Annotated in this window: 52 protein-coding genes and 1 pseudogene (2 of these 53 cut by a window edge); 6 read left to right on the forward strand and 47 right to left on the reverse strand. The window is 46.3% G+C overall.

Annotated elements, in window-relative coordinates:
- From AC6I2O_RS08340 to AC6I2O_RS08390, 11 genes and pseudogenes are all read right to left on the reverse strand, one after another.
- On the reverse strand, positions 1-1,330 hold the 5' portion of the coding sequence (locus AC6I2O_RS08340) for a LicD family protein (protein WP_497742383.1). 590 nt of this gene lie to the left of the window's left edge; the window shows 1,330 of its 1,920 coding nt (coding positions 1-1,330); it begins with the start codon at positions 1,328-1,330; the stop codon falls past the left edge of the window.
- A complete protein-coding gene (locus AC6I2O_RS08345; protein ID WP_497742384.1) occupies positions 1,320-2,048 on the reverse strand; it encodes an NAD-dependent epimerase/dehydratase family protein in 729 nt (242 codons plus the stop codon). Before AC6I2O_RS08345 ends, AC6I2O_RS08340 begins: the two co-directional genes overlap by 11 nt.
- A gap of 16 nt (positions 2,049-2,064) precedes the next feature.
- Complete coding sequence (locus AC6I2O_RS08350; RefSeq protein WP_120393501.1) at positions 2,065-3,132, reverse strand: NAD-dependent epimerase/dehydratase family protein; 1,068 nt, start codon at positions 3,130-3,132, stop codon at positions 2,065-2,067.
- Positions 3,133-3,164: 32 nt separating this feature from the next.
- Positions 3,165-3,938 (reverse strand): IspD/TarI family cytidylyltransferase, encoded by a 774-nt coding sequence (locus AC6I2O_RS08355; RefSeq protein ID WP_120393500.1) that lies wholly within the window; start codon positions 3,936-3,938, stop codon positions 3,165-3,167.
- A gap of 56 nt (positions 3,939-3,994) precedes the next feature.
- Positions 3,995-5,143 carry a CDP-glycerol glycerophosphotransferase family protein gene (locus tag AC6I2O_RS08360; RefSeq protein ID WP_497742385.1) on the reverse strand — a complete coding sequence of 383 codons (1,149 nt, stop codon included), beginning with the start codon at positions 5,141-5,143 and terminating at the stop codon, positions 3,995-3,997.
- Positions 5,144-5,231: 88 nt separating this feature from the next.
- Positions 5,232-6,983, reverse strand: a complete 1,752-nt coding sequence (locus AC6I2O_RS08365) for a CDP-glycerol glycerophosphotransferase family protein (protein WP_497742386.1) — start codon at positions 6,981-6,983, stop codon at positions 5,232-5,234.
- Positions 6,984-7,008: 25 nt separating this feature from the next.
- Entirely contained in the window at positions 7,009-8,142 is a 1,134-nt protein-coding gene (glf, locus tag AC6I2O_RS08370) for a UDP-galactopyranose mutase (protein ID WP_497742502.1), read from the reverse strand.
- Between the two features lie 264 nt (positions 8,143-8,406).
- Positions 8,407-8,922, reverse strand: a pseudogene (locus tag AC6I2O_RS08375) (ABC transporter ATP-binding protein); the annotation flags it as partial.
- A 112-nt stretch (positions 8,923-9,034) separates the two neighbouring features.
- Positions 9,035-9,823: an ABC transporter permease gene (locus AC6I2O_RS08380; protein ID WP_120393496.1), complete on the reverse strand. Its 789-nt coding sequence runs from the start codon at positions 9,821-9,823 to the stop codon at positions 9,035-9,037.
- A 438-nt stretch (positions 9,824-10,261) separates the two neighbouring features.
- Positions 10,262-11,719 carry a nucleoside hydrolase gene (locus AC6I2O_RS08385; protein ID WP_497742387.1) on the reverse strand — a complete coding sequence of 486 codons (1,458 nt, stop codon included), beginning with the start codon at positions 11,717-11,719 and terminating at the stop codon, positions 10,262-10,264.
- Positions 11,720-12,024: 305 nt separating this feature from the next.
- On the reverse strand, positions 12,025-12,639 hold the full coding sequence (locus AC6I2O_RS08390; RefSeq protein ID WP_497742388.1) for a cytidylate kinase-like family protein: 615 nt from the start codon (positions 12,637-12,639) through the stop codon (positions 12,025-12,027).
- Positions 12,640-12,905: 266 nt separating this feature from the next.
- Between AC6I2O_RS08390 and AC6I2O_RS08395 the strand changes: the two genes are divergently transcribed.
- Positions 12,906-13,541, forward strand: a complete 636-nt coding sequence (locus AC6I2O_RS08395) for a lactate utilization protein (protein WP_120393493.1) — start codon at positions 12,906-12,908, stop codon at positions 13,539-13,541.
- Positions 13,542-13,685: 144 nt separating this feature from the next.
- On the opposite strand, the gene AC6I2O_RS08400 is transcribed toward AC6I2O_RS08395, so the two are convergent.
- The 4 genes from AC6I2O_RS08400 to AC6I2O_RS08415 form a co-directional block, all read right to left on the reverse strand.
- Complete coding sequence (locus tag AC6I2O_RS08400; protein WP_497742390.1) at positions 13,686-16,556, reverse strand: hypothetical protein; 2,871 nt, start codon at positions 16,554-16,556, stop codon at positions 13,686-13,688.
- Positions 16,557-16,842: 286 nt separating this feature from the next.
- Entirely contained in the window at positions 16,843-19,464 is a 2,622-nt protein-coding gene (locus AC6I2O_RS08405; protein ID WP_497742391.1) for a CDP-glycerol glycerophosphotransferase family protein, read from the reverse strand.
- Positions 19,457-19,876, reverse strand: coding sequence for a glycerol-3-phosphate cytidylyltransferase (gene tagD, locus AC6I2O_RS08410; RefSeq protein ID WP_120393490.1), 420 nt, complete (start codon positions 19,874-19,876; stop codon positions 19,457-19,459). The genes AC6I2O_RS08405 and tagD overlap by 8 nt, the downstream gene beginning before the upstream one ends.
- A gap of 27 nt (positions 19,877-19,903) precedes the next feature.
- The gene (locus tag AC6I2O_RS08415) at positions 19,904-21,451 is read right to left on the reverse strand and encodes a CDP-glycerol glycerophosphotransferase family protein (protein ID WP_497742392.1); all 1,548 of its coding nucleotides are present in this window, start codon (positions 21,449-21,451) and stop codon (positions 19,904-19,906) included.
- A gap of 1,098 nt (positions 21,452-22,549) precedes the next feature.
- Here AC6I2O_RS08415 and cysD point away from each other — a divergent pair.
- From cysD to AC6I2O_RS08430, 3 genes are all read left to right on the forward strand, one after another.
- Positions 22,550-23,452, forward strand: a complete 903-nt coding sequence (gene cysD, locus AC6I2O_RS08420; RefSeq protein ID WP_120393488.1) for a sulfate adenylyltransferase subunit CysD — start codon at positions 22,550-22,552, stop codon at positions 23,450-23,452.
- 2 nt (positions 23,453-23,454) lie between these two features.
- Positions 23,455-25,338, forward strand: coding sequence for an adenylyl-sulfate kinase (gene cysC / locus AC6I2O_RS08425; protein ID WP_497742393.1), 1,884 nt, complete (start codon positions 23,455-23,457; stop codon positions 25,336-25,338).
- A gap of 75 nt (positions 25,339-25,413) precedes the next feature.
- Positions 25,414-26,592 (forward strand): hypothetical protein, encoded by a 1,179-nt coding sequence (locus AC6I2O_RS08430; RefSeq protein ID WP_497742394.1) that lies wholly within the window; start codon positions 25,414-25,416, stop codon positions 26,590-26,592.
- 32 nt (positions 26,593-26,624) lie between these two features.
- On the opposite strand, the gene AC6I2O_RS08435 is transcribed toward AC6I2O_RS08430, so the two are convergent.
- From AC6I2O_RS08435 to AC6I2O_RS08475, 9 genes are all read right to left on the reverse strand, one after another.
- Positions 26,625-28,925 (reverse strand): hydratase, encoded by a 2,301-nt coding sequence (locus AC6I2O_RS08435; protein ID WP_497742395.1) that lies wholly within the window; start codon positions 28,923-28,925, stop codon positions 26,625-26,627.
- 153 nt (positions 28,926-29,078) lie between these two features.
- Positions 29,079-30,371 (reverse strand): UDP-N-acetylglucosamine 1-carboxyvinyltransferase, encoded by a 1,293-nt coding sequence (gene murA, locus AC6I2O_RS08440; protein ID WP_120393484.1) that lies wholly within the window; start codon positions 30,369-30,371, stop codon positions 29,079-29,081.
- A gap of 256 nt (positions 30,372-30,627) precedes the next feature.
- Positions 30,628-31,194 carry a flavin reductase family protein gene (locus AC6I2O_RS08445; protein WP_120393483.1) on the reverse strand — a complete coding sequence of 189 codons (567 nt, stop codon included), beginning with the start codon at positions 31,192-31,194 and terminating at the stop codon, positions 30,628-30,630.
- A 17-nt stretch (positions 31,195-31,211) separates the two neighbouring features.
- Complete coding sequence (locus tag AC6I2O_RS08450; protein WP_497742396.1) at positions 31,212-32,927, reverse strand: putative manganese-dependent inorganic diphosphatase; 1,716 nt, start codon at positions 32,925-32,927, stop codon at positions 31,212-31,214.
- Between the two features lie 42 nt (positions 32,928-32,969).
- On the reverse strand, positions 32,970-34,292 hold the full coding sequence (locus AC6I2O_RS08455; protein WP_120393481.1) for a pyrimidine-nucleoside phosphorylase: 1,323 nt from the start codon (positions 34,290-34,292) through the stop codon (positions 32,970-32,972).
- 56 nt (positions 34,293-34,348) lie between these two features.
- A complete protein-coding gene (gene cdd, locus AC6I2O_RS08460; RefSeq protein WP_120393480.1) occupies positions 34,349-34,771 on the reverse strand; it encodes a cytidine deaminase in 423 nt (140 codons plus the stop codon).
- A 15-nt stretch (positions 34,772-34,786) separates the two neighbouring features.
- Entirely contained in the window at positions 34,787-35,500 is a 714-nt protein-coding gene (gene deoD, locus AC6I2O_RS08465; protein WP_120393479.1) for a purine-nucleoside phosphorylase, read from the reverse strand.
- A gap of 361 nt (positions 35,501-35,861) precedes the next feature.
- Positions 35,862-36,128, reverse strand: a complete 267-nt coding sequence (locus AC6I2O_RS08470) for a hypothetical protein (protein WP_497742397.1) — start codon at positions 36,126-36,128, stop codon at positions 35,862-35,864.
- 61 nt (positions 36,129-36,189) lie between these two features.
- Entirely contained in the window at positions 36,190-37,464 is a 1,275-nt protein-coding gene (locus tag AC6I2O_RS08475) for a serine hydrolase (protein ID WP_497742398.1), read from the reverse strand.
- 182 nt (positions 37,465-37,646) lie between these two features.
- Between AC6I2O_RS08475 and AC6I2O_RS08480 the strand changes: the two genes are divergently transcribed.
- Positions 37,647-38,186, forward strand: a complete 540-nt coding sequence (locus AC6I2O_RS08480) for a cob(I)yrinic acid a,c-diamide adenosyltransferase (RefSeq protein WP_497742399.1) — start codon at positions 37,647-37,649, stop codon at positions 38,184-38,186.
- Between the two features lie 37 nt (positions 38,187-38,223).
- Here the strand turns inward: AC6I2O_RS08480 and AC6I2O_RS08485 are convergent, their stop codons facing one another.
- The 5 genes from AC6I2O_RS08485 to AC6I2O_RS08505 form a co-directional block, all read right to left on the reverse strand.
- Positions 38,224-40,311: an LTA synthase family protein gene (locus AC6I2O_RS08485; RefSeq protein WP_497742400.1), complete on the reverse strand. Its 2,088-nt coding sequence runs from the start codon at positions 40,309-40,311 to the stop codon at positions 38,224-38,226.
- The gene (locus AC6I2O_RS08490) at positions 40,299-41,258 is read right to left on the reverse strand and encodes a D-2-hydroxyacid dehydrogenase (protein WP_497742401.1); all 960 of its coding nucleotides are present in this window, start codon (positions 41,256-41,258) and stop codon (positions 40,299-40,301) included. The genes AC6I2O_RS08485 and AC6I2O_RS08490 overlap by 13 nt, the downstream gene beginning before the upstream one ends.
- 146 nt (positions 41,259-41,404) lie before the next feature.
- Positions 41,405-42,754 (reverse strand): glucose-6-phosphate isomerase, encoded by a 1,350-nt coding sequence (locus AC6I2O_RS08495; RefSeq protein ID WP_497742402.1) that lies wholly within the window; start codon positions 42,752-42,754, stop codon positions 41,405-41,407.
- Positions 42,755-42,963: 209 nt separating this feature from the next.
- A complete protein-coding gene (locus AC6I2O_RS08500; RefSeq protein ID WP_497742403.1) occupies positions 42,964-43,791 on the reverse strand; it encodes a hypothetical protein in 828 nt (275 codons plus the stop codon).
- A 262-nt stretch (positions 43,792-44,053) separates the two neighbouring features.
- Positions 44,054-44,749: a 5'-methylthioadenosine/adenosylhomocysteine nucleosidase gene (locus AC6I2O_RS08505; protein ID WP_120393533.1), complete on the reverse strand. Its 696-nt coding sequence runs from the start codon at positions 44,747-44,749 to the stop codon at positions 44,054-44,056.
- A 304-nt stretch (positions 44,750-45,053) separates the two neighbouring features.
- On the opposite strand from AC6I2O_RS08505, the gene AC6I2O_RS08510 reads away from it, so the two are divergent.
- Positions 45,054-45,302: a TIGR03905 family TSCPD domain-containing protein gene (locus AC6I2O_RS08510; RefSeq protein ID WP_120393471.1), complete on the forward strand. Its 249-nt coding sequence runs from the start codon at positions 45,054-45,056 to the stop codon at positions 45,300-45,302.
- A gap of 125 nt (positions 45,303-45,427) precedes the next feature.
- Here the strand turns inward: AC6I2O_RS08510 and AC6I2O_RS08515 are convergent, their stop codons facing one another.
- The 18 genes from AC6I2O_RS08515 to AC6I2O_RS08600 all read right to left on the reverse strand — a co-directional run.
- Complete coding sequence (locus AC6I2O_RS08515) at positions 45,428-46,630, reverse strand: transglutaminase domain-containing protein (protein WP_120393470.1); 1,203 nt, start codon at positions 46,628-46,630, stop codon at positions 45,428-45,430.
- A 30-nt stretch (positions 46,631-46,660) separates the two neighbouring features.
- Entirely contained in the window at positions 46,661-48,268 is a 1,608-nt protein-coding gene (locus AC6I2O_RS08520; protein ID WP_120393469.1) for an MBL fold metallo-hydrolase RNA specificity domain-containing protein, read from the reverse strand.
- A 141-nt stretch (positions 48,269-48,409) separates the two neighbouring features.
- Complete coding sequence (locus AC6I2O_RS08525) at positions 48,410-49,348, reverse strand: hypothetical protein (RefSeq protein ID WP_497742404.1); 939 nt, start codon at positions 49,346-49,348, stop codon at positions 48,410-48,412.
- A 178-nt stretch (positions 49,349-49,526) separates the two neighbouring features.
- A complete protein-coding gene (locus AC6I2O_RS08530) occupies positions 49,527-49,778 on the reverse strand; it encodes a hypothetical protein (protein WP_300700616.1) in 252 nt (83 codons plus the stop codon).
- Between the two features lie 4 nt (positions 49,779-49,782).
- On the reverse strand, positions 49,783-50,361 hold the full coding sequence (locus AC6I2O_RS08535; protein ID WP_279115348.1) for a hypothetical protein: 579 nt from the start codon (positions 50,359-50,361) through the stop codon (positions 49,783-49,785).
- Positions 50,351-50,650, reverse strand: coding sequence for a hypothetical protein (locus AC6I2O_RS08540; protein WP_279115345.1), 300 nt, complete (start codon positions 50,648-50,650; stop codon positions 50,351-50,353). Before AC6I2O_RS08540 ends, AC6I2O_RS08535 begins: the two co-directional genes overlap by 11 nt.
- A gap of 1 nt (position 50,651) precedes the next feature.
- Positions 50,652-50,984 (reverse strand): hypothetical protein, encoded by a 333-nt coding sequence (locus AC6I2O_RS08545; protein ID WP_289060029.1) that lies wholly within the window; start codon positions 50,982-50,984, stop codon positions 50,652-50,654.
- On the reverse strand, positions 50,981-51,157 hold the full coding sequence (locus AC6I2O_RS08550; protein ID WP_279115342.1) for a hypothetical protein: 177 nt from the start codon (positions 51,155-51,157) through the stop codon (positions 50,981-50,983). Before AC6I2O_RS08550 ends, AC6I2O_RS08545 begins: the two co-directional genes overlap by 4 nt.
- Positions 51,157-51,366, reverse strand: a complete 210-nt coding sequence (locus AC6I2O_RS08555; RefSeq protein ID WP_497742405.1) for a phage holin — start codon at positions 51,364-51,366, stop codon at positions 51,157-51,159. Before AC6I2O_RS08555 ends, AC6I2O_RS08550 begins: the two co-directional genes overlap by 1 nt.
- Positions 51,353-51,688: a hypothetical protein gene (locus AC6I2O_RS08560; RefSeq protein ID WP_497742406.1), complete on the reverse strand. Its 336-nt coding sequence runs from the start codon at positions 51,686-51,688 to the stop codon at positions 51,353-51,355. The genes AC6I2O_RS08555 and AC6I2O_RS08560 overlap by 14 nt, the downstream gene beginning before the upstream one ends.
- Before the next feature lies 1 nt (position 51,689).
- On the reverse strand, positions 51,690-52,907 hold the full coding sequence (locus tag AC6I2O_RS08565; RefSeq protein ID WP_279115331.1) for a reverse transcriptase domain-containing protein: 1,218 nt from the start codon (positions 52,905-52,907) through the stop codon (positions 51,690-51,692).
- A gap of 204 nt (positions 52,908-53,111) precedes the next feature.
- Positions 53,112-53,603, reverse strand: coding sequence for a hypothetical protein (locus AC6I2O_RS08570; protein WP_279115278.1), 492 nt, complete (start codon positions 53,601-53,603; stop codon positions 53,112-53,114).
- The gene (locus AC6I2O_RS08575; RefSeq protein WP_279115276.1) at positions 53,600-53,743 is read right to left on the reverse strand and encodes an XkdX family protein; all 144 of its coding nucleotides are present in this window, start codon (positions 53,741-53,743) and stop codon (positions 53,600-53,602) included. The genes AC6I2O_RS08570 and AC6I2O_RS08575 overlap by 4 nt, the downstream gene beginning before the upstream one ends.
- A 15-nt stretch (positions 53,744-53,758) precedes the next feature.
- Positions 53,759-54,067, reverse strand: coding sequence for a hypothetical protein (locus AC6I2O_RS08580; RefSeq protein WP_289060030.1), 309 nt, complete (start codon positions 54,065-54,067; stop codon positions 53,759-53,761).
- 80 nt (positions 54,068-54,147) lie between these two features.
- The gene (locus tag AC6I2O_RS08585) at positions 54,148-55,128 is read right to left on the reverse strand and encodes a hypothetical protein (RefSeq protein WP_497742407.1); all 981 of its coding nucleotides are present in this window, start codon (positions 55,126-55,128) and stop codon (positions 54,148-54,150) included.
- An 18-nt stretch (positions 55,129-55,146) separates the two neighbouring features.
- On the reverse strand, positions 55,147-55,473 hold the full coding sequence (locus AC6I2O_RS08590) for a hypothetical protein (RefSeq protein WP_279115268.1): 327 nt from the start codon (positions 55,471-55,473) through the stop codon (positions 55,147-55,149).
- Positions 55,474-55,484: 11 nt separating this feature from the next.
- The gene (locus AC6I2O_RS08595) at positions 55,485-56,993 is read right to left on the reverse strand and encodes a hypothetical protein (protein WP_497742408.1); all 1,509 of its coding nucleotides are present in this window, start codon (positions 56,991-56,993) and stop codon (positions 55,485-55,487) included.
- 1 nt (position 56,994) lies between these two features.
- A protein-coding gene (locus AC6I2O_RS08600; RefSeq protein ID WP_279115264.1) for a siphovirus ReqiPepy6 Gp37-like family protein crosses the window boundary here: on the reverse strand, positions 56,995-57,671 show its 3' portion. 397 nt of this gene lie beyond the right edge of the window; the window shows 677 of its 1,074 coding nt (coding positions 398-1,074); its start codon lies beyond the right edge, outside the window; it ends in the stop codon at positions 56,995-56,997.

Below are 57,671 nucleotides of genomic sequence, written 5' to 3' on the forward strand. Positions count from 1 at the left end.
GAATCTGCATAAAAATATTTCTGGGAAGTTCCTGCTGTACCACCTGCTGAAATTTATCATAATCCTCCCGCAGCATCATCACATCTGCATCGTCGTCCCACGGGATAAATCCATGGTGCCGGATTGCCCCGAGCAGCGTACCGCCCGCGAGAAAATATTTGATATCATGCTTTTTACAGATGCGGTCAATCTCCAGAAGATAACCCAGAAGGATTTTCTGCACTTTTTCAAGTTTCCCCAGATACGTATTGTCAAACAAAAACACCTCGCCGGTATCTTGCAGGCTCTTCACCAAAATTATCAGTCCGTCCTCCAAAGACACCTGAGGAACAAAACCATAGTGCTCCAAAAGCTGCGTATTCAGCCAGATTCCGCTTCCTTCCGAAGGTATTGCCATCTGTTTGTTTTCGGATGGTCTTTCGGTATCAGATTTTTCTGCCGCCTCACTATGCATCGTCACCCGACATTGTTCTGGAAAATTCTGATAAAGCAAAATGGCAAGTTCTCCTGCCGACGCATTTGAAGCCAGTCCTGAAACGTTAAAAATCTTATTCTCCGGGCATTTTGTCAATACAAACTGAATCGCTGTCAGGACGTCGTGGATGCTGATATAGGAAGTTTTCTCCTGCGAAAGCGTTAACTGAAATGGCTCTCCAAATGCTGTCTTTCTGGCAAGCTGCGCTGCCATATGCTCCATCACAGGAATACAGGCGCCGTACATCATACCAGTCCGAAGAATCTGAAACGCAAATCCTTTTTCCCTGGCAAAAGCTGCCAGCATGCTTTCCACTGCCTGCAAAAAATACTGTGCCTCATAGCCCGGCCCACACGGGTCCGTTTTCCCTGCTTCGTATTCCGACGCAACAAAGCCTGGCCCCAGCTTTCCGTAAACGCGCCCGTCAGACAACAACAGCACCCGGCGGCATTGCAGTGCCGACACCGTTTCCAGCAATTGCCTGAAATGTTTCAAATAGGAAATTGCCTCCGCTGCATCAAGGTTTGCCTCCCGACAGCAAAAACCGGTCAGAATCACGTAATCTGCCTCTTCAGGACGAAACATTTCGTGTTCTGCTCCCGCAATCTCCGTTTTAAGCACTCCATTTTCCAGTGACGCGCTCTGCACACGTACGCCTGATCTATCACTGTCATTCCACGCGAAAAATGACCACGCAATCGCTTTTTGCAGCTCCGCCTGTTCTCCGATCAGCAATATTTTTGCACCTTTGAGCGCCGCTTTGGGAATCAGCTCCGAACGTACCGGAGCCTGCGCCCAATCCAGTTCAAATTCATTCAAATAATCTCGCAGCAACATAGTTCCCTTACTTTCCAAGCTTCCCCGCTTTTTCTGCGTCCATGTAAGTTGGTACTGCCTGCAAAGGCGAATACCGAGCCTTCTTTTCTTCTGTTTCGCTCCCTGAACAATGAGTCGTGACCGCAGAATCATCCGTACATCCCTCTGGAAGGTTATACGCTTCCCCGGATGCTCCGTTCACCAGTACACGCATCGCTTTATCCAGAAGCTCCGCCACAAAATCACCGTTCCCTGGCCAGGTCCCCAAACGCACTATTTTTACCGGCATCCCATTTTCTCTGTAAAATCGGCACGCGAAATGTTCAGAAGTCCTCATGCACTGTAATGCAAGCTCTGCCTGCTTCGTATGACAGACATAACCGATCTCATCCTCGTGAAGAAACCGCGCACCTCCATACTGCTTTCCATAAATTGCGCTGCTGCTCACCAGAAGTACGGATGCCGGGTCCTTTTTTAAAAGCATCTGAAATGAATCGAACAGCTCCAACTCCTGTGGCCAGCAATTTTCCTGACCTGACAGCTCCGCAAACAAAAGCACAAAATCTCCGGCCGCGACCTGTTCCAACCCTTCTGTCACTTCAAAAGAAAAACCCGGCTGGCCCGCAAGGTTCTCCAGATTTTCCAAAAACCGTGTATAACATTCTCCCTGTATTCCTGCCAGAACAATTCTTCTGCCTGCCAAACGATCCCATATCGTTTTTTGCAAAATGTTCTGCCCATCCTTCGACTGTCTCATGTTATGCTCCATTCTGCTAAGCGCGCATGCTTTCCATCAAGCGGTTGAACATCTGGGGAAGTGAGGTCTGCGCCCTCCAGCCAAGTGCACGCAATTTTTCCGAATTAATCAGCATCCGCGAGGTCGGCGCATAGCCGAATTTGTTTGCATCTTCCGGAATATCGAATACAAGACCGGAACCGCTCTTCGGATATTCCCGAATCAACATTTCCGCCATTTCGCGGATTGTCCCGAAGGTTTCTTCATTTGAAATATTGTAGGCTTCCCCTGACTGCCCCCGCAGAAGTACCGTCAATAGCCCCAGCACTGCGTCAGACGTATAACAGTAACAGTGCGCCTTACTTCCATCGGTATGCAGAACAATATCCTCGCCCTGCATAATGCTCCGTGCAAACTGTGCAAATACACGGTTTTCATTTTTCGCAATCCCGGCCCCAAACGTCTGCGCAAGCCGAGCCGTTTTTACCGGGACATTGTATTCATGCGCATAGGCCCCGCACAGCCCCTCCGCCATACGCTTACTTTCAGAATAACTGCTGCGCACTTCAAGCGGATCAATATAGCCATAATCCGTCTCCCTCACATTGTAATGCTCCGGGTCAACCACGCCATACGCTTCCATCGAAGAAAGATATACCATGCTGCGCACCTGCTTTTCTCTTGCAAGCTCAAGCAGATTTCTCGTACCTCTCAGAGCCGTCAAAATCGTCTCCACCGGGCGCTCAACAAAATCTTTAGAAGCCGTCATGCTGGCCGTATGAAACACATAATCAACCGCTCCATCATACAAAATCGGCTCTGTCACATCCCCTTCAATCAGCTCCAAACCATGCCCCAGATAATTTCCCAAAAGCCGCTCTGCCTTCTCCCGGTTCCTCACCACACCCAGAACCTTCAGACCAAGCCCCCGGCTCTCTCCGGCACAGACAAGCGCCTTTGTAAGCAATCCTCCAATCAACCCCGTCGCCCCGGTAATCAGAATATGCTTTCCCCGCAACGCTTCCCAGTCAATCTGCTCCGAGGCCGCAATCCCTTCCAAATCCTCCTGCAAAACCACATCCGCTTCCCAAATCCGTTTAGCCATCCATATACTCCTTTTCCCTGCTGCGAAACCCGTCACTTTTTATCCTTATACCGGTTCATCTTCGCTGCCAACCGATTCGTCAACCCAAACCCAAATGCCTGCTCGTTCTCTTTATACTGAAGCAAAGCCCGGAACATATACACATCCTCCGGAGTCGTTACTTTAATATTACCCCGATTCCCCATTACCATATGCGGCTGCTTCCCAAGCGACCGATAAATCGTGCAGGCATCTACCATATTTTCATACCTGGCAGGCAGCGCCCGAATCGCCTCATGCGCTTTTATAATATCCTTCAAATAAAAACTCTGCGGCGCCTGTGCCGTATAGCTCTCTTTGCGAAGCGGAAGCTCTTCAACCGTGCCTCCGTCTTTGCTGATCAGCACAGTCTCGTAACACAGAGTACAAGTGATTGCGCTTCCATACGCTTTCACTGCCGCAACATTGTCACTGATCACGCCATATTCCACAAACGGCCGCACGCCGTCGTGAATCAGAACCACGCTGTCCTCCGGATTCTCCTCCTGCGCTTTTTGGAGCGCATGAAAAATGGAATCCTGGGCCGTCTCACCACCCGGCACAATCGCTGCGATCTTGTCAATTCTGTAATCCAGTACGAGTTGCTGCGTATAACGGATATAATCCTCGCTCATTGCCAGATAAATTTTATCAATCTCCTCATGCTCCTGAAACAGCTGAAGCGTATGAATCAAAATCGGTTTTCCGTTTATCTCCAGAAACTGTTTTGGTACTCCTGCGCCCATGCGCACGCCGCTTCCGCCGGCAAATATAATCGCTATATTCATAATACCATTCCTTTCGCTTCGCTCAAAGCACTGACCCGTGCATTCTGACATCCACTTTAGTTTTCGCTCTGTGTCGTTTCTTCTCCAAGTCCGGCCAGACCGAGAATCCGCTGCGTGGCCCGCCCGTCGCAGGCGCCCACATATTGTTCCCGAAATTCCTGTATTTCCTTTTTATGCTCTGCGTTCCAGACGCTGCTGCTTCTGATCGCTTCTGTAAGCTCCTGCCGCGTATCTGCCAGCTGGAACGGAATACTCAGATAATTCAGATAAAAACCGCGACCATCTTCATATTCCTGTAAATCCGGTGCAAACAACACAGCCGGTTTTTCATACAGCAGATAGTCAAACAGCACCGAAGAGTAATCCGTGATTAACACATCCGTCACGGCAAGCAGCTCCTCTGTCGGAATCGTACAGTTTGACACCCTTCCATGCGCATCCACATGCGGGTGGGCTTTGATAATGATATACCAATCCGGCGACAGCTCCTTTGCTGCTTCAAGAATCTGTTTTTGTCCTTCCAGACGCGGCGCGGCCGCATTTCCCCGAAAGGTGGGCGCCCACAGCGCAATTCTTTTTCCTCTTGCCTCCGGATACTGTTCAAAAAAATGTTTCCTGCATGTATCATTCCATGTCTGATCGAAATAATAGTCTGTCCGGCTGACTCCGGTTGCACGAATATGTGATTCTGACAGCCGAAGCGCCTGAGCGTGCACCGGCACGCAAATCTCGGCGCTGAGCGTCAGATACGTATAATTTCCGAACATATTTCCCCTGTAATTCTTCGGGATATCCTCGCCCGTGTCATATGCTATTTTTTTCATCAATCCGCAGGAATGCCAGAGCTGAACCACCGTCGTCTCCGGCCTTTTCCGACATGAGGCCACCGGAAGATAATAATCGCAGATAAACACATACTCCGCCACTGCATATCGCTTCATAAAACACAGCAGCGCGCGGAGCATTTCTCCAAACGGCATTCGGCCAAAATCACTGATAAATAACTCCGTACGGCACTGTCCCGCCGTTTCAAGCTCTGACACTGCCTCATACATCCGCCGCATGGAAAATGGCAGCTCCTCATGATGGGCATCCGCAAAAAGCACCAGCCCTTTTTGCACTGGGGCCCGGCTGAACCATCCGTAAATCACCGGAAGCAGCACATTCTGCAAAAACATCTTTAAATATTGCCTGATCCGAAACACGGCTGCCTCCTTTTCTCTCACTGTACCTCAATCTCATCTGCCGGACAGTCTGTAATATCTCTGTATCTTCATGTCTGCCTTTGACCTGTTACTTTTTTCTCTGCCTTCCTGCGGCTTTTCCGGATTGCTTCAGACGCTCCTGGTAACTTCGGGCATCCTCATAAATTCTCTTGCAGCTCTCAAAATCCTGATATGCAAAAAAATCATCCTGCCGTCTCCGGTAAAAGTCCTTCAGACGACATCCGTCTCTCATATAGTTGCAAAGCGTCTCTGCCAGTTCGTCTATGCCGGTACAAATCTCGCCAAAGCCCTGCGCCTCATAGAAAAACCCGCCCTCCTCATAATGCGGAGGCAGTGCAGGCGGATGAAAATAGACCACCGGCTTTCTCATATAGGCAAAATCAAACTGAACGCCGGAATAATCCGTCACCATCAGGCTCGACTGCGTCAGCAGCTCCTCATAATCTGCTTCAAGCGCAGATAAAATTTCCACTCCCTGAGCAGGACGAAAATCTTTTTTCTGCGCGCTGATTACCGGATGCAGAAGATACGCAATCTGATAACCCATCTGTCGGGCCGTCTCGCCAAGCTTTTCATGCTCTACAAACGCCTGATAAATCCGATAATACTCCGTATTTTTAAATTCCGGATTGTACGGCCGTGTCTGTCCCATTACGGAATGCATGGCCAGATAAGAGCGCCATGTGGGCGCGATCAAAATCTGCCTGCCATCCTGTGGCATCAGCCCGTCATACCTTGGAATACCGGTAAGCCGCAAAGTTTCCGGACAGTAATCATACGCAGGTTTGGATAAATTATCTACCTCATAGCGCGACGCACAGTAATACCGTTTGTTGTTATTCACGACCCGATTCGAATCGGCGCGAAGATCCTGTACCGAAAGTCCGTGCTGAATACACGCATTGACAGAGCGAAGGCGGTCCTGTACAAACCGGATCTCCCACTGATTAAAACCACAAAACGAAGGCACGCCACTGTGTGTTCCGAACACCATTGACGCATATAAATAACACATTCTCTGCTTCCAACTCCGGTATACAGCCGGCCGATAACCTTCGCGGCACAGCCTTTCATAATCAGGAACATCCTTTTTTATTACATAAACCGGGGATATCCCGTCCTCTTTCCTGCCCGTAACATATTTATAAAAATATTCACCGCAATCGCCGCCTTTATACAGCTTGTCAAACGTAAGCCAGATATTTTTCCGGCAATAGAACGGATAGGAAAGCCAGTATGCCAGGCGCATCAGAAACATTTTGCGCGATCCGTAGGATGCACGCAAAATTTCTTTCAGAAAACGAAACTCCTGCCTCACCCGCTCGGGTTTTCCCGTCCGACAAATCCTAATTCCTGCGGCCCGGCAAGCCCCAGGGTCAGCGCCTGCCAGTGTGATCATATAATCCTCAAAAAGCCACCATCCGTGCCGCAGCCCAGTGTGAAGCCTTGCCTGATAACACGTACTGACCACAGGCAAAACTTCTTCTTTTCCTTCCTCATCCGTCCAGATGAATGTCAGAATATTATCCCGCTGAAGCCTTTCTGGAGATACCTCTGCAAAAAAGGCCCTGCATCCGCAAAAAACCTTTTCATCCACTTCCGGCTGTGAAAATCTCTCCGTAAAATATACCGGAAGAGTTTCGCCATTTAGTTTCAGAGCAAACGAATCCGCCGCCATATCAGGCGGAATGGAACCATCCAGGCGAAGGATGCTTCCCTCGCGTTCCAAAAGCTCCAGCAAAACCCATGCCGCAGATTCCTTCTGATTTTTTGCTTCCCGACCTGCTTTTTCCTGCTTTTCCCCTGTCTGATTGCTCATTGATACCCTCACGCGCCCTGCCTGCTTACATCTTTATTTCCAGCTCTTTTTTTACATCTGCAAGGGCCGCCTCAATCACCTTATCCATATCATAATACTTATACTGACCAAGACGTCCGCCAAATATTACATGCGTTTCCTTCTCGGCAAGTGCACGGTATTTTTCATACAATTTACTGTTTTTCTCGTCGTTCACCGGATAATACGGCTCGCTTCCCGGTTTCCATTCCGTCGAATATTCCCGTGAAATAATCGTATAATCCTTCGGCTGCTCAAGCTCAGCCTCCGGTTCAAAATGCTTATGCTCAATGATTCTCGTATACGGCACCTCGCGATCCGTATAATTTACCACTGCATTTCCCTGATAATTTTCCTCTTCCAGACGCTCTGTCTCAAAGCGAACGGTCCGGTACTCCAGATGTCCATAACAGAAATCAAAATACTCGTCAATCATTCCTGTGTAAATCACCTTTTCAAACATATCCGGATTCTCTTTGCTATATTGGAAATAATCTGTCTCAAGCATAACATCCACATTTTCGAGCAGTTTTTCCACAATTCCGGTGTAGCCGCCGATCGGAATTCCCTGATGGCTGTCGTTAAAATAATTGTTGTTATACGTAAATCGAAGTGGAAGCCGTTTGATGATAAAAGCCGGCAAGTCTTTACAGTCTCTTCCCCACTGCTTTTCTGTATAGCCCTTAATCAGTTTCTCATACACATCCGTTCCGACCAGTGAAAGCGCCTGCTCTTCCAGATTTTGTGGCTCAGTAATATGAAGATCCGCAATCTGCTCCGCAATCCGCTCTTTTACTTCCTGCGGCTTTCGAAGGCCCCACAGCTTGCTAAATGTGTTCATATTAAACGGCAGATTATACAGCTCATCCTTATAAACCGCCACAGGAGAGTTAATATAATGATTAAATTTTGCACGCTTATTCACGTATTTCCATACTGCATCATTGCTGGTATGAAAAATATGTGCACCGTATTTGTGCACCTGAATGCCATCAACGTCCTCTGTATAAATATTTCCGCCAATGTGATCCCTTTTGTCAATGACCAGACAGCGCTTGCCTGCTCTCGTGAGTTCGCATGCGCATACTGCTCCGTACAGTCCTGCACCGACAATCAGATAATCGTATTTTTTGCGCTCCAGACGAAGCTGCTCCCGCCTCCGCTCCTTCCGCTCGCGCACCAAACGATTCTGTTCCTCCTTATAAGCATCGCAGACCTCTTGCGAACTGCCGATCATACGAACACGGCCGCCGTCAAGCCACACCGCATTTTCACAAAGCGACTTCACGGATTCAATATTGTGTGAAACAAACAGAAGTGTGGTCCCTCCGGAGAGCATCTGCCGCATACGCTCATTGCACTTCCTGCGAAAACGCATATCTCCTACTTCCAGAACCTCGTCCACAATCAGAATTTCCGGATTCACGATCGTTGCTACAGAAAAGCCCAGCCTGGCCTTCATACCGGAAGAAAAATTCTTCACCGGAGAATCCAGAAACTTCTTCAGATTGGCGAACTCGACAATCTCATCGAAATGCTCTTTCATAAACTCTCTGGAATGTCCCAGAACAAGCCCGTTCAGATATATATTTTCACGCGCGGTAAGCCTCCCGTCAAACCCTGCGCCAAGCTCAATGAGCGGCGCAATATTGCCCCGCACTTTCACACTTCCTTCATATGGCTTCAAAATACCGCTGATTGCCTTCAGCAGCGTTGACTTTCCGGAACCGTTTGCTCCCACAAGCCCCCAGGATTCACCCGGCTTTATCTTCAGATTGATATCCTGGAGGGCAAGAAACTCCTGGAACATCAGCTCCCGCTTCATAAGCTTAATTGCATATTCCTTCAGGTTATCTACATTTTCAGAAGCAAGATTAAAACGGATTTTCAGATCTTTTACTTCTATCGCATATTTGCTCATCTCAGTTCTCCATTTACTACGATAATATAGCTTACAAAAAGCTGCACAGCAGGCTCTCACCCGTCATTCGTTCTTATTGCCTTTTCCTCGAACGTATAAAATCAAATAAAAGTTAAATATAGAGGATAAATTTATCCTTACTTCGCTGGAAAGACCACACACCGATAAACAGCATGAAAAAAGCAATCAGCCAGCCGCCCCAGAAAACTCTTGGCCCGGGCAGGCGTCCATAATACACCAGGTCACGAAACTGCGCCACATAATAATACATTGGATTGAACGCTTTGATCAGAATCTGGATCTTGTCCGGCAAACGACTGATCTCATAAATAATCGGTGTAAGATACTGCCATGCGGTCGTCACTGCACCGTAAATATGTTCCATATCACGGAAGAAAACATTAAACTGTGCAAGGAAAAACCCAAGCCCGCAGCAGAAAATATAAAGCTGCAGAATCACCAGCGGCGTAAGCAGCATATGCCAGTGGAACGGAGACCGGGTCACAACCATAACAATCAGCAATGCTCCAATTGAAAAGACGAGATCCAGCATACAGCTTGTCACCTTGGCCAGTGTAAAAATATACTTGGGCACATAGACCTTCCGCAAAAGAGCCGCATTCCCGGTCACTGACTTCATCGCATTATTGGTACTACTCTTCATGAAGTCGAACAGCAGCCGTCCAGTCAGGAGATATACCGGATAATTTTCAATTCCCTTGCCCAGAAGATTGGAAAATACAAGAGTCAGAACAATCATGATCAAAAGCGGATTCAGAACACTCCACACATAACCAAGAAAACTCCTCCGATACTTCAGCTTCAAATCACGGGCTACCAGATCCCGAATCAAATCCTGGTACTTAAAAAGTGTCTTGATACGGTATTTAAAAAGTTTCATAAGTTTCCTCCGTATTTTCTTTATATTGCATCATTTTATCTTATCATATCCGTGTTTTCATTTCAACCTTCGAATGCCAGGTGTCGGGTACATGTGAATAGAGGACGCCTGCGAGACTGGCCATATCCCTCCGCAAACTCGCTTCCGCTCCGTTCGGCACGCAGCGGTACTAGGCGCGTTTCGCGCTTCGCTAAAACGCACCAAGTGCCGGCGGCCTCACAGGGTTTGCTATGGGATATGGCCAGTCTCGCAGGCTGTTCTGGTTTTTCCGCTACGGTGCAGGATTTCCGGTATATTTTTAAAAAAATAAAGAAAAGAGGATACTCCTGGGCATCTTATGCGCTCAGAAATATCCTCTGGGTATTTAGAGAAAAAATCTTATGATATCAGGTAAAAAATATTTATTTTTTCAATGTTTGTTGTTTTGGTTTATAATTCTTAGTTTTCCATAATTCTGAATGCGTCAATTCGTATAATACAATCCGAACTTGCTTCATTCTTTTCTTCCAGAAGAACCAGCTTGATCGTGTGGTCGCCTGGTTCCAGATCGTGTACGGAATACAGGCCCTGGCTTCCTACCCGCTTCTCTGCATATGTGTCAATTACTGCAACCTCTTCTCCGTCAAGCAGTACCTGGAACATTCCCTGATCGCTGTCAAGACCGCCGTAAACATCAATACCACATCCGTTAAAATCAAGAGACATATAAGCGCCTACAGAATTGCTATAGCTTACCAGATTATCGCTGCTCCAGATTCCCCACGTCTCGCCATTTGCTCCACGGCGATCGATACGGCCGTTCTTATCTTCAATACAAATAAACTTCCGTTCATCGGAATTATCTTTTTTAGCCTGAATCAGCACTTCATTCAATCTGGCTTCTACATCTTTTACATCAGCTTTTGCCACGAGGAATGCTCTCGATCCGGTCTCTTCATTCTTCTCAAATGTAACTCTTCCATCGTCAAGCACAGAGATATCGCCGCGCTCCATGGTCCAGTAATCTTCCAGACCCTCAACCGCATACATGACTGCTGTCAAATCCCAGCTCCAACGTGTCGCCAGACCAGTATCATCCGTCAGATAAAGATCATAGCTTAAACGAACCGGATTATCCTCCTCCATCTCATAACGACGCTCGCCGGTGTCAACATTAATACCAATTTCAAAGCCACTGAACATAATAGGCGCCGGACACTTTTCCACAACAAGCTGTGCTGCGGCCGGATCGCACATAAAATTATATTCTGCACTTTCAAAATCCTCGAAATTACCTCCCATACAGCACACAAGTTTTACTTTCTGCGCAACGAGATCAACGCCATTTAAATCACTGTATTCATCCGGTTCAGAATTCAGGAGTTCAGTCAGATTCGTCAGAAAGCCTACCGATGCAATCGTTACGCTGTGGTCCGGCTGGCTTGCCAGAACCTCACGGTATACGTCAACCGCATCCCGGGCATCTCTTCCGTCTACCATTGTGTTTTCGTATTTCATAGTTACTGGCTTGCAATAAGTATAGCTTTCAGGAGTAACCTCTGAAGGCCCCTTATATGTTCCGATCGGGATTTCCAGACGGCCATAATAGGTATTAATTGCTTCTGCACAAGGCGCTGCATACAGACATGCACTGTTGCAGACCACTGCCAGAAGATTTGCCCTTCCTTCACTCACATAAGAATGCAGCATTGCTAACCCGCCGGCATCGTCAACGTCATCTGCGATATCTGTATCATAAATAATATTTGCAACTCCCTCCGGGGCGGGCCAAGCCCCTTCATACTGTACATAAACAGGGCCTTCTTCTGCCGCATTCACGTTCTGCACACATGCCGTAGCTCCTAATACACTCGTCAGGCCCAGTGCCAGCGCTACTAAATTCATTCTTCTTTTCATCTTCTCCCACCTCTGTTTTCTATTTTCAATTCAGTTTTCTATTCAACGACGTTGCAGCTACAATCGATTGTACTTTTGATTATAAAAGTTTCGTCCCCCCCTTCATATGTAACACATGTCACATTTACAGTCATTATTTTCCATTTTTTTATTAAAAATTTACAATTTTCTTTTTTGTTAATTCGATATTCCATGAGTTATTTTGCTAGATCAAAGCTTCAAAAAATCAACAAATTAAACAAAAAAGAACCTCTCAAGTCATCCGACTCAAGAGGCGCTCTCTTTCTTATCTGCTACAAAATAGTCTAGTATTTCTGATTTTTATATTTGATATAGTCCATGATAAAGTCAACCGAACCATCTATTCCAAGCTCGCTGCTCTCAATGCAGAGATTGTAGCTTGCTGCCATACCCCATTTCTTTTCTGACTGGAAATTATAATAACTTGCACGCTTTTTATCCGTTTTCACCATCATATCCCGTGCCTTTGCATCTGAAAGATGGTATTCATCCATGACACGTGCGGCACGGAAATCTGAACCTGCGTGTACAAAAATACTGACCAGTCCCGGGCAATCCCGGAGAATATAGTCTGCACATCGTCCGACAATGACACATGACTCGCCGGAAAGTCTGCGAATCGAATCATACGTAGCCTGATAAATCTGCTGGTCGATCGTCGGTCCTGAATACAATGCAGAAGGATATACATCCATCACAATGGAATACAGAAGGCTGTTTGTCGGTTTCTCATCATAACTTTCAAGAACCTTCTCGCACAGACCACTTTCTTTTGCAATCAACTTCAGCAGTTCTTTATCATAAAATTTAATGCCCAGCTTTTTTGCCAGCTTTTCACCTATTTCGTGTCCGCCGCTCCCAAACTGTCTTCCAATCGTAATAATCACTTTTTTATCCATACACAATACCTCCTGCCCCAATAAAATGGTCCGTCCACTGCAAATTCTGTTCTTTGCAGCAGCTCTTCTGCTGTAAATGATCTGTCCGCAGCAGATTATAAAAATATTATAGCATGAATTCCATAAATTGTCCAAAAATAAATGGAGGTTTTCATTTTTATTATCATATGTTACAATCTTTAGAAGGTACTTGCATATAATAGGTCTGAGCGGAATGTTATGGAAAGCGGGCGCCGACTGATCTCTGATACAAAAAGGAGGATTTTATGTCACCAACAGAACAATACTATGAAATTCTGGCAAATTCTATTATCAAAGGGCTGGAGAAACGCGGAATGGAGGGGGCCTATTTTAAAACCTCAAAAGAAGCAGTTGCACATGTCCTTTCCATGCTGCCATCCAAAGCCTCTGTTTCCTGGGGCGGAAGTATCACACTGGAACAGACAGGTCTGATCGATGCACTGAAAGAAAAAGATTTGGAACTGATCGACCGGTCACTTGCTACTTCTTTGGAAGAAAAGAAGGTGGCCCAGCAGAGAGCATTTTGTGCAGACTATTACTTTATGAGCACAAACGCCATTACTGCTGATGGAGAACTCGTCAATATTGATGGAAACGGCAACCGCGTCGCTGCATTGATTTGCGGTCCGGAGCATGTCATCATCCTTGCAGGTATGAATAAAGTCGCTGCTGATACAGACGCAGCAATCCAACGAGTACATACAAGCGCTGCTCCGCCAAACACAATGCGCCTCGGCCTCCACACTCCCTGCAGCCAGACCGGCATCTGCAAAGACTGCCTGTCCCCCGACTGCATCTGTGCCCACACCGTCATCACCCGCTTTAACCGCAACAAAGGACGAATCAAAGTCCTGCTCATCGGAGAAATTTTGGGCTTCTAAAATACATAGCCCTTCTAAATCTGAAGAAACGCTTTAATCTGTGTTTCTCTAAAATAATAAAGTGTGCAGTTTCCATTTTCTTACCGAAACCGCACACCTCTCTATTTACTTAACCAATTGCAAATTCCTTCCAGTAAAACCTCTTTATTTAAAATCCTTCGGGAACAGCACAATATAATCATTCTCATCGTACCGCTTCTTTCCCATTGACAATTTACGGAAAAACTTATTCGAACGCGCAATCGCTTTTCCGGTCAGATCAATCACATCTGCAAGCGTTACTGGATTTTCTCCTTCCATAGCTTCCACAAGCTTCTGGCAAAGAACCTCCTGCGCCTCCTCACCGATCATATAATCCTGCGCATTCGCATAGATCTGTCCAAACCCTGCCAGTTCCTCTACCGTATATTCCGGAATATAGATCTGAGCAGTAAATTTCATCGTAAAACGCGGATGACGCATCAAAAGTTCATGAATATACTGCTGTTCATCCTCCAGAATCACCACCAGACCGTCAGTCCGGAACTCCATGGCTGTTGTAAGCTGCTCCACGGTGCCCGGCTCCAGATCTCCTGCTTCCTCCACGATCAGCGTACCGCCGGCGATTTTCGCAACTGTTGCCGCGATATCCTTACGGTTCAAATCTGCCGCGTAAATCTTTGCAATCTTCATCGTCTGGTTGCCCTTGTCGTGAGCAATCGCTTTTGCAATATTCATAGCCAGAGTTGTCTTTCCGGAACCATGCGCACCAAAAACCAGAATATTGCCACTGCGTGAAGTACGGTCATCTCCTTTAGCTTCTGCCTGGATGATTGCATTGGCAATCTGCTCCTCCAGACCTTCCACCTCTGTGAAACCGCTGAAAAGGCCTCTGAGATGCTGCGGAATCATCAGATATTCTTCCTCTTCATATGCCTGTTCTGCTTCATCATCATAATAGTCTTCTGCATTTTCTGCATATGGCAGCTCCTCGGAACGATCTTCTGAATATTCCATTTCATCAAAGATACGTTCATCGGCTTCGGAATAGGCCTGTTCAGCTGAACGGTTTTCGCCCTGCTCTTCTGTTCGTGTTTTTCCTGCCGGCTCTTCGAGCTTTTGTGCAATCTGATCGGTCGGAATCCGAATCGTCTTCTCCTGAAGAATCTCCTTCTTTGCGGCCTCCATCAGCTCCTCACGGCTTGCAATCCTGCGCGTCTTTCCAAGCTCGTCATCTTCTTCCATATATGTAGGAAGAGATCTTGCGTTTCTGAGCAGCTTTTCCGGGTGGTTCGTATACTGAAGCGCTTCGCGCTGAATATCGGTCAGTTCATCCGCAGCAGCATCCGCCATGGTTTTTGCCGTATCTGGAAATCTCAGTGCCCCGGCTTTTTTGTTTCTGCTTTCTGCACTGCTATCTGTACTTCTTTCTGAATCATCCTCTGAGATTTCTCTGGCGATTCTTTCATATTTTTCTTCTGACATCTTTTCTGACTTTTCTTTTATCGCCGGTTCTTCCTGACTGTCAGCACGCTCTTTGTCCTCTGATCTGCTCTTTACCCGGGATTTCTTCACCAATCTCTCCCGCCTTACGGGTGTCTCGTCTGCCAAGGTGACTACTTGATTTCCCTCTGCTCCACCCATCACAGATTTTTCCTGGCTTTCCTTCGCTTCATCCGCCTCAGAGTTTTCCTGGCCTCCACTTATGTCGTCTGCATCAGATCTCGCATCCATTTCATAGGACACTCTGTTTTCCTGACCGTCGTCTGTCCTATGACTGTCTTTCTGTGCCTCCGGCTCCTCACTGTCCATTTCGCCCAGTACGGCGTCCGTTATTCTTTTTCCTTTATCGCTCATAGAAAGAAGCACATCGTCAATAGAGAGCTGTCCTGCCGACTGCTCCGGCGCCTCCGGTATTTGAAGCGGAGGAACACTCTGTACTCTCGCATCCACAGACGCAGGAATATCATCCTCAGGCTGTTCTACATTTTTTACGACACCTGAGAGGATTTTCCTCATGCTCTTTGCAAGTTCCACCTGCAAATCTCCCGGCTCCAGAGGTATATCTTCCTCTTCCTCCTGAGGCTGAACCGTCTGTTCCTGCACGGATTTTTCCTCCGGCTGCTTCGTCTGCAGACTGCCCGGCCCAGGCTTTACACCCCGCCATACCTGTGTATCTGTTTTGCCCGGCATAATACGCGTGGATGCCAGCTGTTCGCCTGGTTCTTCCTCAGCGGCGAGCTGTTCTTCTTTCTTGTCCTTTTCTGCCTTATGTGCCGCCACCTGATTGGCAATTTCCCGCTCGGTCTGCGCCATGATACTTTCAGCCATAAACTCCCCTCCGGCTGCTCCGGTATCCGGCTCGACATTCTGTACAACGGTTTCCTTCTCCTCTGTTTCCTCCACAGGATCGGCCATTTTCTTTTGCAGACATTCGTCATAAATCTGCTTCTGCTTTGGTGTCAGCGCTGCGTACCTTTTTTTCAGTTCCAGTGCCTTCGCCACATATTTGCCGCTGTGAAACCAAAGCACCAGATCATCACAGGCTGCCAGACACTTCTGCATCTGTCCGGACTGCTGATACAACGTGGCCAGCTCATACGCCCAGCGCTCCGTGTACTCCTGTCCCAGATATTCCTCCAGAATCGCAATCAGCTCCTGTGTCTGGCTCCCTCTGCCTTTGTAAATTTTGTATTTTAAAATATATCGGTTGTTGTCATGCGGCGCTGCCTGCACATACTCCGTATAATACTCCAGCGCCTCATCAAATTGTCCCAGCGCGGTCGTCACCTCTACCAGACGGTACAGAACCGTCCGGCCCACCGGTGATCTGCGGTAGGCGCGAAGCAGCAGCGTCTTGCTCTCCTCCAGCCTTCCCGCTGCCTCATAGATCTCACTGATCAGGCAAAGTGTTCTGATATTTCGAACTCTCCGCCAGTCTATCGTATCTGCCAGATTCGCGGCTTCCTGATAATCTTCCTGATCTACCAGTTTGTCTATTTCCTCCAGCTTGAGATTGTACTCATACTTATCCAACTTTATTCACCCCGTTATTAATATTCACTCATCAATAAATCCTGTAACTCCGAACTCTGTACCGCAAATATCCCGCAGCAGCAATATCCTTCATCTGCCTCCTGCGCACATCCTTGCGGCTTCATTCCCTCTAAGCACACATCTGTACATGAAAATTACATAAAGCTTAAACTTTATGTAATCATATTTGGTTTTAGTGTACCATACCTGTATTTCCTTGTCAAAACCAACTGTCGTAAAAATATGGATTTTGTCACGTTTTGCATACAAAGACAGCACTTTGACACTACCTAGTACGTTTCTTTTCATGTTCCAGCATAACCGGATAAATCCGTTCGCAGTTGTGATGATCGGAAAACGCAAAAAAATCATCTGCCCGGCTCCGATAAAGATCCGGCATCTGGCAGTCATTTTTCATATATCTGCACAAAACATCAATCAATTCGTCATTCGTATGGCAAATCTCTCCAAATCCCATTGTGTCATAGAAAAATGCGCCTTCCTCATAATGCTGCGGAATATCATGATGATGCAGATAAATCACAGGCTTTCTCATATAGGCAAAATCAAACTGAACCCCTGAAAAATCTGTCACCATCAAGGCTCCCTCACAGAATATTTTCTCATAGCTCATTTCTCCGATCGACGGAATAATCTCAACCAGGTCATTTTGTACAAAATCATCCTTCTGCGGACTTACAATCGGGTGCAGAACATACTGAATCCGATATCCATATTTGCGTGCCTCCCCGAGCAGACGCGGATCATTAATCAGGCTGTTGTACACCTTATAATAACTCGTCTCTTTAAAATTGGGATTGTAAGTTCTGGAAACGCTTTCCGTCCCGCCAGTCGGCGGCAATGCAGACTGCATGCGCCAGGTAGGCGAAATGACCAGAATTTTCTGCGCACGGTTTTTCAGACCATCATATCTCGGAACTCCCGTCAGCTTCAGCGCATCATATCCCATATAATCATATTCCGGCTTGGAAAGATTCTGAATCTCATATTTTGAAGCACAAAAATAAAGATTCGTGTTGTCCCGCAGCCTCTGCTGCGCGATCGCAATTTTCTGCACGGACATTCCGTGCTGAACACATGCCACATCAAAATGAACATTTCCGCGAATCGGAAGGCTGCGCGCAAACGTATAACCGTTAAACGAAAATACAGTAGAATTAGAAGCAATCACCATATCCGCATTCAAAAATACGAGCCGGTGTTTCAGACTGTTGCGTACAAGCGGCTGGAAGCCCTCTGCTTTCATTCGCGCGTAGTCCGCTGAAGTTTTGTCCAGCAGATAATATTTTTTAATGCCGTCCTTCTGCCTGATTGCATAACGGTACATGTACTCAGAGGAATCTCCTCCTTTATAGATCTTGTCCATAAACAGCCAGATCTTCTGCCGTGTAAAATACGGCTGCAAAAGGAAATTCAAAATCTTAAGCGGAAGCTGCTCCCGATAAAAACCATCCTTCTTTTTCCACATCTGAAGCCATAGTGCAACCTCCTTTTTCAGGATTTTCCATTTACTGGACTGCACCACATGAATCCCTTTTCTGCTCCAGAAGGAAAGATACGTCCCGATACGCCAGTATATATACCCAAAATCTTTTGCAAAACGGCTCGTATGTGCCGGAAATGAATAGTCCATTATGTACTCATTTCCCTGTACCTTAAATATAAAATTTAAAATCCGCTCCTCTTTGGACGGTTCCACGGGAATTGAAACGTGAAACGTTTTCATGCGCGCGTAAGTCACGCCGAAACATTTTGTCCGCGCATATCTGCCATTATAAACCAGAGGATACTCCCGCTTCCCGAATCTGGCAAAAACCTCTGCATCCTGCTGCGAAAAAAAGTCGTTATACGTTCCGTCTATTTCCAGTTTTTCGTCTTTATAATCAATCTTAATAATCCGCAACGGGATCTGCTCCAGCTCGCAAAATACCTCTCCATCACTGATCAGCTGCATCTGCTCTTTAGTGCACCGAATTTTCGGATAATAAGAAAAATCCTGTTTTTTTAACCGCAAAAACAGCAGCAGACGACGTGTGTGAAGTCTGGCCGGGTGTGAAACTTTCTGGATACACAGCAACGTGGACATTGACACATACTGTAACGCCTTTGAAAACAGCTGGCAGTAATTCTCTGCCTCTTCTCTCGAAATAACATGCTTGTTCCGATTATCTTCATTCGCCCCAATACGCGTTTTAATCATATATATCACATACAGCTGCGTCAATAAATCTGTATCCTTGGTTGTGCCATTCTGTTCCAGATACGGCAGAAGGAATTTCTGAAATGGCTCATAATACCATTCCAGTGTATGACATCTGATATCATACTCATGATCGCATTCCAGCGACGTGGCATAAGAAAGAATCTCCGTTCCCAGATAACGGAACCTGGGAATCCTCCCCAAAATATAAAGCAAAGCCTGCTTCTCCGCCTCACACGGAAAGGCTGTACTTAAAAGAGCCTCTTTCAGAAGCGATGTACGAATCAGCAGTCCATAAAGATTTGCCGGAAATACCGCCGGTTCCTCTTGAATATGCACTTCCAGATCTTCTACGTCCCGGAGCAGAAAATACTCGCCTCTGCGCAGCGGCTTCTGGCTCTGCAACGCAGGCATTGCAAACGCCATTTCCGGATGCAAAGCTGCCTGCAACATTCGCTCCAGAAATCTTTCAGAAAAGGAATCTCCCTCATCTAAGAGAATTGTAAAAGTCCCCTCTGCCAAAGAAACCTTATCCAGACAATTCTTATGCGGCCTGTAAATATCAGGTTCCCATACCGGAATTATCTGTATTTTCTCTGCTGGCAGTGTCTGACGAGGAAAATCCTGTACAGGTCGCTCCTTCTCTGCATGATATGCATATAATACTGTAATGTCGTAACTATTCATTGCAGTTCAAACCTTTCTCTTTCTTCGCGCTCAGATTTGTTTTAATCTGGGTCGTGGAAATATCCGGCGTTCGCGACAGGTATATCACTTCGCAGTGTTCCTTCAAAAAGTCGAATTTTCCCTCCCAGTCATCCCCCATCACAAAAGTATCCACACGAAATTCCTTCACATCGGATAATTTCTGTTCCCAGGACTCCTCCGGAATCACCAGATCCACATATCGGATTGCTTCCAGAAGCTGTTTGCGCTTTTCATAGCTGAAATAACATTTTTTGGATTTGCTGTTCCAGTTAAATTCATCCGTCGACAAAGCTACGATCAGGTAATCTCCCAGTTCCTTTGCACGCCGCAGCAAATTAATATGCCCATAGTGAAGCAAGTCAAACGTTCCATACGTTATCACCTTTTTCATTTTCCATCTCCTTATTTCAAACAGATTTTAACGTTTTACCCATCTGCGCACTACCCGTAAAATCCGTTTACAGTAGTTTATCATATACCGACAATAGCGTTTACATCGTGCCAGAATAGAATTTTTCTGATCAGCGCTTTCCTTCCCCTTAGGTTTCAAAGGTTTTTTATCTACAAGTCCGAGTAATTCAAGCAGCCGCTCGCATGCATGTCCATCACAACTGCACATGAAACGATTTTTAAAATTTGTAATTACCGTTTTATCAAATCCGTGCTTTAGATCCTTAATGTAACGAATCATCTCCTCATTCGTACGGCAGAGCGGTCCCGGCGTTATTTCATTAAAATCATAATAAAGTCCACGATTATCAATATACTCATCTAAATCATATACAAAAAACAGAAGCGGCCGTTCAAATACGGAAAATTCAAACGCTACAGAAGAATAATCTGTAATGCAAATATCCGCAATTGTCATAAGTTCATTGATATTCATACCTCTGCCACGTGTCATATCATAAGCAAATGTATCCCTGTAGGGTTCCGGAATCTCAGACACATTTTGTACTGTCTGATGATGCTTTATGATAAGAATATAATCGTCGCCCAACTCCTTTGCAAATGCCGCAATATCCAGGGCATCCGGAGAAACCCGGTGAGGATCAACGCCCCGATACGTCGGCGCATATAAAATAATCTTTTTATCTTGAGCCGCAGGAATCGCTTTATAAAGCTTCTGATAACACTTCTCTACATAACCATTGTCAAATATTTCATCCGTACGACAAACGCCAATCGGCTGAATCACCCCGCTGTCTTTTGAAATACCCATAAACTCTTCAAAAACCCAGGTCAGTTCCGGACTGGCAATTGTAACAACAGAATATTTGTTATATTCTGGAAATTCTTCATAGCGAGCCATGCTTTTGAAGCCCTTTTTCCCAATTGTGCTCAAACCAATGTGTTTAAAAACTCCGCAGCCGTGCCAAAGCTGGACGATTTTTGTCTCCGGCCGAATCTCCAGATACCCCATAAGGTTGTTTGATTCATGCACAAACACAGCCCGGGCTGTCGCCATATCACGAATAAACCACGCTGCATTCATATAATACTCCAGCCTAGTAACCTCTCCCCGATGAAGCTCATACAGTGCAAGTGGATACGTATACTCCTTTTTCAATTTCTTATAAAGATAACGGAAACTTTCATTTAACCCCCGTCGTGGCTGCATAAACAGAAGCATATTCGTAACCGGTTGATATGCTCCTAAATCATAAATAACCGGAAGCAAATGCTTAATACAGAAACGGTCAAGCCGAAGATTCTCCTCTTTTCCGTCCTTGCTTTCCATCTTCAGAATCCGATCCAACAGATTCACTGCCACCTCTGCATTTTCTGGTGTATTCTCCTCATGAAAAACAAGATACAACAACTCCATTGTATCCAAAACCTGCGTATCATCAAATGAATATTCTTGACAGAGGTCATTCCGGAATTTATCGATCCGCTGTGCATGGTTCTCTGTCAAACGCTCACCAAAGCTCTCTAAAAATACTTTTATCTTTTCTTCATACATCGTAATATTCTCCATAAACGTAATTAATTACACCTATCTTACTTCAAAAACAGATTTCAGTCAACGACATCAAATTTGTAGAATTTTCCTTCCGTCTTCACGCAAAAACAGGAGGTACTGCATTTACAGCATCTCCTGCTTTTTTGATTTAATTTTTAGTTCAGAGTTTTTTGTTTTTATTCTGTTTCAGATTTTAATTTGTATTTTTTAATTTGTGTTTTTTAATCTGTGTTTCAGTTACGTGTTATTTTTGTGCCTTTTTATTCAGTTTTACTTGTCTTTCTCTTTATCTGCTCAATTGGAGAGGTATCTTTCCTGTTTTATTTATAAAAGTATCGTCTGTTTCTTTACACATATTGTCCTTTTATAAACCATGTGGCTTTTCTCTGTCAGGCGCTGGAACTCTTACCGCTTTTACATCTTTCCTTTCGATGTTCTTTTCTTTGCTCTTTCACTCGTCTCCAGCCGCTTCTTTCCTGATCTGTCTGTTCTAAAAACAATCGAACCTGCGCGTTCGTTTTTCTACACTACCTGGATAAATGTACTCTGTCAACGGATTCCTTCTCTCTCCAATTACCGTTTCTTTTTCGATACTCTTGAATCACTTCTGACAGAGGTCTTTTTCACAGGAAACATTTATCCTGCCACATGTATCAGCTAAATGATGCGAAACGCTATCCACTGGTATCGACCTCCAATCCTTCCGAAACCTTCATTGTCTATAGGTACTCTTCTATAGGAACAACAAATGTTTTGTTGATGTCTGTATCTTAACAAATCTCCTTTTATTTGTCAATATTTAATTTTTATTTTTCTTTATTATTTTTTATATATGTATTTTTATTTTATATTTTCTCTTAATAATATATATTTTTTATATTTTTCTGATTTTTATAACAGAAAAGTCATTTTACACATGATTCTGTTTTGCATTCATCTGCCAATAATCAGCAGTAATATTTCTGTAATAATATTCATTTTTACGTAATCTTAACATATTTCTATCACAATCTTTCCCTATTATAAATGCGTTTGAATGAAGATTAAATTTACGATTTGTATCCTGCTTCAGACTAACCAAAACAAGGAGTTAATTTCATGAGCGATATGACCCATCTCGACAAACTGGAGGCAGAAGCTATCTATATTATGCGGGAGGTTGCATCTGAATGTGAAAAACCTGTCATGCTGTACTCAATCGGCAAGGATTCTTCCGTCATGCTGCACCTGGCTCTCAAAGCATTTTATCCGGAAAAGCCGCCTTTTCCATTTCTGCATGTAAATACAACCTGGAAATTCAGGGAAATGATCGCATTTCGTGACCGGACTGCAAAAAAATACGGGCTCGAAATGCTGGAATATATCAACAAAGACGGCCTTGCCCAGGGTATCAACCCGTTTGACCACGGCGCAGCCTACACAGATATTATGAAAACGCAGGCGCTCAAGCAGGCCCTGGATCACTATGGTTTTACGGCTGCTTTCGGAGGCGGACGGCGTGATGAAGAAAAATCACGCGCAAAAGAACGGATTTTTTCTTTCCGCAATGAACAGCATGCTTGGGACCCGAAAAATCAGAGGCCAGAAATGTGGAAGTTATACAATACCAGAATCCGTCCCGGTGAAGAAATCCGGATTTTTCCGATTTCAAACTGGACAGAGGCGGACATCTGGCAGTATATCCGTCGGGAAAATATTGAGATTGTTCCCTTATATTTTGCAAAGGAACGTCCTTTTGTTCAGAGGGACGGAAATATCATTATGCTGGATGACGACCGTCTGAAGCTCAGAGACGGTGAGACGGTACAGTACGATCACATCCGGTTCCGCACACTTGGCTGCTATCCTCTGACTGGCGGCGTCAAAAGTCAGGCAGATACACTGGAGGCCATTATTGCAGAAACGTTAAGCGCCGTCTCCTCAGAACGAACCAGCCGTGTCATCGACAGCGATGGCGGCAGTGCCAGTATGGAAAAGCGCAAGCGGGAGGGATATTTTTAACTATGAATACTCTTTTAAAATTTATCACCTGTGGAAGTGTGGATGACGGAAAATCCACTCTGATCGGCCACATGTTATACGACGCGAAACTGCTTTTTGCCGATCAGGAGCAGGCGCTTCTGCTCGACAGCCAGATGGGCTCACGAGGAGGCGCGATCGACTATTCGCTCCTGCTCGACGGACTTATGGCAGAGCGGGAGCAGGGCATTACAATTGATGTGGCCTACCGATATTTTACGACAGAAAAACGCTCTTTCATTGTTGCAGATACTCCCGGCCATGAGGAATACACCCGGAACATGGCAGTCGGCGCTTCCTTTGCTGAACTTGCCGTTATTCTTGTAGATGCCACGCACGGCGTTCTCACACAGACAAGACGTCACACCCGCATTTGTTCCATGATGGGCATTCGTCATTTTGTGTTTGCCGTAAATAAAATGGACCTGATCCGATACGATGAAACTCGTTTTGAAAAAATCACCGCTGATATCCGTCGGATGATGGCAGAATATGAATTCACTTCCCTGAAAATTTTTCCAGTATCCGCAACAGAAGGCGATAATATTACCACACGCTCAAAGCAAATGTTATGGTACAGAGGCACCTCCCTGCTTACTTATCTTGAAAACATCCGAACAGGGCAGGAAGACGACAGCACCAGTTTTCTTATGCCCGTACAGCGCGTATGCAGGCCGGATTCTTCCTTCCGGGGATTTCAGGGACAGATTGAAGCCGGGATGATCAAAACAGGTGACACGATCACAACGCTTCCCTCCGGGGAAAAAGCTGTTGTCAGTCAGATTCTTGATGCCGGAAAAGCTGCTGATTCTGCCGGATGCGGACATGCTGTGACAATCACCCTTGACCGTGAAGTAGATGTCTCCCGCGGATGTGTCCTTGTAAAAGATGCCAGTCTCTGCGTTGGTTCCCTTTTTACAGTACGTCTCCTCTGGATGGACGATGCTCCGCTAGTTGCCGGAAAAAATTATTATCTGAAGCTTGGCACTAAACTGATTCCAGCCGTTGTCCTGCATATCAATCATAAAATTGATGTAAATACCGGCAACGAAGTACCGGCAGATACCACCTTTAAAAATGAAATTGCCGAATGTGATATTTCTGTGTCCGATAAAATTGTTTTTGACCGGTTTCAAAACAGTCCGGCTCTTGGTTCTCTGATCCTGATCGACCGCATTACCAATATGACTTCTGCCTGTGGCGTCGTTTTAAAAAACATCAAACGCTCCGATAATCTTACCTGGCAGAAGCTTGAAGTTACCAGAGAGTTCCGCGCACAGCAAAAAGAACAGATTCCTGTGACCATCTGGATGACCGGTCTGTCCGGTTCCGGAAAATCAACTGTGGCAAATGCACTGGAAAAAAGGCTTGTTTCACTCGGCCTTCATACGATGCTTCTCGACGGCGACAATATCCGCATGGGATTGAATCGCAATCTCGGCTTCAAGGAAGCGGATCGGATCGAAAACATCCGCCGGATTGCCGAGGTCGCAAGGCTGATGAACGATGCCGGGCTGATTGTGATCACTGCTTTTATTTCACCTTATGCGCAGGATCGTCTGAGCGCCCGTGAAATCATCGGAAAGGACAGCTTCTTTGAAATTTACGTCAACACACCTCTGGAAGAATGTGAGCGGCGCGACGTAAAAGGACTGTACAAAAAAGCGCGCAGCGGTGATCTCCCTGATTTTACAGGTATCTCAAGTCCTTACGAAGCGCCTGACTGTCCGGATGCCCTCATCGATACATCGGACCGGAAGATACAGGAATGCGTCGACCAGATTCTGCAAGCGCTTGAAGAACGGGAACTGCTGCCCGCACGCGTTGCTTCAGTTTCGCAACAGTCCAACTCAAATCTGCTTCTTTGAAACTGGACGCATATTTAAATTCAGTTACATGCATCCCAAACAAATTCAGTCTTATTAAGACTCAGGAGAAAATCTATGACCACCGTATATTTACACATCGGGCTTCCAAAAACAGGAACTACCGCTATTCAGAACTTCCTTACCGCCAATGATGCTGTCCTGAAAAGTCACGGCATCTGTTTCCCTGATCTCGGACTGCGTTATTCTGGTATCGGCTGGCGCAGAAACGCTCATTTCCTTATCCGGGCTTATAAAAATAAAAACGGGAAAAAGGACAGAACCCGCCCCTGTACGGAGTATAATGCCACTTTGGATAAAATCGCCCTGCTTGGCTCCAGTTATGAAAAAATTATCCTTACCGATGAAGCCATTTGGCGTGCCAGCCAGAGCCGCCCCAATTTCTGGACAAGGATTCGCGAAGATTTTTCCAAAAGAAATATGGAGCTGCGCATCATTGTTTATCTGCGCCGTCAGGACGAATTTGTACAGTCTCTGTACCGCCAGAAAGTAAAGTCCTCCTCCACCTGCCTGCCTTTCGCTGACTATCTGAGGGAATTGCAGAAAATCAATTATCCGCTGGACTTTCTTTCTTATCTGAATACACTCTCGGATGTTTTCGGAAAAGACAATCTCATCGTACGAATATACGGAAACAACCAATACCGCGGAAAAGAGCATACATTGATTTCTGATTTTCTCGATATTTTCGGGCTTTCCCTTGAGGATGATTTTAAAAACAGTAAGAGTGTCTATAATCCAAGCCTGAATGGCACGTATCTTGAGCTGCGCCGAATTTTAAACGCACTCCCCGTGTCCCCCATAAAAAACGGGATTCTTCGAAAAAGCATCGGTGAGATCCTTCGTAGCAATCCTTATACGACAGAACCTGATAAGAATACGCTCTTCCAGGAGGGGAAACAGGCTGAATTTCTGGATCAGTTTGCACTGTCCAACAGGCAGGCAGCACAGAAATACCACGCTGCAAATCCTGATGAAAATACGCCAGATTCCCAAACCGCTACAGCAAAAAACTGCCAGGATTCCGATGGTCTCTTTTTTGCTCAAATCGAAGATCTTCCAGTACATGAGGTACCTACCGAAGACCTGCTGCGCGATGTCATACTCATATATGGTAATGCAATTCAACAGTTGGAACAGCAGAACAAAAGACTTGAGGCAAAAATCCGAGAATTGCAAAATGACGCTCTGTGGTTTCGGTTGAAGAGAAAACTGCGGCATTTATTCAAAAAATAATTATAAAGAGGACGGTCACCCGTCCTCCTTTTTTATTTCACTTTATTAAAATTAATCAGGCATCCATCCAGGATAATCTGACGCTCATCGTCCGTCATTTCTCCAAGCTGAAGTGTAAACTCCTTCAGGCCATCCTCCATTACCACAAAAGCCGGAATCGTGGTCGCCTTGTCCATAATTGCACTCCGAATATTCGGAATAAACAAATAGTCTTTATTCTTAAACGGCAGCGCGCCTTCTTCAATCAAAAACGGCAACATACCCCAATTGATCAGGTTGGAACGGTAACGCTTCGTTGCGTAGCTGTTGGCGATATTCGCCCATCCGCCAAGCACTTTCTGGCAGGAAGCTGCCTGCTCTCTTGCAGAACCATCACCTGGTTTGACTGCGAAGATTGTACTTCCGATACCGGTATTTTTGCCGCAAGTCTTTGCAAATTCCGGTACCTTCTTGATCGTTTTCATAATGTCACAAAGCTCCGGAAGAGCTTTTCCCATGCACTCGCCCGCTTCACGTGCTTTCTCTGCCTTCTGCACTTCCTTTGCCAGACCAACGTATGCCGGGTCCTTTCTCGAAAGGGTAAACTCTGCCAGGCCAAGCGGATTCGAGCGGTACGATGAAGTTTCTCCGGACGGAATCAATTCATCCGTTGTCGTCACCGGATCATGAATCTCAGAAACCACTTTCAGAACCAGATTCTCAGGAAGCTCGCACATTACCGGCCAGTCCTTGATATTCGGACCGAATTTGATCTCCACGGAAGGATCTGCTGTGCCCTTGCTGTCAAACACACGGTTTTCGTAAATGCTGCTGTCAAAGAAGTACTTTGGCTTTCCATATGTCACATCAATATCCGTAGCTGCTGTCAGATAACCGCCGTTTGCTGCCGTAGCTGCAATGGAACGCGCATCCATCAGAGCAACGGAAGCGATCTGTCCGCTCTGCAGCTTCGAGCCCTCGCGGTTCGGGAAGTTTCTCGTAGAGTGGCGAATACTGAACGCGTTATTTGCAGGCGTATCACCGGCTCCGAAACACGGACCACAGAATGCCGTCTTCACGACAGCTCCGCTCTGAATCAGGTCAGCCAGCCGTCCATTTTTGGCCAACTCCATATAAATCGGCGTACTTGCCGGGTATACGCTTAAGGTAAACTCATCACAGCCGATGAATTTTCCTTTCAGGATATCCGCTGCGTCACAGATATTTTCAAAACCGCCGCCTGCACAGCCTGCAATGATTCCCTGATCAACATACAGACGCCCGTTTCTCACCTTGTTTTTGAGTGTAAAATCAACCGCGCCGTCCAAGCTGACTGCCGCGCGTTTCTCAACATCATCGAGAATGTCCATGAGATTTGCATTCAGCTCTTCGATGGTGTAGGTGTTGCTCGGATGGAACGGCATTGCGATCATCGGTCGGATCTTGCTCAGATCTATCTCCACCATACCATCATAATATGCCACCTCACCCGGATTCAGCTCCTTGTACGCTTCTTTTCTGCCGTGAATCTCATAGAATTCCTGAATCTTTTCATCCGTCTTCCAGATAGAGGACAGACACGTAGTCTCTGTGGTCATAACATCCACGCCGATTCGGAAGTCTGCGCTTAAGTTTGCAACGCCCGGTCCCACAAATTCCATAATTTTATTGTTTACATAACCGTTTGCAAATACCGCGCCAATAATCGCAAGCGCCACATCCTGCGGGCCCACGCCTGGAACCGGTTTCCCGGTCAGATAAATGCCGATCACTCCCGGCATATTGATATCGTACGTCTGGCCAAGCAGCTGTTTAACAAGCTCCGGGCCTCCCTCACCCATGGCCATGGTGCCCAGTGCACCGTACCGCGTATGAGAATCTGAACCAAGAATCATACTTCCGCCGCCTGCAAGCATCTCGCGGGCATACTGATGAATAACGGCCTGATGCGGCGGCACATAGACACCGCCATATTTCTTTGCACAGGAAAGACCAAACATGTGGTCATCCTCGTTAATCGTACCTCCGACCGCACAAAGAGAATTGTGACAGTTTGTCAGCACATACGGCACTGGGAACTTTTCCAGCCCTGATGCGCGCGCTGTCTGAATAATGCCGACAAATGTAATATCATGCGATGTCAGTTTGTCAAATTTAATCCTCAGTTTTTCCATATTGCCTGAGGTATTATGTTCATTTAAAATAGACCAGGCGATCGTCTGCTTTGCCGCTTCCTGTTTTGCCGGCACGTGATCTCCCATCTTGCTTTTTAAAACTGCCGATGCATCCGGTCCGTCTTCCAGAATCTCCGCACCATGCAAAAGATACACTCCATTTTCATACAACTTGATCATTTCATTTCCTCCTGCTTATTTCACTAATGAAAACAGTACTGCCGCGCAGGCATTGCCCAGCAGACAGATTCTGCCTTTTACACGTAAGGGGACGTCGGAAAATGCATCGAAGTATCTGCTTCCCACGCATTTTGCGATATCCCCTTTGACCTGCTACACAATTCTCAGAAGAAACTTCTGAGCTTCCTTTTCACTGTTTATCCTTTCGATCTCTGCTCCCAGACCGCGGAGCTTTTCCTCGAAACATTCATAACCGCGCTGGATATAGATAATATCGTCAACCGTCGAAACACCCTCTGCCGCAAGCGCTGCAATCACGAGCGCCGCTCCTGCTCTGAGATCCGGAGCACAGACACGGGCAGCGGAAAGCTTTTCCACACCGGTGATGATCGCTGTATTCCCTTCTACACGGACAACAGCTCCCATACGTGCCAGCTCATCCATATATTTAAAACGATTTTCAAAAATACTCTCCGTCACAATGCTCGTGCCCTGTGCAAGTGCAAGCGTCACGCCAATCTGCGGCTGCATATCCGTCGGATAGCCCGGGTACGGCAATGTCTTGACATTCGTGCTGTGCAGTCTCTTGGATGCAACAACGCGAACTGCACTGTCAAACTCCTCCACCTCGCAACCAATCTCAAGGAGCTTTGCTGTCGTGGCCTCCAGATGCTTGGGAATGACATTTTTTACCATGACATCACCCTTTGTCGCAGCGGCTGCAAACATAAAGGTCCCCGCCTCAATCTGATCCGGAATAATCGAGTACTCTGTCTTGTGAAGCTTCTGCACACCGCGGATACGGATAACATCCGTACCTGCACCTTTGATATTGGCTCCCATACTGTTCAGGAAATTCGCAACGTCTACGACATGCGGTTCCCTCGCGCAGTTCTCAATAATCGTATATCCATCCGCCATAGAAGCCGCCATCATGATATTGATCGTCGCCCCCACAGAAACGGTGTCAAGGAAAATATGACTGCCGTGCAGATGATCTGCCTGTGCAATAATAAATCCGTTCCGGATAGAAACCTTGGCGCCAAGCGCCTTAAACCCTTTCAGGTGAAGGTCGATCGGTCTGCTGCCGATGTTACATCCTCCCGGAAGAGGAACCTCCGCCTTTTTGTATTTGCCGAGCAGCGCGCCAATCAGATAATAGGACGCGCGGATTTTTTTGATATATTCATATTCAACGCTGACTTCTCCGACATGCTGGCTGTTCAGCAAAGCTGCATGCCTCGAAATGCGGTCCACCTTCACACCGATACTCTCCATCGCTTCAAGAAGGACGTTGATGTCACGAACATCGGGAAGATTTTCAATCAGTACCGTATCATCCGTCATAATAGCAGCTGCAAGAATACCGAGCGCCGCATTCTTTGCTCCGCCAATTTCCACTTCACCAACCAGCGGATTGCCACCCCTGATAATATACTGTTCCATAGGACACCTCTGTAAGTTTATTTATACCCATACCCTGCGAAAAACAATCCACTTTTTTGCATCGCAGCTCTGCTTTATTCCCCTCACCACAGATCTGCTCTCGCATGAAAACCATAACTCTTTTCATCCAAAAACCGCAGTCTTCCTATAAAAATAAAAAAGTGAATCAGGTTTAGTATACCACAAACTTCCTGTTTGTAAATAAAAATTAACGGTTTGGTCACGTTTTCGTCACTTTTGCCAACTTCGATTGCATCTACTTTTTCTTTCGGACACTGTAACCGAATTTGCCAATCTTTTTGCCGAGACCAAAATATTCTCCGTGTGAATATACCATAAGTCCCGCTTTATTTAGCTGAAATTTCCCCTTTTCATCCAAAAATGCCTCATCCACGTCGACCCCCAGCACCTCTGCCACAAACATATGATGCGAGCCAAGCTCCAGCACCTTATCCACGCGGCATTCAATGTTAACCGGACTTTCCTCGATCAGAGGCGCCGTTACATAAGCTGATTTGCCGGCTGTCAGATGCATCTGTGCAAACTTGTCCACATCCCGCCCGGAACGTACCCCGCAGAAATCTGTCGCACGCGCCAGCTTTTCTGTGGTAAGGTTAATCACAAATTCTCCGGTCTCACGGATGATATCATAAGAATACCGCTCTGGCCTCACGGAAATAGACACCATTGCCGGGGAACTGCAAATCGTTCCGGTCCAGGCCACGGTGATAATATTGGGTTTTTCCTCCGGCCTCTGGCAGCTTACCATCACGGCCGGAAGCGGGTAAAGCATGTTCCCTGCCTTCCAGACTTCTCTGCTCATACATACCTCCTCATCCTTTATAACTGGCTGATTGCCATCATAAACCCAGGAACCAGCTGCTTTTTACGCGAAACCACGCCGGGAAGCTGCACGCATCCATCCGTAACGGTCTGACGAAACGCCACCTGAACCAGCTCATTCGAATCTTTTCCACAGCAGATCAGCTCAGACGATTCTTTTATCACATTGGTCAGCATAAAAAACAGCATGTCCATCGTTCCTTTTTCATACACCTCCCGAATATACGGAATCAATCGCTCCCGGATATGCGCAAGCTCGTCCTGGTTCATGGAGGTAATCTGGCCAATGCCGATATTCAAGTCCCCAAATTCAAACGTCTTAAAATCCTGATAAAGAATTTCCCGATTGGTCTTTGATTTTAAATCACTGCCCGCCGCAAACATTTTCTCTGCATAAGACTCACACACAATTCCTGCAATCTTTTCCAGATCTCTGGCTGCATTCACATCCATGGACGTGCAGGTCGGAGAACGGAACACCAGCGTGTCAGAAATGATTGCGCTGCACAGAAGCCCCGCTATCTGCGGCGGAATCTCCACGTCCTGCTCCCGGAACATCTGATAGACAATCGTCGCCGTACAGCCTACCGGCTGATTCCGGAAATAAACCGGCGCCATGGTTTCCAGAGAACCAAGACGGTGGTGATCAATAATTTCCAGAATCTCCGCATCCAGTACGTTGTCAACTGCCTGAGAAACCTCGTTGTGATCGACCAGAATCAGTCCTCGCTTGTGCACGCCCAGCAAGTTCCGACGTGAGATCATGCCGACGTATTTTCCGGCCCGGTCCTGAATCGGGAAATCACGGTAACGCTTTTTCGACATGATATCCCGGATGGACTCCGTATAGTCCGACAGCCAGAACGTCATGAGATTATCCTTTCGCATAAAAAACTCAACCGGCATACTCTGATTAATCAATCGTGCCACGGCATACGTGTCAAGCGGCGTCACAATGATCGTACAGTTGCGCTCCTGCGCAAGCCGCCTGATCGTCCGTGATACCGGAGAACCAAGGCAGACCACGATACACCCTGCCTGCATTTCAATCGCGCAGAGCTGCGACTCATAGCGATTCCCCAGAACCACCATATCATGCTCTTCAATATAGTTTTCCATGACATCCGGATTCGCCGCGGCAATCACAACCTTGCCTTTCTCAAAATATCCCGTTTCATCACCCACAATCATCTCCGCATCCAGCGTTTCCAGAATGTTCTTGTACGGTGTCCTGGCCACGGACACGATCGCACTGTCATATTCTTCCATGTAGGATCTGGCAATATCATTGATCGTGATAAGGCCACGAAGCTGATTTTCCTCATTCGTAATCGGCAGCGTATAAACATTCTGAGTCGTCATCAGCGCCCATGCATTTTTCAGAGAAATATCACTGCTGACCCCCGGCACCTTTCGGATATCCATATCCTTTACCCGTGTTCCGATATTTTCCAGAAACGCCGGTGTTTCCACCTGAAATCGTTCCAGAACATACTGTGTCTCCGCGCTCACCTGCCCGGCTCTGGCCGGAACGTAAGAATTCACGCTGCACGTCTGATTCTTCAGGTACGCATAAGAGATCGCCGAACAGATGGAATCTGTATCCGGATTCTTGTGCCCGACCACATAGACCGTACGCTTATGCTCAGGCCCCGGCAGCCCTGCGTCATCCTTTTTCGCTTCTATCTCAATCAGTTTTTCTCTGGCCTCCATACTCCCTACCTTTCCTGTAACCAAAATGCAGCGCACAGTACGTCATAGATACTCAATTCCTGCTTCTGTCACACGCGCATAAATCAGCTTTTCCTTTTCCGGCATGGCTGAAGCAATTGTCACAGATTCCAGAAAATGCCTTCCTGCTTTCTCCAGCCGCTCCTCCTGCGAGGTAAACAATTCACCGATGACCTCTCCAGCTGCAACCCTGTCTCCCGTCTTTTTCTTCAGAATCATTCCCGCCTGATAATCAATCGGGCTCTCCTTTGTTTCGCGTCCTGCGCCCAGCATCATAGCGGAAATGCCAATGCCCTCCGTATTCATTCCTGTAATATACCCCGCTGATGCGGCCCTCACTTCCATGAAAAACGGCGCTCTTCCGAACTTTTCCGGATGCCGGATATACGTCTCATCCCCGCCCTGACAGCGCACCATTGCCGCCAGACGTTCCAGCGCTTCCCCGGATGTGATTGCATTTCGGGCAAGTACGAGACATTCTTCCCGTCCCCCTTTTCCTGCCAGAAACAGCATTTCCGCTGCAAGCGCAAGACAGACCTCTGTCAAATCCTGCGGCCCCTTCTGAGAAAGTACCTGTACGGCTTCCTCCACCTCGAGCGAATTACCAATCTGATTTCCAAGCGGAACATCCATATTTGTAATCAGAGCTGCCGTCCTGCGGCCGTTGTGTGTTCCGATCGCCACCATCTTTTCTGCAAGCGCCGCGGATTCCTCCACGGTTTTCATAAAAGCGCCGCTGCCCGTCTTTACATCCAACAAAATACAGTCGCTGCCTGCTGCCAGCTTCTTACTCATCACCGAAGATGCAATCAGCGGAATACTCTCCACCGTAGCGGTAACGTCGCGCAGCGCGTACAGCTTTTTATCCGCAGGCGTCATATTGCCGGACTGCCCTGTAACGGCTAGGCCGGCCTCTTTTACCACTCGAATAAATGCCTCTCTTGTCAGCGACGTCTGTATACCCGGAATCGACTCCATCTTATCAATCGTTCCGCCCGTATGCCCCAGTCCGCGTCCAGACATCTTTGCCACATGACAGCCGCACGCCGCCACAATCGGCGCCACAATCAATGTCGTCTTATCGCCCACACCACCAGTCGAATGCTTATCTGCCTTCACACCCGGGATTTCGGACAAATCCATCCGGTCTCCAGAACATGCCATCGCATCTGTTAAAACAGCGGTCTCCTCGTCCGTCATTCCCTGAAAATATACTGCCATACAAAAAGCCGACATCTGGTAATCCGGAATCTCCCCTTTTGTATAGCGGTCAATCAATGTTCGGATTTCTTCCTCCGAAAGCACGCCGCCGTTTCGCTTTTTCATAATCAAATCATACATCCGCATAGCCATCCTCCTTTTCCCGGTCTGTCCCGGCAAAAAACACATAACGTTTTACAAAATCAGACTTCTTCCAGATGTTCCGGTCCAAAGCTTTCCGGCAGCAAATCTTTCAGCAGAACTATCCGGTAATCCTGCGGGCTCTTCGCCAAAAGAACCTCAAAATGCTCCGGATCGCAAAATTCACGCATCACCTGTCTGCACACGCCGCAGGGCGGACAATAATTCCCCGCCTCGTTTGCCCGGTTCCCGACAATCGCAATCCGCATAAAGCTGCGGGCTCCCTCGGATACTGCCTTGAAAAAAGCGGTCCGTTCCGCACAATTTGTCGGAGAATACGCCGCATTCTCGACATTACACCCAAGGAAGATCTGACCATCTGCCGTTTCCAGCGCCGCGCCTGTTGCAAACCCCGAGTAAGGAGAATACGAACGCTTCTGCGCTTCATAGGCCAGTCTCACCAGCTCTCCTGCCGTCCTTTCCATGCTCCGTCCTCCGATCTAAGCAATTTCCAGTGCAATCCGGACCATATCGCTGAAACTCGACTGACGTTCTGCCGAGGTCGTCTTCTCACCAGTCACCAGATTGTCGGAAACTGTACAGATCGCCAGCGCGTTTTTCCCGCAACGCGCAGCATTCATATAGAGAGCCGCCGCCTCCATCTCAACAGCCAGAACGCCCATCTTCTGCCACAGTTCCGTGGTCCGCGCATTGTCATTGTAAAATACATCGGAAGAGTAGAGATTTCCGACCTTATAATTCACATTACCCTTAGCTTTCAGCGCATTCACTGCCTTTTCGAGCAGCTCATACGATGCAATCGGCGCAAACGTGCCCGGGAGCTGAAACTGTTTTGCATAGTCAGAATCCGTGCAGGCGCCCATACCCAAAACAATATCCCGAATCTTCAGTTCCTGGCTCATTGCTCCTGCCGTACCGATCCGGATAATATTTTCGACATCATAAAAATGAAACAGCTCATAGGAATAAATGCCGATCGCCGGCATTCCCATACCGCTTGCCATAACAGAAACCCGTTTGCCTTTCCACGTACCAGTGTATCCGTTTACGCCGCGGACATTATTTACCAGAACTGCATCCTCCAAAAATGTCTCCGCAATATGCTTCGACCGGAGCGGGTCCCCCGGCATCAAAACCGTCTTTGCAAAATCTCCTGCCTTTGCCTCTATATGTGGTGTTGGTATATGACTCATTCTATGCTCCTCCTGTTTTATATGGTTATTAAATAAAAAAACTAATTTTCTCTCTGAAACTGCCAATTTCTTGACTTATCTGTCAATATCATTTTCGGTAGCGCCGCATTTTATATGTGCATATACGACAATCTTCTTAGTATTTCCTATTTTCTTTTGTACTATTTTCACTAATTATTTATCATTCGTTCATACTTTGTTCACAAATGACTGTTATAGTATAATCAGTTTTTGAGAGATATTCTCAAATCCAATTTGATAAATTTTTTCATAATAGCCTCCGGTGTACCAGACGCCGGGGGCACTCCTCATGTTAGGGACAAACGGCTTTTTTTGCACCCGAATGCCCCCTTTTTATGGATCAGCCCTCTTCGAGCACCTGTATTTCCAGATAATCAAATCCAATCTCTTCAATAAAACTGTCCTGGTAAAATCTGGCCTTGCTGTGTCTTTGAAATTCTGTCACCGTCAAATCCAGCCAGATTGGCTTTCCCAGGTCAAACTCCCGGCAAATTTCCTCAAGCCCGCGAAAAATTTTGTGCGTGCGCGTATCATCGCTCGCCTCTTCGTATACGGTATCACGCTCCAGACGGCTGTCCTTCCAGATTTTTCCCCACAAACGAAACATGGCTCTCCTCCTTATCTTTTCATCATCACACCTTTTATCTGTCCTTTTTATGGTCACACGATCATTCGTTTAAAAACTCATAAACCAGCTCTGATATTGAAACAATTTCGGAAATGGCGGCATTCCCGTCTGACCAGTCGCTTGAGAGAACAACCAGTATGTAATCACAATGCTCAGCATAGACAATCGCCGCATCATTTTCCGTTGTGTCCATCTCTCCTGTCTTGTTTCCGCAGAGCACACCCTCCGGCAGTCCGGCGGGAATTTTATACCGGGTTGTCTGTCCCAGAAGCATATTTTCAATCTCGCTGCTGACCTTGCGATTTACCCAGTTCCGATGATAAATATCCTCCAAAAGCTTTCCGCAATCCTCCGCAGTCACCTGATTGAATTTCTTCTCCTCCAACAGCGTCTCTTCGCTGTTAAAACCATTATACTCAATCGTCAGATCGCTGAATCCGTATTCTGCGATAAAATCATTCACTTCCTGAATCCCGGCTTCATAGCTGGAATTTCCAAGCATATATAAGAGCTGGTTAGAAGAATCATTATCGCTGACTCTGACCATATTGTCCAGAAGCGCTATCACCTCGTCCGTTCGTTCCAGTTCACCTGCTTCCATCGCGCGGTATACAGCCCCCATGATGAACAGTTTCATCACACTGGCAGACTTCATCGGGCGGTCATTCACCGTAAGACTTTCCTGTGTGCTCAGATTTTTTACATAGACTGACCAATCCCCGTCAAATTCTGCAATTCTGTTTTCCAGCATCTTCTGAAGCAGTGAAAAATTTCTTGCCGGATTCTTATCCCCATAATATTCCACAAGTCCATCCGGTCCCGGTATTTTCTGTATCGTCTGCGGCTGAAGCAGATTGTAATACCTGGGCGGATAAACAGGCGGACATTGCTCCAGTACATTAAAATCCACAAGATCGTACAAACGGCTGATCGACGTCGTTTCCTCCAGCTTCCCTTCTGCCTCTTCTTCAAATTCTGAATCGTTCTGTCTGCCACGATCCGGTTCTTCTATCATTTCTCCGGCAGGCAAACCGTTCATTTCCGTTTCTTCGCCAGATGAGTCCTTCCGTCCAGTTGCTTCCACGGACAGGCTCTCCGTTTCAAGCCCTTCCGCACGCAAACGCTCTGTCCCGGATTCCCCGGCTTGTCTTTCCCCCTCCGGCCTGTTTACGTTCCGGCCAAACACCGCCTTTGAACTGTCTGCTATTTCAGATGCATTGAGCGCCAGAGAAGCGCAGACGAATACACACATAAGCGCAATCTCCGGCAGATTTTTACCATAATTTTCTTTTAATCTATTCCACGTATCTTTCATATAGTATCCCCACAATCCTTCAAATCATATGTCCCCACCATAATACCATAAAACCTTTTGTTTCACATCTCTTTTTTCTGTTTTCTTCTCCCTTTTCCCTCCATTTTTGCACTCTGACGGTTGACAGTGCTTCTTTTTATCCTGCATAATAAAAACAGCATATATAAAACGGGGTGAAACAAATGGAAGGAAAAAAACAGACTGGTCTGATTCATATCTACTGCGGTGACGGGAAAGGCAAAACCACTACAGGAATGGGACTGTGCGCCCGGGCTGCCGGATACGGGTACCGTGTTCTGATCTATCAGTTCATGAAGGATAATTCCACCAGCGAACGTCATCTGCTGGAGCTTTCAGAAAATATTACCTTTGTCGACGGTCTTACACAGGAAAAATTCAGTTTTCAGATGTCGCCGGAAGAAAAAGAGCAGCACCGTGCTTTTTATGAGAAACAGTTTCAAATGGTAACACAGAAAGCCAAAGAGGAGCGCTTTGACGTCCTTTTTCTCGACGAAATCATTTATACCATCCGCGCCGGACTTTTTCATGAAACGCTTCTTCTCGATTTTTTGAAAAACAAGCCGCCGCATCTTGAAGTTATCCTGACCGGACAGGGACCGGATCAGGCATTGATTGACGCTGCTGATTACGTATCAGAAATCTGCAAAAAAAAGCATCCTTTTGATCAGGGAATGGCTGCAAGAAAGGGGATCGAGCGCTGACGCCCGGTCCCCTTTTTAATATGCAAAACTGCCACTGCTACTGTGAAAACGAGAAAAGCTCCATGCAGCGCTTGTCCTTCCCGAAAATATAATTGTATTCGAGTATATGGTACTCATTTATCTTTTCAAAATACGGAGACGTCTCATCATCCAGAGCATAAAAATCCCCGTCCGCAGTCCAGTACCCGCCTGCCGTCAGCACTGGAATTTCACTGCTCAGTTCGAGCAGATACTTCTGATAACCTGTCATCGGCAAATCCAAACGCTCTGCCAGAATGCTGTACAGATAATTCAGACTGGTCCGCTCTATTGTCTCTTCCTGGATATCATAGTTGGCCCAGGCGACGAATGGAACTTTATATTTCTCCATCTGTTCTTCGGCCGTCAGCTCCTCTTCTTTTCCAATCAAATACTCATACGTGTTTTCACCCAGATTCGCCTGATGATCGCCGAACATTAAAATCACGGTCGGCGCTTCCTGCCCTGAAAAGTATTCTACCAGATTCTGAAACGCCTTGTCGGACGCTTTGATCAGGTTGGTATGAATCTGTGTACGCGTCTTGTTCACGCCTGGCGTCAGAACCTGAATGGAGGTGTCAAGATTCTTCACGTTTGATTTGACGTAACCTCCGTGATTCTGCACTGTCACATTATAGGAAAGCAACGGCTTGCCCGTGTCGCGGTTCTTTTCATATTCCTCGATAATCCGTTCCACAAGCGTCTGATCTGAAATATATTTCCGGATATAGTACGGATGCGGAAAATCCACCCGCGCATAATACGTGTCAAAGCCAAGCTGCGGATAGACGATATTTCTGCGATAATTTGTCCCACGGTACGGATGCATAGCCAGCGTATGATACCCTGCTGCTTTATACTCCGAAACCAGCGACGGCATCTCGCCCCGCACAAAGAGATGAAATCCGACAGAAGACGGAGGCAAAAATCCCATTGTATTCCCGGTCAGAAATTCATACTCTGAATTTGGCGTATTGCCCCCAAAAATGGATGCGTACGCATTGCCCTTAATCGTATTCTCTGTCAGGCTGCGGATAAACGGCATGCAATCGTCTGACAGTTCAAGCCCCTTTCCGATCTGCGTATAATCGACAAATGACTCATTCATAATCACAATCAGATTTGGCGTCTCATAGTCGGAATTCTCCTCACTCCCGGAAAGATACGGCCTGGCAATCTCATTTACTTTCTGTACCGAATATCCTTCGGGCTTATCGACTGCGAGATAAAAACCGGTGCATAGCGTCGTAAACAGCATATCATATTCTTTATACCGAAGCTGATGTGTGAAGCCCTCTGAGCGGATATCATGCTGTTCCAGAAAATCCGTGCGGCAGCATATATGATAAAATGTCCCTGCCAGCACCAGCCACACGCCAGATACTGCCATTCGTATCTTCCAGGAAAACAAACGGAAACTACGAAGCTTGCAGCTAAGCAGACAGACAGCCACGGTCAGACAAACCTCTGCAAACACATACCAGTCAATCTCATATTCATAGCTCGAAGCCACGGTCAGCGCTGTTTTGAGCGAAAACAGATCTCCGGCAGACAGCGCCATTCCGCGAAAGCCAATCACAAAACAGTTCACAATTCCCAGAACCGCAACTGCCGTCTGTACCACACTCACAGACACCCGGACGCTCCCGGTCAGTACAACAAGGAAAAACACAACGAGGTACAGAAACCAAAACGTAAAAAGCACCGCAATTTTATTCAGTTTTGTAAAATGTATCGAGAATTTTACTGCATTCAGATACAGCAGTGAAAAATAAATGACAAACGGCGATAGAAAAAGCCAGGCAAAGCCGACCCTTCGGTTAATCTCTTCCGGAAGCCGGTTTGGAATCAAAACCACTGCCAGCAAAACAGAAGCTCCCACAATCATGGCATACGTTCTGGCATTTGTAAACAGAGCGCCAAAACCCTTGCCTCCATAATAATCCGGGTGCAGGCAGTACCAGATCAGCAAAAAAACAATGACGCCTGCGCCCAAGAATCTGCCTGCTTTTTGAACTGTACAGCCTGTTTTCGCGTTAGCCGGCGCTTCCTCTGTCCTGGCATCCTGCCCATTCTCGCCCTGCGCGTCTTTCTTTACTTTCGGCATACGTTTCTCTCTTCTCCTTGGATGTATGCGTTCAGGTTCAGCCATACCTCATCCAGCAGTCTTGTCCTTGCCTCCACGGCTGCCCATGCGATATGAGGTGTAATCAGCAGCCGGTCACTCTCTTCCAGCTTACGCAGCGGACAATCCTTATCCATTGGCTCCTGTTCAAGTACATCAAGACCCGCAGCTGCAATTTTTCCTTTGTGAATTGCTTTTGCCAGATCTTTCTCGTCCACAATCGGTCCGCGGGCCACATTAATAAAAATGGCACTTTCTTTCATCTTGCAAAATGCATCATAATCCATCATGTGATGCGTTTTTTCACTCAGAGGCGTATGTACTGAAACAATGTCTGAAGTCTCCAGCAGCGTGTCAAAATCTACCTGTTTGTATTCGGTGTTCTGATTCTTGCCGGACGGTGAACAGTAGATCACGCGGCAGCCAAAGACCTGCGCAATCTGTGCCACACGCTTCCCGATTGCGCCAAGACCGATGATTCCCCATGTTTTTCCTGCCAGCTCACTGAACCGGCGGTCCATATGGCAAAATGACTTACATTTACAGTAATCTCCAGACTTTACATAATCATCATAATAGCGCAGATGCTCCAGGAGATAAAGTACCATCGCAAACGTATGCTGCGCCACGACATCGGTCGAATATCCGGCCACATTCGTCACCATAATGCCGCGCTTCCGTGCATAATCAAAATCTATATTGTTAGTACCCGTCGCTGTTACGCCAATGTATTTTAAAAACTTTGCGTCTTTCAATGTGGATTCATTCATTGGCAGCTTATTCGCAATCACTGCGTCTGCCTGCGCAATACGTTCCGCTACCATTGACACGTCTGTTTTGCCGTAAACTTCCACCTCTCCCAGCTCAAAAAAGCGGTCAAACCGCATATCATCTCCAAGGGTCTCTGCCTCAAGAAAAACTATTCTCATCTGTATCTCCTTTCTGACCTCTGTTCTATTTGGCAACCGCAAAATTCTTTAAAGTAAGAATAAATCAAACCCGGAGGACCAATACAAAGTGAAGGCTTCTACAAAAAAGTCGCCTTTTATTTTGTATCGGTCATCCGGGTCCGGTTTTACAGTCTCTTCAACAGTGCTTCTCTTTCTGCCTCATAGCCCGGCTTTCCAAGAAGCGCAAACATATTCTTTTTATACCCCTCAACGCCCGGCTGGTTGAACGGATTCACGCCCAAAATATAACCGCTCACGCCGCATGCAAACTCGAAGAAATAGAACAGCTCCCCAAGGAAGAACTCGTCCTGTTTCGGAATATTGACCGTCAGATTCGGAACATTGCCGTCCGTATGCGCAAGAATGGTTCCATTCATCGCATTTTTGTTCACAAAATCCATCGTTTTACCTGCCAGATAGTTCAGGCCATCAAGGTCAACCGGCTCTTCGTTGATCGTGATCTCGCACTTTGCTTCTTCCACATTTAAAACTGTCTCGAAGAGGATACGGCTGCCGTCCTGGATAAACTGACCCATAGAATGAAGATCTGTAGTCAAATCTACAGACGCCGGGAAAATTCCCCTCTGGTCTTTTCCTTCACTTTCGCCGTATAACTGCTTCCACCATTCAGAAACATAGTGCAGGCTCGGCTCATAATTTGCCAGGACCTCAATATCCTTGCCTTTTCTGAGCAGAATATTTCTGACTGCTGCATATTTGAGAGCATCATTTTCTGCAAAATCAGCTTCCAGTGCGCGCTTTCTTCCGGACGCTGCGCCCTCCATCAGCTTGTCAATATCCGCTCCGGACACTGCAATCGGAAGCAATCCTACTGCTGTAAGCACAGAAAAACGTCCGCCAACATCATCCGGAACAACAAAGCTTTCGTAGCCCTCCTCTGTTGCGAGGTTTTTCAGTGCTCCCCTTGCTTTGTCAGTTGTCGCATAAATTCTCTTAGCAGCCTCTGCCTTTCCATACTTCTTTTCCAGCATTTCCTTGAAAATACGGAATGCAATGGCAGGCTCTGTCGTGGTACCTGATTTTGAAATGATATTCACAGAGAAATCCCTGTCCCCGATCACATCCATCAGATGCTTCACATACGTGCTGCTGATGCTGTTTCCAACAAAATAGATTTCCGGTGTCTTGCGAATTTCCTTTGACACCATATTGTAAAAGCTGTGGCGCAGGAACTCGATCGCAGCTCTTGCTCCCAGATAGGAACCGCCGATACCAATGACCAAAAGCACTTCACTATCACTTTTGATCTTCTCAGCCGCCTTTTTAATCCTGGCAAATTCCTCTTTGTCATAATCTACCGGAAGGTCAATCCATCCAAGAAAGTCATTGCCTGCTCCCGATCTGGACACCAGCACCTCTTTTGCGTCGGAAGCGATCTTCGCCATCGACGCAACCTCTGCCTCTGAAATAAAGCAGGATGCTTTTGAATAATCAAATGTCACTTTATTGCCCATAACCACATCTCCTATTCGTATTTATTTGTAAATTCAGCCCGGGCAGCAGATGCCCGGCCAAATTCTTTTCTCATTTTATCAGACCTGCCTGTCTTGCGCAAGCCATAATTCCATGATATTCCAGAAGATCTGATTCAAAATCCGCTTGAAAAGCTTCATCTCAGTTTGTCCCCAAAATGAAAACTTTAACCTTCCTGGAATCCATACGTTTAAGAAAGAATCCCTTGCAGCACCTCCCGTAAAATCCGTTCCTGTTCTTTCGGGTCCATTTGCCGCAGCAGCTCCAAATTCTTTTCCCGGTCCCGTTCCGCCGCTGTCTCTTGCATTCCTGCTTTTAAACGGGCCAGGTTCTCTTTCAAATCGCTCTTCTCCTTTTGTGCCCTGGTTTGTGCTGCTGCAGCACGCTCTGCACGGGCACGTTTTTTAGCCTTGCGTCCCGCTGCCACCGGAACAATCGGGGTCACAGTCACGCCTGACATCTTTGTTTCATCGAATGTTTCCATTGCTTCTTCCGGATTCTCGCTGTAATCACGAACTGCACCGCTGTTTTCCAGATAATCAGTAAGTCGGATTTCCAGACATTCTTTCCGGTATCCCGTATCTGCAATTCCATATGCAGCAGCTGTCAGTCCCACTGCCAGAGCACCCATCCAGAAATACAGGTTGCCATTCAAAAGCTGGCCGCTGCCACGCACTACATAGACACTGCCGTATGCCGCGCACAGTAAACTCACAACAAGACAGTACGCTCCAAACCGTTTCCAGCGGTGCAGGCTCATACCCCAGTACCGATACTCGATCAGTGCCTTTTGAATCAGTGCTTGTACATCACCAACTTTTTCATTCAAATGCGAACAATATTGAAACCGTTGTCTTAATTGCTGTAAAAATCTTCCGTTAGCCTCACCAGTATTCTTCGTATCTCTGATCATTCTGTCGTAAATCTGTTTCAGAATCATTTGACTTGCCACGCCTACAATACACGCTGCTCCTAGTACATAAAGTAATAGATTTTGTTCCATGATGAACTTTAACATATGGAATCCCCCTTTTTAATTATCTCTGAGCACTGCAACCCAAAATCTCTCTGATTTCGGACGGACACATTTCGCGTCCACGACGGCGCCTGTCGCCGCAATCGCTCAAGTATCGCCATTATAGCCGGAAAAAATTCATTTGCAAAGCGAAATCGTTCGACAAATTCGCGCCAAAACCGACGATTCTCAAGGGGAAAATAAATCTCCGCCGGACAGAAAAAAAAGAATGAAGTACATCTACTCCATTCCTCTTATATGAAGATTATTTCTGTACCAGTTCTTCCACCAGCCGCATACAATGCTGCGCCGCCTTTCGCTCAAATGTCGGATAATCCTCCGAGGCACTTTCATCGGCCTTATCCGAAATTGCGCGAATCACCACAAAAGGGATCTCATTCAGATACGCCGCCTGTGCAATGGCCGCACCTTCCATCTCCGTACATAACCCATGGAACAATCCGCTGATGCGTTCCTTAACTGCCTTATCTGCCACAAACTGATCTCCACTTACCACGCGTCCGCAGAATACCGAAATATCCGGGTTCACCTCACGGCACACCTTTTCTGCCAGGGCCGACAATGCTTCATCTGCTGCAAAAGAAAACACATCCATCTGCGGAATCTGTCCCGGTTCATAACCAAAATTCACCGCATCCACATCATGCTGTACCAAATCCGTGGAAATCACGATATCCCCGATATCAATGCGCGCATCCAGCGATCCTGCAATCCCTGTGTTGATCACCGCCTCCACCTGAAATTCATCAATCAGAATCTGTGTACAGATCGCCGCATTCACTTTGCCAATGCCGCTTCGCACCACTACCACCGGACAACCATGCAAAAGGCCCTCGCAGAACTCCATGCCTGCTTTTTGAACCTCACGCTGAATCTCCATACTCTTTTTCAGTCCCTCTACCTCAATCTCCATTGCGCCGATAATTCCTGTTTTTCTCATATGCATCACCTGTACCTTCCTTATATAATATATTATATCGGATTATAGCCATTTGCTATAATATTTCCTCATCTTCGTACTGTATCAGTTTCCGGCTCATTTGTCACGAACTGTTTCCATACCGAACTTTGGTTTCTCTGTCTCGTCCTCACAACTTTTTCAAAAAACTTATTTCTATATTTGTATAAAATAAGAAGAAATTTCTATTGATTCTGTTATGAAAAAACGATATACTTGCTGAAAACAGGGAACGTAGCTTGTTCCGTATTTACTGCATTTTTAATAAACACAGGAGGATCATTTCATGACAGTATACAAAACACGCGGCGTCTGCTCACAGGAAATCCACTTTGAGCTGGATGGAGATACAATCAAACACGTAGAATTTATCGGTGGATGCTCCGGCAATACCCAGGGCGTTGCCCGGCTTACAGAAGGCATGACCGTACCGGAAGCCATCTCCCGTCTCGAAGGAATACGCTGCGGCGTACGCCCCACATCCTGCCCGGATCAGCTTGCAAAAGCTCTGAAGCAGGCTCTCGAAGAAAAATAATATCGCTCTTTGCATGATTCATAAAATAAAGCTGCCGCACCGGGAAAATACCGCTAAGGATGCTGTTTCTTTTTGGAAACACCATATCCAGTATTTTTTCTGTGCGGCAGCTTTTTTTAACAGCCCTACCAGTAAATTGTTATCAGATAAAAATTATCATCTGTATGGTAACGATAATTCCAGGTATTTACGCCGTTTATTTCCATCAAGTACTGGCCCGGATCATCCAGCAGATTTCCTTCAAACAACTCATACCGCGCCGAATCATACGCCTCCTGGCTGCCAAATTTCATAACAATACTGCTCTCTGCGTTCCAGACAGAATTCATCAACGCATCATACACCGTATTATAATCATAATTCTCATAATACCTGCCATTGCGTTTATAATAATTATACGCATCCGAAGTGCAGGGCGGAAGCTCGATCGAATCTCCTGGCTCATGCGTCTTAAACAAATCATATTCCGTACAGCACAGATAATTATAATTTTTCGTCTGTCCCGCATCCAGGCCATCCATCTGATTCGCAAAAACCGGGTCTCCCCAGGTTACATCAACATAATAATACAAATCGTCAATTCGTACCATATTCCAGCCATGGTCCCCGCCGTTTTTCGTCCGTCCCGTAACATAAGTACAAAACAGCCCCATTCGATGCAATATGTACTGAAATGCTTTGGAGTACCCGGCACAAACAGAAGTATAATACAGAAGCGCGCTTTGAATACTCTGAGAGTCTGCACTCTGTGAACTGTATTCCACCGTATCAATCAGATACTCATATACATATTTTATCTTTTCATACGTGGATGCCTCGGGAGGAATCTGACTGATGCACGCATCCGCAGCCGCTTCCAGCTTTTCGCGCATGGATTGGCGCGCCTCGACCGGTACAATAATCTCCAGTTTGTAGGAGACCACATCGCCGGTAATGCCCGACTGCTGCACCTGCGCACTGCTTCCAATCCAGAAAATCTCCGGATGGTCTGCCAGCATCCCATAATACACCCTCCAGAAATCATCTACTCCGATCTTTGACAGAAAATCTCCGGAATCCTCGTTCTTCATTACATGCACATAAATTTCCCGGTACGCTTCATGCAGCTCCTCCGGAAGGTGGTCATAATAGTATTCCTCCACCCCGGTTACAATGCCGCTCTCGATCGCCGCATGATCCCAACCTTCCTCACCTGATCCGGAAAATTCATATTTCACACGTTTCACCACACCGCAGCCCGAAAGCGAAAGGCTCCCCACTGCTATCAGCACAAAAGCCGCAATCCCTATAAAAATACGGCAGATATTCCTGCCTTTTCTGACCTGCATTCTTTCTGCTTCCTTTCCTTGGTACAACACTCACCGCTGCCACTTATCACACAAATCGTGTATTTCCCTGGTAAATTTTTCGAGATCGCGATTTGCCCCGCCTTCATTTTGCCGAATGACACCAATCAGTCTCTGTCCTGCAGCCAGCAATCTGGCAAACGTCTTTGTCACCTTCGCTGCCGCAGTCACCCCGGGCTTCGCTTTCACACGAACCGGCTCCGGCTCTCTGATCATTCTGCCAAGCGCCAGATCAAACTCTGTTCCCGAATAAGGGCAATATGCGTCGAGCCCCAGCTCATCCTGCAATCTGTTCCTGAAAATCTCACATACCGTATCTTCGCCGTGTACAACAAATACCTTCGCCGGCTTTTTTTCAAAAGAAGAGATCCACTTGATCAGCCCCTGATTGTCTGCATGACCACTGATTCCAGGCAAGCGGCAGATCTCTGCCTTTACCTCAATCTCTTCGCCAAATAGCCGAACCTCTTTTGCACCTTCCAGCAATGCACGCCCCAGCGTGCCGACTGCCTGATAGCCGACAAAAAGAATCGTAGACTCCGGTCTCCAAAGATTGTGCTTCAAATGATGCTTAATTCGGCCCGCATCACACATGCCGCTGGCTGAAAGAATCACTTTCGGCTTAAAATCTTCATTAATACGCCGGGAGTCATCACTTGTGACAGAGGTTTTCAATCCTGTAAAACCAATCGGATTGATACCCTGCTGCAAAAGCGCTCTGGCTTCCTCATCAAAATCACTCCACATATGCTCCCGAAAAATCCCGGTCGCTTCATTCGCAAGCGGACTGTCCACCCATACTTCAAAATCATCATGATTCTGAACCAGCTTTTTCTCCTTAATATGGCGGATAAAATACAGCAGCTCCTGCGTACGACCCACTGCAAACGACGGAACCACAACATTTCCGCCCCGGTCAAAGGTCCGCTGAATGACATTCGCCAAAGCCTGCGCATAATCCGCCGGTTTCTCATGGCTTCTGTCACCATACGTTGATTCCATAATCACATAATCTGCGTCCCCAGGGTACTCCGGGTCCCGAATCAACGGCTGATCTGTGTTCCCGATATCGCCGGAGAACACCAGCTTTTTCTCTGTTTCCTTCTCTCGAAGCCAAACCTCAATGGATGCAGACCCAAGCAAATGCCCCGCATCAACAAACCGGACCCGCATCCCTTCTGCAATTATCACTTCTCTTTGATATTCACACCGCACAAAACAGGACAGCACACCAACGGCATCATCCATATCATACAGCGGCTTTATCTCCTCCCGCCCAGCCCTTTTTCCTTTGCGGTTTTTCCATTCTGCTTCAAACATCTGAATGTGCGCGCTGTCCCGCAGCATAATTTCACACAAATCTGCAGTAGCAGCTGTCGCAAAAACCTGTCCGTGAAACCCTTCTTTATAAAGAAGCGGAAGCTTTCCTGAATGATCCATATGCGCATGCGTCAACAACACCATATCTATGTCTGATGGCTTAACCGGAAGCGGCATATTTTCATACGTGTCTGGTCCCTGCTCCATCCCGCAGTCAATCAAAACCCGCTTCCCACAGGCCTCCAGCAAAAAACAACTACCCGTTACCTCATGTGTTGCGCCCAAAAATATAAGTTTCATATCCGCGCCCCTTTTCTATTGGATTCTGTCCTATCTATTTTATCACTGAACCGGAAATTTCACCACAGAATTTTTGAGCCGGGTGCTTCTCCGTTTGAATCATATTCTTATCCTTCCTCTTTTTACTTTCCCCTTTACTCCTTATTCTTCCGTATATTTCAAAAATCCGGAACAGCACAGTCCCCGGCCTTCCTGCAAAACAACCACCCGGTTCCTCATACTGTCTCTGCACAACTTCCCAATTGTTGCATCATCCAGTGTTTCCCCTGATCCGATAAAATATCTTCTTTCGTTTTCTCTGTCATAAAAATCTGTAACTTCCCGTTTCTCAGCTGCCAAACCTTCTATCTGACTGTACCATCTGCCAATTCCCTTTGTAAGGCCCCAAAACCGAATATCCCGGAACTGCTCCTGTACAACAGACCCCGGTTCTGTACAGTCACCACCATCCAGATGATCCGGAAGCAGCATCACCGAAAGCTGCTCCAAAATATTCTGTCCGTCTGCTTTGCATCGACACACGTCATACTCCCGGTGCAACGTACAGCCATACGTACAGCCGTATCCATCCAAATCCCGTTCCACACAACACCGATTGCTTCTATTTATTTCTTTTACATGTACCACACAGTCTTCATATATATATCCGTCCTTTGCGGGTCCATGCGCGAACAGGACAGAGCCGCTGTAATCTTCTATATAAAAACGCCATCCCACAGCCTCCATACAATATTTCTTCTCTCTGTACGGAGTATGTGAACCCAGACCAATCACCTGCTCTGCATGAAATACGTTCCCATTTTCTTCCGGTATCACCAAAGTTTTAATCCGGGCGCCTTGCAGGAATGCCGCCAGTCCCGGTTCCCCAGACATCTCAGCCTGATCCAGAACAAGTAAATCAATGCATTCTGGGCACAAAAAAAGCGTGTGCTCAGCTTTCATTTGCTCCACATGCCCTCTAACTTTTTTCAAATATAAAAACGTAAAACGTTCATCTCTTACGCTATCCTTCAATTCCCCCAAATGCATATAGTATCCACCAGCTTCACCGAACAACAGCCGGAAATATTTCATCTTCATCACAGGCTCCCCCATCTCGTTTTGATACTGCCCTCCGGCGGGACTCCCCGCCGAAGATTGCAAAATGCAAACAGCATCCGAATATATAGAATGTTATTGTATTATGGAATCATAGAATCCCGTATTTAAGCCGTTTATCCATCAAAATGTAGGAATAATCACGGAATAAACGACATTTCTACACCCTTAAATACTTGATTTTACCCTTAACTGCATTTCCGGCTTTATCCTGTACATTCCCTCCGGATGAGTCCGAAATATCCTCTTCCAAAAAGAACTCTGCCGGACAGCCGGATAACATAGTTCCGACAATAATTCTACCATCTGCCCCATGTGCTTTGCAACCTTTAAGCAAAGTTTTCTCGGTAACAGTATCCCCAGTCAGGTCGATCAACGTCCTGTTTCCATAGATTACTTTATTCACAGACATTCAATCACCCCGCAATCGTTACCGTAGTACCTCCCGCAGAATTGGAACTTTCCACATAAGGAATTGCATCAACCGTGATCTGTGACAAATAGTTATACCCGGAATCCGGCAAAATGGTCTGCTGCTCTGTCGAGGGAGAAACTGTCTTGCTCTGGGATTTCACATCCTCCGTACCAGTCATAGACCCCTCTACATCCAAAATCGTAACGCCGCTCCTGATGTTACTTGGGATGAGCTTCGCTCGCTCCGTCTGATCAATCCCGACGGTGCCGGAACCATCGTGATATCCGATGGGAACCGTGTACGATTCATCTCTTGTGCTGATAACCCCGGCAACAGCCCCATGATTCAGCATAGATCCGGTAACTTGCTTCCCTCTGGCATAAGCTGTCTTCCCCTTCAGAATTTCCGCAGCATTGACAGTTGCGTCCGTAGAATCCACATCAAACGAACAAGTACCGACAATAGGCTCCCCGGCTTTATCATGGGCTGTTTCTCCGGCAAGAAGCTTTTCCGGCGTCACGGAATCGCCAGTAAGGTCTATCAGAGTTTTTCCTCCATAAACTACTTTATTATAACCCATTTCCCATATCCTTTCCGATGTATGCTGTCACTCCGTCCGACTCATTACTAACTTCGTAGAACGGCACTTCTCTAACAACTACATCTTCTTTCAGTACCCGGTTGCTGGTAGGGAGAACCTGTTGCTCAAACGCCTTCGGAACAACTTGGTACTCCCCACTATAAACATCATACTCCCTGGTAACAGATACTCTTCCATTCAGTCCACCGGCGCATGACAGTTTACCAGACAAAGACGCTTCTGCTGATACGGAACCAGACAAGGTCTCCAATGCTTGAATGTTCCCCATATCAATCCACCTCTTCTGTCAGTTTCATTGTCCCTTTCGTGATAAAAGTATCCACTTCGCCGGTAGCCTTTGTAAGCTGAATATCATAGACGTACTTACCAAACGGTAGCATCTTTGTGTCTGCCGAATCCAATATCAACTTCATTGTATCAATGGGAATATCCTTTACCAAAAGAGGTTCCTCGTCCTCATAGCCTCTTTTCATTGCAAACCGTACCGAATCACCTTCGTTCGGAACATATGGATTCCCGTCCGACTGTGTAATTGATATGAGTGCCATGAAAGTATCACCTCTGGTAAGGGTAATGGTAGTGCCCTGAACATTATAGCTCATTTACATCCCTCTTTTTCCAAATATAAACCGGCTATCACACCGACAACAACCGATACAATAGCGGCATAAAGCAAAAACGCCAGCCCTCCGCAATTAAGCAGAATAACCAGCGAAAATACCAAAGCCGCTATGAAAATCCAGCATGACAACACAATCAGCAGGCATGTTTTCATTACTTGCCCTCCGTCTTGTTATACTGAGCCGAACTGATTCCCAGAAGAACCCCCAGGAAAGTATCAACGGCCGTGATTGTCCCGACTACCTGCTCGCCGTAGGGCAGCCCCCAGATTCCAGCCAGCGCGAAATATAACGTACCTGCTGCCGGAAGCAGATACTGTGCGATCCATTTCAAAGTGTCATAGGTTTTGTTACTCATGCTCATGATTTTGTTCCTCCTCGTATTGTGATTTGTGTATAGGTAATCTGTTTACCTCGTTCATGATTCTTTTGGCGGAGCCGTTACCGCCCATCTTTTCATACGGCTTATAGAGATACTCGTAAAGATTTTCATACTCATCGGAGGTGATGTAACCCCGTTCAATGTACTCCATTCCCAGATACATGATCCTGTCATGTCCCAATCCTATAAGCATCTCAGTTTTTACATCTTTTTTCTCAAGCCGCTTAGTTATGTAGGCCCACAGCCCAGAAGACGCAAGAACTGAGCTAAAAATAGTTAGTAATATTTGAAACCATTGTTCCATGTCATACCTCCTGTAAAATATTTTGTGACGACCTATCAAATATAACCAGCTTCTTGTTTACGACAGTAACCGTTTTGTCGAATAGGTCTTCATAAAGCCCGATAAGATTTCGCCTCTGCTGTTTGGATAATAATTTATAGAAACTGCCCATCCAACCACGAAACATATTCTCTACACCATCGTAAGAGATTTCCCCGTTCTGTACTTTGACTGCCAGTTTCTTTAACTTTCTCCTCATAGTAGTAACCCTTTCAGGATTTATGCGTTTGATTATTTTTCCATCCTTGGTAAGTGTATATCTTACTTGCAGGAATTTGTAAGTGCTGGAAATCCTAACGATTCTGGTTTTCTTCTCGTTGATATGGATACCAAGCTCCTTTGCTATTTTTCGGATATTATCAAGCAAGTCCAAAAGTTCTTCCCTGCTTGGATTCATGATGTACCAGTCATCCATATACCTCCCGTAAAACTTCTGACTTCTCACATACTTAATGTAGTTGTCAATTCGGTAAGGATAATAAATGCCTATGACTTGCGATAACTGATCTCCGATATTCACGGATTTACACATCCACTTCTCGCCAGTCAACTGTTCTTTCGGAATACTCCTATAATCCAGCTTATTGAATGTGTCATCCATACATCTGGCATACTCATCGTCAGTCATGTAAGATACATCAATCTTAAATCCGTCAAATATAAGTGTTAAAAGCCAGTCGATAAACTCGTCGTCATCGAACAGCTTCAACAATTCCCGCTTTGCAATCTCGTGAATAATATTGTCGTAGAATTTTGTGAAGTCGCCGAATAGAATCCATCCCTCATTCCCATACAGTCTATAGTATTTCCTAAGATGCACCACAAAGCGGTCTCTCTGATGTGAAATCCCGCGTCCTTTGATAGAAGCACCGTTATCATAAATGATATGTTTCTTGACTTCTGGTAACAGGATGTCGTCGCATAATACATGGCGGACGATTCGATCCTTAATTCGGATACTTGTGATAGGTCTTATACGGCCCCGTTCAGACAGCGTAAACTCCTCTGTTGGTCCATTTTGAAGAGTTCTGTCAAGAATTTCTTCTTGTATGGAAAAGATGTAGCGTAAGAAATTCATCATGAACTTCTGCGTTGTTTCTTTCCACTTGCTGCCTTTCACGGAAGCCTTATAAGCCTTGTACAAATTGTTGGCGTCAGACAAAATCTCTTCATACGTCATACCTATTCACCGTGATAGCAATATTTACCGTAGTAAATTGCGTCCAGCTTTACCATTTATCCTTGATGGAAAGGACAACATCTCCTTCTCGGTTGGTTAGACTGAGAATCCGGACGAACCCCGTTAGAGTTCGAGGCGTTGTTGTAGTTCGTATTGCCATTGTTGTTCACATTAGCGAAATTAGCCGAAGAAACGACGCGTTTATTAGATGTTGCCCTGCAAATACGATTTGATTCTGTTGTCGCGCTGACGCCATTTCTTTATCAATCCGATTTCTCGGTCGATAGCTTTGACATATCTGCCGTAAGTATTAACATCCACATTGAAAATCTCTACAATCCGCTGCAACTCTTTGATGATCTGCTCGCAGTTTACAATAGCGTTGTTCTGGTAGCTTCTCCTCTGCTCATACTCCAGCATAGAAGTGGGATAAGTGGAATTAGCCGCTCTGATATTATTGGTGAGTTGCGACGCCAGCAGGTCGATACGGTTCTTGAAGTTGGTCATAAGATACCTGTACTTCGCAAAATTTTCCGTTTCATCATCCCCGTAGGCATAACGAACTCTGACAAAGTGGTCTAAATCCTTTACCCCGAAATTTCTCTGCATAAAGTCTATAAGCATATCATGGAGTTCAATCGAATATGTAATGGCTTCAAATTTGGACTCTTTACGGTCGCTCACTAAGACACTCATTTATAGTCTTTCCCTGTGATCTCGACAAATTCTTCTTCTGTGATCCAGCCTTTTACTACGGCGTTACGAACGCGGTTCTCATCCCACAGCTTCCTGCCGTAGTAGTTCTTAACCTTGTCGTAATTCTTGCTATGTTCCATGGTGATCCTCCTTTCTTACAGGTCAACTTCACACATCATTGCGAGGTACTCAATGTCGGATTTGATTTTCGCCTGCTCCAGTTCCTTGAGAGTAATATCTCTAAGAACAAACCAGGACTTCCCGTCTACCTCCGTCACCTGCACCAGATCCATATTCTCATGTACCTCATCATGCTCACCATCGTTGATTATAACGGGGGAGCAATTCGACTGGAAAATTCCGGGGTCGATGGTCCCTTCAGAAATGAAATTATTACCGTTCATGGTAAGATTACCGATTTCTGTTCCATCAGCGAGGGTTATCTTATAGATTCTCTCATCCATTTTGATTCTTCCTTTCTTTTAACATAATTTTCAGTCACCTACATACGGTTTCCACAAAAAGGGGCACAAGGCCCCCGGATTTAGCCAACCAACCCGAAGACCGGACGAACCCCGGAAGAGTCCGAGGCGTTGCCGCAGTCCGCATTGCCATGGAAGTACACATAAGCGAAAGTAGCCGAAGAAACGACGTCTCTCAGCCAATACCAATATCTTCCAGGATTGATGAACCTCGGATACATCTTCATGAGCGCCAACTGTGTCTTGTCGATGGTATAACGGTTCGGAACGAAAGAACCGTCACCAGCCGGCGTAAACACCAAACTTCCGTACATCATGATCTCGTTCGGCAGCTCCACCGTAGAGTCATACCATGCTCCTGCCGACGGATATCCATTTGACACCGCATTTGTCAGATACTCTCTATGATTGAGAATATTCGCAGAGCCGAACGCCGAATTCACCAGCGTCTTGGCATTGGCGAGATTTGCTGTATACATCTGGGAGCCAACATAGCCGCCAGTCGTGATGTTGGTTTCATTCATCTTGGCAGAGTAAAGAGACTGATCCGGCATAATTACCAGATGAGGAGTTGTGCAGGAAGTATCGCCGGAATTCAGCCAGTAGTTGATATCGACAATTCTCCAGGTACGGTCGCCGATACTCCAGTAGTCCCCGATAAAGAATCCTTTGAACGTTCCGGCTTTGATCTGGGCTTTCTGCGCAGCCGTAAAAGCTGTCCCAAGATTCTTGCCGCGGAAAATATTTCTGCGCTGCTCCACAGAAATAACCTCGTCCAAAATCCCCCAAAAAGCATCGTTGACCGTGATGCCCTTGTTGCCATCCGCAGCGCCAAGAAGAATCCTGTCACTCGCAGAAACAGCGCTAACCTGCGTAAGCTGAGAAACATTCATCTTAGCAAGATAATCCTGCGAAGAACTTATCGCCACAAGCGCCCCAAGCAAATCCCTTGCCAAAATTGTTTTTGTCCCGCCGTCACCATCCACAAGCAGGACGTTGTTGTCGAGAAGTTGTGTCACTTTTTCATAATCTGTAATCTTCATACTTCATCACCTTTCTTTTTAATTTGTAACAAATATAGCTTGACTGAGGATTGGATTATTTCCGCTGTCAAGAATTTGTTCTGTTGAATATCCCTTACCGTTCAGGTCTCTTGATTTACTGTCCTTAACCGTTTCGCTATTAGAATCTAACAGCAGATAAATACCCCTTCTGGCATTGTCTCTGAGGTATCCTGAAACCTGAAATTCCGGCGGTATGCCCTCCATAAATTTTGCCAACAGACCCGAGTATGTACGGCTTTCAATCGGATTCCCAAGGTTATCCATAACCGGCTCTTTTATCGAATCTGTAATTGCCTGTAAATATACAAAGGTATTGTCAAACATAAGCGCCTCCTTTACTTTGTGACGAATATGGTTTTGCCTCTGATAACATCGCCTTTATCATCAAGGAGTTGCTCGGTACGGTCGGTATCGGGATTATCAACATACAGCCATGTTCCGCCGTCAGTCAGAATCTGATAAACCGTAAATTCATTGGCAAGCCCGTCAAATGCCTGCTCAATAGCCGATAAACGCCTCTTTACGTCTTCTAGTTCCTTTCCAACATCAGACTCTTTCTCAACAACGAACGTGACACGTTTCCCTTCAATCGGCTCGTTATTCCCATCAAAAATAGCCTTATCCGACGAATCGTTAAGGCTGTCATAGATCGAATGGGTATTTGTAAGCTCATTTTGAAATTCTTCAAACTTATCCATTCGCTCATTGAGAGCGACAAGTTTGTTAGCGAATGCGGAAATGTCTTCACCGTCAAGAAGTTCCTTAATAGAATCCCACCAATCTCGAAAATCTTTGTCGATTGAGTTCTTCCATGCGGAATATTCTTCCGTGTTTCCGTTCACATAATCGTAGAACCATGCCTGCCATAAATCTTTCCAGTTCGCATTTGCCGTCTGCATCTCCGTGGTCTGATTATTAAAAAATTCCTCCCACTGATGCTCCCAGTTCAGATATGCTTCCTGAATCTCTGTCGTCTGTGCCTGGAACCACGTCCTCCACTGGTTTTTCCAGAAAGTGCTGTACTCCGTAAAATCGTCGGTTACAAGCTTCTTCCAATAGGCTAACTCCCTGCTACTGTTGTTGACATAGTCATAGAACCACTTTTGCCACATGTCCTTCCAATACTCAGCCGTATCGGTAATTTCATTTGCGTGGGCGTTAAAAAATTCCTCCCACTGATGCTCCCAGTTCAGATATGCTTCCTGAATCTCTGTCGTCTGTGCCTGGAACCACGTCCTCCACTGGTTTTTCCAGAAAGTATTTGCAGCTTCCATGTCCGCCGTCTGAGCGCCGTAAAAAGCCTTCCACTGATCTCCCCACTGTGCTACAAGAGCGTCAATAGACATCTTTTCCAGTGGAGCAGTAACAAACGGACACGCAGACGTTCCCACACAATTTGTAATGTTCGCCTGCCGTATCGAAGTCACACCAGCGTTGACACGGATATAGGCAAGCGGATACTGCCATCTGTCGTTTGTCTTGATCATCGTCGGGTTCTTCGGACTGGATGCCGGAGTACCTTTGATAATCTTAATAGAATTCGCTCTAACAGATTCGCGTGCGTCGACTTCCAGAACAACCGCATCAATTCTGTTTAGAAGAACTTCCGATATAGGAACCGTCAACGGAAGCAATGCATCATTCAGAGTCCATGTATGATTAAACCAGGCCCGTCCGATGCCGACATTCACCATCATGCCTTCGGATTCTTTAACAACCATTGCCGTTCCGTAATGCTGTAAAACTCCATCCCGGATGATGCCGTCAAAAATACTTGACATTTGAATCGCATCGTATTTTCGATCGCCATTTTTTGAGTTATAAAACCCACATGTCACACTCATATCACACCGCCTCCTGTTCTATCGTTTTAAATGTAGGGTATACAGAGTTACCGTCTTCATCTTCGGACATAACGATTTCAACGATTCTCGCTTTCGTTTCATGTCCGTATTCGTTGGCGATCTGAACGACATCTCCGTTGAAGAAGTCCTCTCCATACCTGAACATAACGGTTGTTTCCACCTGCCCCTCAAATGAGGTTACATCCGTGTTCTCTGCCAACTTTTCTTTTCCCCGCTGCTGTAACTGAGCCGTGTATTCCGCATCAGATAAGACAACCCCGTCTCCAACATCAGAAGAAATATCCCTTGCGTCCGTAAAAAGCTCCCGCCTATTTAATCCACTTCCCCCGCCAACAGTCGTATACTTTCTTGCAGAACCCTCACCTTCACCGCCAACCAGAGTAACGGTCTTCAGTGCAGACTTAGATTCCACATAATTACTGTTGATGATGTTTTCAAATTTGGGGGAAAATACGACATAAGGATTCGCCGACTGGTCATAGGAACGATCCGTCCCGGCATACAGCTTAAATACGAACTGTTTATTGTTGTTAAGAGTCACCTTGAAACCTATGCTTCTCTCACTACAGATTTTGTTAATTACATCATACAGATTATCGCCGGTATACTGCGCATCAATCTTCAGTGACGTAATAGCGGGATCAGTTGACGCTTCAA

Source organism: Blautia sp. St.27G3, from assembly GCF_059728505.1.

What these genes read in the sequence shown, in the direction of transcription:
- AC6I2O_RS08580 (WP_289060030.1), bottom strand. Translation starts at nt 54,067, where the DNA reads ATGGATGAGAGAATCTATAAGATAACCCTCGCTGATGGAACAGAAATC.
- AC6I2O_RS08415 (WP_497742392.1), bottom strand. Translation starts at nt 21,451, where the DNA reads ATGTATGAAGAAAAGATAAAAGTATTTTTAGAGAGCTTTGGTGAGCGT.
- AC6I2O_RS08535 (WP_279115348.1), bottom strand. Translation starts at nt 50,361, where the DNA reads ATGGGTTATAATAAAGTAGTTTATGGAGGAAAAACTCTGATAGACCTT.
- AC6I2O_RS08480 (WP_497742399.1), top strand. Translation starts at nt 37,647, where the DNA reads ATGGAAGGAAAAAAACAGACTGGTCTGATTCATATCTACTGCGGTGAC.
- AC6I2O_RS08515 (WP_120393470.1), bottom strand. Translation starts at nt 46,630, where the DNA reads ATGCAGGTCAGAAAAGGCAGGAATATCTGCCGTATTTTTATAGGGATT.
- cysD (WP_120393488.1), top strand. Translation starts at nt 22,550, where the DNA reads ATGAGCGATATGACCCATCTCGACAAACTGGAGGCAGAAGCTATCTAT.
- AC6I2O_RS08500 (WP_497742403.1), bottom strand. Translation starts at nt 43,791, where the DNA reads ATGTTAAAGTTCATCATGGAACAAAATCTATTACTTTATGTACTAGGA.
- AC6I2O_RS08585 (WP_497742407.1), bottom strand. Translation starts at nt 55,128, where the DNA reads ATGAAGATTACAGATTATGAAAAAGTGACACAACTTCTCGACAACAAC.
- AC6I2O_RS08445 (WP_120393483.1), bottom strand. Translation starts at nt 31,194, where the DNA reads ATGAGCAGAGAAGTCTGGAAGGCAGGGAACATGCTTTACCCGCTTCCG.
- AC6I2O_RS08485 (WP_497742400.1), bottom strand. Translation starts at nt 40,311, where the DNA reads ATGCCGAAAGTAAAGAAAGACGCGCAGGGCGAGAATGGGCAGGATGCC.
- cdd (WP_120393480.1), bottom strand. Translation starts at nt 34,771, where the DNA reads ATGGAAAGGACGGCAGGAGAGCTGGTGAGACTGGCCTATGAAGCGCAG.
- AC6I2O_RS08395 (WP_120393493.1), top strand. Translation starts at nt 12,906, where the DNA reads ATGTCACCAACAGAACAATACTATGAAATTCTGGCAAATTCTATTATC.
- deoD (WP_120393479.1), bottom strand. Translation starts at nt 35,500, where the DNA reads ATGAGTCATATACCAACACCACATATAGAGGCAAAGGCAGGAGATTTT.
- AC6I2O_RS08575 (WP_279115276.1), bottom strand. Translation starts at nt 53,743, where the DNA reads ATGGAACATAGCAAGAATTACGACAAGGTTAAGAACTACTACGGCAGG.
- AC6I2O_RS08570 (WP_279115278.1), bottom strand. Translation starts at nt 53,603, where the DNA reads ATGAGTGTCTTAGTGAGCGACCGTAAAGAGTCCAAATTTGAAGCCATT.
- AC6I2O_RS08350 (WP_120393501.1), bottom strand. Translation starts at nt 3,132, where the DNA reads ATGGCTAAACGGATTTGGGAAGCGGATGTGGTTTTGCAGGAGGATTTG.
- AC6I2O_RS08430 (WP_497742394.1), top strand. Translation starts at nt 25,414, where the DNA reads ATGACCACCGTATATTTACACATCGGGCTTCCAAAAACAGGAACTACC.
- AC6I2O_RS08365 (WP_497742386.1), bottom strand. Translation starts at nt 6,983, where the DNA reads ATGAGCAATCAGACAGGGGAAAAGCAGGAAAAAGCAGGTCGGGAAGCA.
- AC6I2O_RS08390 (WP_497742388.1), bottom strand. Translation starts at nt 12,639, where the DNA reads ATGGATAAAAAAGTGATTATTACGATTGGAAGACAGTTTGGGAGCGGC.
- AC6I2O_RS08455 (WP_120393481.1), bottom strand. Translation starts at nt 34,292, where the DNA reads ATGCGGATGTATGATTTGATTATGAAAAAGCGAAACGGCGGCGTGCTT.
- AC6I2O_RS08520 (WP_120393469.1), bottom strand. Translation starts at nt 48,268, where the DNA reads ATGAAACTTATATTTTTGGGCGCAACACATGAGGTAACGGGTAGTTGT.
- AC6I2O_RS08495 (WP_497742402.1), bottom strand. Translation starts at nt 42,754, where the DNA reads ATGGGCAATAAAGTGACATTTGATTATTCAAAAGCATCCTGCTTTATT.
- AC6I2O_RS08560 (WP_497742406.1), bottom strand. Translation starts at nt 51,688, where the DNA reads ATGGAACAATGGTTTCAAATATTACTAACTATTTTTAGCTCAGTTCTT.
- AC6I2O_RS08405 (WP_497742391.1), bottom strand. Translation starts at nt 19,464, where the DNA reads ATGAATAGTTACGACATTACAGTATTATATGCATATCATGCAGAGAAG.
- AC6I2O_RS08505 (WP_120393533.1), bottom strand. Translation starts at nt 44,749, where the DNA reads ATGAGAAAAACAGGAATTATCGGCGCAATGGAGATTGAGGTAGAGGGA.
- AC6I2O_RS08540 (WP_279115345.1), bottom strand. Translation starts at nt 50,650, where the DNA reads ATGGGGAACATTCAAGCATTGGAGACCTTGTCTGGTTCCGTATCAGCA.
- AC6I2O_RS08475 (WP_497742398.1), bottom strand. Translation starts at nt 37,464, where the DNA reads ATGAAAGATACGTGGAATAGATTAAAAGAAAATTATGGTAAAAATCTG.
- cysC (WP_497742393.1), top strand. Translation starts at nt 23,455, where the DNA reads ATGAATACTCTTTTAAAATTTATCACCTGTGGAAGTGTGGATGACGGA.
- AC6I2O_RS08525 (WP_497742404.1), bottom strand. Translation starts at nt 49,348, where the DNA reads ATGAAGATGAAATATTTCCGGCTGTTGTTCGGTGAAGCTGGTGGATAC.
- AC6I2O_RS08385 (WP_497742387.1), bottom strand. Translation starts at nt 11,719, where the DNA reads ATGAAAAGAAGAATGAATTTAGTAGCGCTGGCACTGGGCCTGACGAGT.
- murA (WP_120393484.1), bottom strand. Translation starts at nt 30,371, where the DNA reads ATGGAACAGTATATTATCAGGGGTGGCAATCCGCTGGTTGGTGAAGTG.
- AC6I2O_RS08450 (WP_497742396.1), bottom strand. Translation starts at nt 32,927, where the DNA reads ATGGAGGCCAGAGAAAAACTGATTGAGATAGAAGCGAAAAAGGATGAC.
- AC6I2O_RS08470 (WP_497742397.1), bottom strand. Translation starts at nt 36,128, where the DNA reads ATGTTTCGTTTGTGGGGAAAAATCTGGAAGGACAGCCGTCTGGAGCGT.
- AC6I2O_RS08380 (WP_120393496.1), bottom strand. Translation starts at nt 9,823, where the DNA reads ATGAAACTTTTTAAATACCGTATCAAGACACTTTTTAAGTACCAGGAT.
- AC6I2O_RS08550 (WP_279115342.1), bottom strand. Translation starts at nt 51,157, where the DNA reads ATGAAAACATGCCTGCTGATTGTGTTGTCATGCTGGATTTTCATAGCG.
- AC6I2O_RS08345 (WP_497742384.1), bottom strand. Translation starts at nt 2,048, where the DNA reads ATGAGACAGTCGAAGGATGGGCAGAACATTTTGCAAAAAACGATATGG.
- AC6I2O_RS08555 (WP_497742405.1), bottom strand. Translation starts at nt 51,366, where the DNA reads ATGAGCATGAGTAACAAAACCTATGACACTTTGAAATGGATCGCACAG.
- AC6I2O_RS08545 (WP_289060029.1), bottom strand. Translation starts at nt 50,984, where the DNA reads ATGAGCTATAATGTTCAGGGCACTACCATTACCCTTACCAGAGGTGAT.
- AC6I2O_RS08590 (WP_279115268.1), bottom strand. Translation starts at nt 55,473, where the DNA reads ATGTTTGACAATACCTTTGTATATTTACAGGCAATTACAGATTCGATA.
- AC6I2O_RS08490 (WP_497742401.1), bottom strand. Translation starts at nt 41,258, where the DNA reads ATGAGAATAGTTTTTCTTGAGGCAGAGACCCTTGGAGATGATATGCGG.
- AC6I2O_RS08510 (WP_120393471.1), top strand. Translation starts at nt 45,054, where the DNA reads ATGACAGTATACAAAACACGCGGCGTCTGCTCACAGGAAATCCACTTT.
- AC6I2O_RS08435 (WP_497742395.1), bottom strand. Translation starts at nt 28,925, where the DNA reads ATGATCAAGTTGTATGAAAATGGAGTGTATCTTTTGCATGGTGCGGAG.
- AC6I2O_RS08565 (WP_279115331.1), bottom strand. Translation starts at nt 52,907, where the DNA reads ATGACGTATGAAGAGATTTTGTCTGACGCCAACAATTTGTACAAGGCT.
- AC6I2O_RS08355 (WP_120393500.1), bottom strand. Translation starts at nt 3,938, where the DNA reads ATGAATATAGCGATTATATTTGCCGGCGGAAGCGGCGTGCGCATGGGC.
- AC6I2O_RS08595 (WP_497742408.1), bottom strand. Translation starts at nt 56,993, where the DNA reads ATGAGTGTGACATGTGGGTTTTATAACTCAAAAAATGGCGATCGAAAA.
- AC6I2O_RS08530 (WP_300700616.1), bottom strand. Translation starts at nt 49,778, where the DNA reads ATGTCTGTGAATAAAGTAATCTATGGAAACAGGACGTTGATCGACCTG.
- tagD (WP_120393490.1), bottom strand. Translation starts at nt 19,876, where the DNA reads ATGAAAAAGGTGATAACGTATGGAACGTTTGACTTGCTTCACTATGGG.